47 protein-coding genes and 8 pseudogenes (2 of these 55 cut by a window edge) are annotated in these 56,665 nt (G+C 70.4%); 25 read left to right on the top strand and 30 right to left on the bottom strand.

The genetic code is table 11. The features are described 5' to 3' along the window. The 4 genes in view from ACZ4N4_RS27935 to ACZ4N4_RS27920 are tightly spaced (at most 17 nt apart) and all read left to right on the top strand, a layout consistent with a single transcriptional unit that may run on beyond the window. A protein-coding gene (locus tag ACZ4N4_RS27935) for a SpoIIE family protein phosphatase (RefSeq protein ID WP_467593549.1) crosses the window boundary here: on the top strand, nt 1–3,326 show its 3' portion. Its footprint begins 844 nt before the window's first position; the window shows 3,326 of its 4,170 coding nt (coding positions 845–4,170); its start codon lies off the left edge, out of view; its stop codon occupies nt 3,324–3,326. Further along, entirely contained in the window at nt 3,326–3,637 is a 312-nt protein-coding gene (locus ACZ4N4_RS27930; RefSeq protein WP_467593546.1) for an STAS domain-containing protein, read from the top strand. The genes ACZ4N4_RS27935 and ACZ4N4_RS27930 overlap by 1 nt, the downstream gene beginning before the upstream one ends. A 17-nt stretch (nt 3,638–3,654) precedes the next feature. Continuing rightward, nucleotides 3,655–5,118 (top strand): PP2C family protein-serine/threonine phosphatase, encoded by a 1,464-nt coding sequence (locus tag ACZ4N4_RS27925; RefSeq protein ID WP_467593544.1) that lies wholly within the window; start codon nt 3,655–3,657, stop codon nt 5,116–5,118. Then, entirely contained in the window at nt 5,118–5,525 is a 408-nt protein-coding gene (locus ACZ4N4_RS27920; protein WP_467593541.1) for an STAS domain-containing protein, read from the top strand. Before ACZ4N4_RS27925 ends, ACZ4N4_RS27920 begins: the two co-directional genes overlap by 1 nt. A 350-nt stretch (nt 5,526–5,875) precedes the next feature. Here the strand turns inward: ACZ4N4_RS27920 and ACZ4N4_RS27915 are convergent, their stop codons facing one another. The 6 genes from ACZ4N4_RS27915 to ACZ4N4_RS27890 form a co-directional block, all read right to left on the bottom strand. Then, nucleotides 5,876–6,199: an STAS domain-containing protein gene (locus ACZ4N4_RS27915; RefSeq protein WP_467593538.1), complete on the bottom strand. Its 324-nt coding sequence runs from the start codon at nt 6,197–6,199 to the stop codon at nt 5,876–5,878. Nucleotides 6,200–6,212: 13 nt separating this feature from the next. After that, nucleotides 6,213–7,535 carry a PP2C family protein-serine/threonine phosphatase gene (locus tag ACZ4N4_RS27910; protein ID WP_467593535.1) on the bottom strand — a complete coding sequence of 441 codons (1,323 nt, stop codon included), beginning with the start codon at nt 7,533–7,535 and terminating at the stop codon, nt 6,213–6,215. Next, nucleotides 7,535–8,338, bottom strand: a complete 804-nt coding sequence (locus tag ACZ4N4_RS27905) for an alpha/beta fold hydrolase (protein WP_467593532.1) — start codon at nt 8,336–8,338, stop codon at nt 7,535–7,537. Before ACZ4N4_RS27905 ends, ACZ4N4_RS27910 begins: the two co-directional genes overlap by 1 nt. Before the next feature lie 481 nt (nt 8,339–8,819). Then, the gene (locus ACZ4N4_RS27900; RefSeq protein ID WP_467593529.1) at nt 8,820–9,749 is read right to left on the bottom strand and encodes an anti-sigma factor RsbA family regulatory protein; all 930 of its coding nucleotides are present in this window, start codon (nt 9,747–9,749) and stop codon (nt 8,820–8,822) included. Next, a complete protein-coding gene (locus ACZ4N4_RS27895) occupies nt 9,749–10,108 on the bottom strand; it encodes an STAS domain-containing protein (RefSeq protein WP_453579530.1) in 360 nt (119 codons plus the stop codon). Before ACZ4N4_RS27895 ends, ACZ4N4_RS27900 begins: the two co-directional genes overlap by 1 nt. Before the next feature lie 742 nt (nt 10,109–10,850). Then, complete coding sequence (locus ACZ4N4_RS27890) at nt 10,851–11,798, bottom strand: DUF5996 family protein (RefSeq protein WP_467593525.1); 948 nt, start codon at nt 11,796–11,798, stop codon at nt 10,851–10,853. A 217-nt stretch (nt 11,799–12,015) separates the two neighbouring features. On the opposite strand from ACZ4N4_RS27890, the gene ACZ4N4_RS27885 reads away from it, so the two are divergent. Next, on the top strand, nt 12,016–12,870 hold the full coding sequence (locus tag ACZ4N4_RS27885) for an NmrA/HSCARG family protein (protein WP_467593517.1): 855 nt from the start codon (nt 12,016–12,018) through the stop codon (nt 12,868–12,870). 276 nt (nt 12,871–13,146) lie between these two features. Here ACZ4N4_RS27885 and ACZ4N4_RS27880 read toward each other — a convergent pair. Then, a pseudogene (locus tag ACZ4N4_RS27880) lies at nt 13,147–13,263 on the bottom strand (IS5/IS1182 family transposase); the annotation flags it as partial. Between the two features lie 198 nt (nt 13,264–13,461). Between ACZ4N4_RS27880 and ACZ4N4_RS27875 the strand changes: the two are divergent. From ACZ4N4_RS27875 to ACZ4N4_RS27860, 4 genes are all read left to right on the top strand, one after another. After that, a complete protein-coding gene (locus ACZ4N4_RS27875; protein WP_467593510.1) occupies nt 13,462–14,064 on the top strand; it encodes a TetR/AcrR family transcriptional regulator in 603 nt (200 codons plus the stop codon). Nucleotides 14,065–14,214: 150 nt separating this feature from the next. Beyond that, the gene (locus ACZ4N4_RS27870) at nt 14,215–15,141 is read left to right on the top strand and encodes a TauD/TfdA dioxygenase family protein (RefSeq protein WP_467593502.1); all 927 of its coding nucleotides are present in this window, start codon (nt 14,215–14,217) and stop codon (nt 15,139–15,141) included. Nucleotides 15,142–15,282: 141 nt separating this feature from the next. Continuing rightward, complete coding sequence (locus tag ACZ4N4_RS27865) at nt 15,283–16,602, top strand: MFS transporter (RefSeq protein WP_467593497.1); 1,320 nt, start codon at nt 15,283–15,285, stop codon at nt 16,600–16,602. Nucleotides 16,603–16,694: 92 nt separating this feature from the next. Then, complete coding sequence (locus ACZ4N4_RS27860; protein WP_467593488.1) at nt 16,695–18,401, top strand: aldehyde dehydrogenase family protein; 1,707 nt, start codon at nt 16,695–16,697, stop codon at nt 18,399–18,401. Between the two features lie 1,581 nt (nt 18,402–19,982). Here the strand turns inward: ACZ4N4_RS27860 and ACZ4N4_RS27855 are convergent. Both ACZ4N4_RS27855 and ACZ4N4_RS27850 read right to left on the bottom strand, forming a co-directional pair. Then, nucleotides 19,983–20,651 (bottom strand): Type 1 glutamine amidotransferase-like domain-containing protein, encoded by a 669-nt coding sequence (locus ACZ4N4_RS27855; protein WP_467594318.1) that lies wholly within the window; start codon nt 20,649–20,651, stop codon nt 19,983–19,985. A gap of 169 nt (nt 20,652–20,820) precedes the next feature. Further along, nucleotides 20,821–21,137, bottom strand: a pseudogene (locus tag ACZ4N4_RS27850) (NF041680 family putative transposase); the annotation flags it as partial. Nucleotides 21,138–21,190: 53 nt separating this feature from the next. Between ACZ4N4_RS27850 and ACZ4N4_RS27845 the strand changes: the two are divergent. The 4 genes and pseudogenes from ACZ4N4_RS27845 to ACZ4N4_RS27830 all read left to right on the top strand — a co-directional run. Then, nucleotides 21,191–21,544: pseudogene (locus tag ACZ4N4_RS27845) on the top strand (transposase); the annotation flags it as partial. A 299-nt stretch (nt 21,545–21,843) separates the two neighbouring features. Further along, nucleotides 21,844–22,323 (top strand): hypothetical protein, encoded by a 480-nt coding sequence (locus ACZ4N4_RS27840; protein ID WP_467593485.1) that lies wholly within the window; start codon nt 21,844–21,846, stop codon nt 22,321–22,323. Between the two features lie 54 nt (nt 22,324–22,377). After that, nucleotides 22,378–22,701, top strand: a complete 324-nt coding sequence (locus ACZ4N4_RS27835) for a hypothetical protein (RefSeq protein WP_467594375.1) — start codon at nt 22,378–22,380, stop codon at nt 22,699–22,701. Between the two features lie 415 nt (nt 22,702–23,116). Then, a pseudogene (locus ACZ4N4_RS27830) lies at nt 23,117–23,353 on the top strand (esterase); the annotation flags it as partial. A 77-nt stretch (nt 23,354–23,430) separates the two neighbouring features. Here ACZ4N4_RS27830 and ACZ4N4_RS27825 read toward each other — a convergent pair. Both ACZ4N4_RS27825 and ACZ4N4_RS27820 read right to left on the bottom strand, forming a co-directional pair. Further along, on the bottom strand, nt 23,431–23,895 hold the full coding sequence (locus ACZ4N4_RS27825; protein WP_467593482.1) for a DUF5134 domain-containing protein: 465 nt from the start codon (nt 23,893–23,895) through the stop codon (nt 23,431–23,433). A gap of 216 nt (nt 23,896–24,111) precedes the next feature. After that, a complete protein-coding gene (locus tag ACZ4N4_RS27820) occupies nt 24,112–24,576 on the bottom strand; it encodes a cupin domain-containing protein (RefSeq protein ID WP_467593477.1) in 465 nt (154 codons plus the stop codon). 291 nt (nt 24,577–24,867) lie between these two features. On the opposite strand from ACZ4N4_RS27820, the gene ACZ4N4_RS27815 reads away from it, so the two are divergent. From ACZ4N4_RS27815 to ACZ4N4_RS27805, 3 genes and pseudogenes are all read left to right on the top strand, one after another. Next, nucleotides 24,868–25,290, top strand: coding sequence for an OsmC family protein (locus tag ACZ4N4_RS27815; RefSeq protein WP_467593474.1), 423 nt, complete (start codon nt 24,868–24,870; stop codon nt 25,288–25,290). Between the two features lie 183 nt (nt 25,291–25,473). Continuing rightward, nucleotides 25,474–25,995: pseudogene (locus tag ACZ4N4_RS27810) on the top strand (GNAT family N-acetyltransferase). A 45-nt stretch (nt 25,996–26,040) separates the two neighbouring features. Beyond that, nucleotides 26,041–26,846 (top strand): annotated as a pseudogene (locus ACZ4N4_RS27805) (enoyl-CoA hydratase-related protein); the annotation flags it as partial. Nucleotides 26,847–27,045: 199 nt separating this feature from the next. Here ACZ4N4_RS27805 and ACZ4N4_RS27800 read toward each other — a convergent pair. The 5 genes from ACZ4N4_RS27800 to ACZ4N4_RS27780 all read right to left on the bottom strand — a co-directional run bounded on the left by ACZ4N4_RS27800 (nt 27,046) and on the right by ACZ4N4_RS27780 (nt 29,996). Continuing rightward, nucleotides 27,046–27,390, bottom strand: a complete 345-nt coding sequence (locus ACZ4N4_RS27800) for a DUF3099 domain-containing protein (protein ID WP_467594315.1) — start codon at nt 27,388–27,390, stop codon at nt 27,046–27,048. Between the two features lie 126 nt (nt 27,391–27,516). Then, a complete protein-coding gene (locus ACZ4N4_RS27795) occupies nt 27,517–27,708 on the bottom strand; it encodes a hypothetical protein (RefSeq protein ID WP_467593470.1) in 192 nt (63 codons plus the stop codon). 91 nt (nt 27,709–27,799) lie between these two features. Next, nucleotides 27,800–28,696 carry an RNA polymerase sigma-70 factor gene (locus tag ACZ4N4_RS27790; protein ID WP_467593466.1) on the bottom strand — a complete coding sequence of 299 codons (897 nt, stop codon included), beginning with the start codon at nt 28,694–28,696 and terminating at the stop codon, nt 27,800–27,802. Between the two features lie 194 nt (nt 28,697–28,890). Further along, nucleotides 28,891–29,097 (bottom strand): hypothetical protein, encoded by a 207-nt coding sequence (locus ACZ4N4_RS27785; protein WP_467593462.1) that lies wholly within the window; start codon nt 29,095–29,097, stop codon nt 28,891–28,893. Between the two features lie 98 nt (nt 29,098–29,195). Continuing rightward, complete coding sequence (locus ACZ4N4_RS27780; protein ID WP_467593460.1) at nt 29,196–29,996, bottom strand: class I SAM-dependent methyltransferase; 801 nt, start codon at nt 29,994–29,996, stop codon at nt 29,196–29,198. A gap of 269 nt (nt 29,997–30,265) precedes the next feature. On the opposite strand from ACZ4N4_RS27780, the gene qcrB reads away from it, so the two are divergent. Further along, nucleotides 30,266–31,612 carry a cytochrome bc1 complex cytochrome b subunit gene (qcrB, locus tag ACZ4N4_RS27775; RefSeq protein WP_467594312.1) on the top strand — a complete coding sequence of 449 codons (1,347 nt, stop codon included), beginning with the start codon at nt 30,266–30,268 and terminating at the stop codon, nt 31,610–31,612. Nucleotides 31,613–31,834: 222 nt separating this feature from the next. On the opposite strand, the gene ACZ4N4_RS27770 is transcribed toward qcrB, so the two are convergent. Then, on the bottom strand, nt 31,835–32,356 hold the full coding sequence (locus tag ACZ4N4_RS27770) for a hypothetical protein (RefSeq protein ID WP_467593454.1): 522 nt from the start codon (nt 32,354–32,356) through the stop codon (nt 31,835–31,837). Between the two features lie 33 nt (nt 32,357–32,389). Next, nucleotides 32,390–32,845, bottom strand: coding sequence for a VOC family protein (locus tag ACZ4N4_RS27765; protein ID WP_467593448.1), 456 nt, complete (start codon nt 32,843–32,845; stop codon nt 32,390–32,392). A gap of 348 nt (nt 32,846–33,193) precedes the next feature. Between ACZ4N4_RS27765 and ACZ4N4_RS27760 the strand changes: the two genes are divergently transcribed. Both ACZ4N4_RS27760 and ACZ4N4_RS27755 read left to right on the top strand, forming a co-directional pair. Beyond that, entirely contained in the window at nt 33,194–33,985 is a 792-nt protein-coding gene (locus ACZ4N4_RS27760; RefSeq protein WP_467593445.1) for a DUF427 domain-containing protein, read from the top strand. A 379-nt stretch (nt 33,986–34,364) separates the two neighbouring features. Then, complete coding sequence (locus tag ACZ4N4_RS27755; protein ID WP_467593443.1) at nt 34,365–35,120, top strand: sigma-70 family RNA polymerase sigma factor family protein; 756 nt, start codon at nt 34,365–34,367, stop codon at nt 35,118–35,120. A gap of 5 nt (nt 35,121–35,125) precedes the next feature. Here ACZ4N4_RS27755 and ACZ4N4_RS27750 read toward each other — a convergent pair whose 3' ends face one another. Next, nucleotides 35,126–35,620: a cupin domain-containing protein gene (locus tag ACZ4N4_RS27750; RefSeq protein ID WP_360483199.1), complete on the bottom strand. Its 495-nt coding sequence runs from the start codon at nt 35,618–35,620 to the stop codon at nt 35,126–35,128. A gap of 564 nt (nt 35,621–36,184) precedes the next feature. On the opposite strand from ACZ4N4_RS27750, the pseudogene ACZ4N4_RS27745 reads away from it, so the two are divergent. Continuing rightward, a pseudogene (locus tag ACZ4N4_RS27745) lies at nt 36,185–36,361 on the top strand (SDR family NAD(P)-dependent oxidoreductase); the annotation flags it as partial. Nucleotides 36,362–36,600: 239 nt separating this feature from the next. Here the strand turns inward: ACZ4N4_RS27745 and ACZ4N4_RS27740 are convergent. From ACZ4N4_RS27740 to dnaK, 8 genes are read right to left on the bottom strand one after another with little or no spacing between them, the layout of a single operon-like run. Then, nucleotides 36,601–38,388, bottom strand: coding sequence for an FAD-dependent oxidoreductase (locus tag ACZ4N4_RS27740; protein ID WP_467593441.1), 1,788 nt, complete (start codon nt 38,386–38,388; stop codon nt 36,601–36,603). After that, entirely contained in the window at nt 38,388–38,651 is a 264-nt protein-coding gene (locus tag ACZ4N4_RS27735) for a UBP-type zinc finger domain-containing protein (protein ID WP_351704513.1), read from the bottom strand. Before ACZ4N4_RS27735 ends, ACZ4N4_RS27740 begins: the two co-directional genes overlap by 1 nt. Before the next feature lie 5 nt (nt 38,652–38,656). After that, nucleotides 38,657–39,103, bottom strand: a complete 447-nt coding sequence (trxA, locus tag ACZ4N4_RS27730) for a thioredoxin (RefSeq protein WP_467593439.1) — start codon at nt 39,101–39,103, stop codon at nt 38,657–38,659. Continuing rightward, nucleotides 39,100–41,739: an ATP-dependent chaperone ClpB gene (gene clpB, locus ACZ4N4_RS27725; RefSeq protein WP_467593438.1), complete on the bottom strand. Its 2,640-nt coding sequence runs from the start codon at nt 41,737–41,739 to the stop codon at nt 39,100–39,102. Before clpB ends, trxA begins: the two co-directional genes overlap by 4 nt. Then, complete coding sequence (locus ACZ4N4_RS27720) at nt 41,730–42,137, bottom strand: chaperone modulator CbpM (RefSeq protein ID WP_467593435.1); 408 nt, start codon at nt 42,135–42,137, stop codon at nt 41,730–41,732. The genes clpB and ACZ4N4_RS27720 overlap by 10 nt, the downstream gene beginning before the upstream one ends. Next, nucleotides 42,134–43,087: a DnaJ C-terminal domain-containing protein gene (locus ACZ4N4_RS27715; protein ID WP_467593432.1), complete on the bottom strand. Its 954-nt coding sequence runs from the start codon at nt 43,085–43,087 to the stop codon at nt 42,134–42,136. The genes ACZ4N4_RS27720 and ACZ4N4_RS27715 overlap by 4 nt, the downstream gene beginning before the upstream one ends. 6 nt (nt 43,088–43,093) lie before the next feature. Then, on the bottom strand, nt 43,094–43,705 hold the full coding sequence (locus ACZ4N4_RS27710; RefSeq protein WP_467593429.1) for a nucleotide exchange factor GrpE: 612 nt from the start codon (nt 43,703–43,705) through the stop codon (nt 43,094–43,096). A gap of 8 nt (nt 43,706–43,713) precedes the next feature. Beyond that, on the bottom strand, nt 43,714–45,612 hold the full coding sequence (dnaK, locus tag ACZ4N4_RS27705; protein ID WP_467593426.1) for a molecular chaperone DnaK: 1,899 nt from the start codon (nt 45,610–45,612) through the stop codon (nt 43,714–43,716). 291 nt (nt 45,613–45,903) lie between these two features. Here dnaK and ACZ4N4_RS27700 point away from each other — a divergent pair, with 291 nt between their 5' ends. Beyond that, complete coding sequence (locus ACZ4N4_RS27700) at nt 45,904–47,685, top strand: PucR family transcriptional regulator (RefSeq protein ID WP_467593423.1); 1,782 nt, start codon at nt 45,904–45,906, stop codon at nt 47,683–47,685. Nucleotides 47,686–48,019: 334 nt separating this feature from the next. On the opposite strand, the gene ACZ4N4_RS27695 is transcribed toward ACZ4N4_RS27700, so the two are convergent. After that, nucleotides 48,020–48,910, bottom strand: coding sequence for a LysR family transcriptional regulator (locus ACZ4N4_RS27695; RefSeq protein WP_467593421.1), 891 nt, complete (start codon nt 48,908–48,910; stop codon nt 48,020–48,022). 260 nt (nt 48,911–49,170) lie between these two features. Between ACZ4N4_RS27695 and ACZ4N4_RS27690 the strand changes: the two genes are divergently transcribed. Together ACZ4N4_RS27690 and ACZ4N4_RS27685 are read left to right on the top strand one after the other, a co-directional pair. Next, nucleotides 49,171–50,364, top strand: a complete 1,194-nt coding sequence (locus ACZ4N4_RS27690) for an MFS transporter (RefSeq protein WP_467593418.1) — start codon at nt 49,171–49,173, stop codon at nt 50,362–50,364. Nucleotides 50,365–50,466: 102 nt separating this feature from the next. Then, nucleotides 50,467–51,312: pseudogene (locus tag ACZ4N4_RS27685) on the top strand (aldo/keto reductase). Between the two features lie 176 nt (nt 51,313–51,488). Here ACZ4N4_RS27685 and ACZ4N4_RS27680 read toward each other — a convergent pair. After that, the gene (locus ACZ4N4_RS27680; protein ID WP_467593415.1) at nt 51,489–51,800 is read right to left on the bottom strand and encodes a DUF1931 family protein; all 312 of its coding nucleotides are present in this window, start codon (nt 51,798–51,800) and stop codon (nt 51,489–51,491) included. 308 nt (nt 51,801–52,108) lie between these two features. On the opposite strand from ACZ4N4_RS27680, the gene ACZ4N4_RS27675 reads away from it, so the two are divergent. Then, a complete protein-coding gene (locus ACZ4N4_RS27675) occupies nt 52,109–52,675 on the top strand; it encodes a type 1 glutamine amidotransferase domain-containing protein (RefSeq protein WP_467593412.1) in 567 nt (188 codons plus the stop codon). A 128-nt stretch (nt 52,676–52,803) separates the two neighbouring features. On the opposite strand, the gene uvrA is transcribed toward ACZ4N4_RS27675, so the two are convergent. After that, on the bottom strand, nt 52,804–55,272 hold the full coding sequence (uvrA, locus tag ACZ4N4_RS27670) for an excinuclease ABC subunit UvrA (protein WP_467593409.1): 2,469 nt from the start codon (nt 55,270–55,272) through the stop codon (nt 52,804–52,806). A gap of 547 nt (nt 55,273–55,819) precedes the next feature. On the opposite strand from uvrA, the gene ACZ4N4_RS27665 reads away from it, so the two are divergent. Further along, on the top strand, nt 55,820–56,665 hold the 5' portion of the coding sequence (locus ACZ4N4_RS27665) for a hypothetical protein (RefSeq protein WP_467593404.1). Its footprint extends 288 nt past the window's final position; 846 of the gene's 1,134 nt are visible here — the first part of the coding sequence; its start codon is at nt 55,820–55,822; its stop codon lies off the right edge, out of view.

Here is a 56,665-nt window from a genome sequence, read left to right as displayed (position 1 = left end):
CGCCCGTACAGGCACTCGTGGTCCCGCTCCTGCAGCAGGGCAGCGCGCCGTACGGTTTCCTGGTGGTGGGCCTGAACCGCTACCGGGTCCTGGACCAGGGTTACCGGGGTTTCATCGAGCTGACCGCGGGACACATCGCGTCCGGTGTCGGCAGCGCCCGGAACTACGAGGCGCAGCAGCGGCGGGCGGAGGAACTGGCCGAACTGGACCGGGCCAAGACCGCCTTCTTCTCCAACGTCAGCCATGAGTTCCGGACGCCGCTGACCCTGATCATGGGGCCTGTCGAGGAGCTGCGGGTCCGGCTCGCCGGCGCCGACGAGCAGGTGCGCCAGGAGCTCGACGTCATCCAGCGCAACGGGCTGCGGCTGGGCAAGCTGGTCAACACGCTGCTGGACTTCTCCCGTATCGAGGCCGGGCGCATGCAGGCTCGTTACGAGCCGGTCGACCTGGGTGTCGTGACCGCCGAGCTGGCCAGCGTCTTCCGTTCGGCCGTCGAGAAGGCCGGCCTCGCCTTCCAGGTGGAGTGCCCGTCGCTGGACGAGCCGGTCTACGTCGACCGCGGCATGTGGGAGAAGGTGGTGCTCAACCTGCTGAGCAACGCGCTGAAGTTCACCTTCGACGGTGCGATCCGGGTGAGCGTGCGAGGCGCGGGCGCGCACGCCGTGGTCACGGTCGCCGATACCGGCATCGGTGTGCCGGAGGCGGAGATGCCCCGGCTGTTCGAGCGGTTCCACCGAATCGAGAACGCCCGCTCCCGCTCGAACGAGGGCAGCGGCATCGGGCTGGCCCTGGTGCAGGAGCTCGTCGCTCTGCACGGCGGCGTGATCACTGCCGAGAGCACCGAGGGAACAGGCACCGCCTTCACCATTCGGCTGCCGTTCGGGACCGGTCATCTGCCCGCCGGGGCCGTGGTGTCCGCGGCGGGCAGCGCCGCTGCTTCCAGCACCGCTGACCCCTACCTCCAGGAGGCCATGCGCTGGCTGCCCGAGCACGGTACCGGCGGGACGGCCGGCGGCAGGCTGGATCGTGACGCGGGGGGCGCCGCCCCGCAGAGTCCGGGGCCCGCGGTCCACGCCCGGGTGCTGGTGGCCGACGACAACGCCGACATGCGCGAGTACCTTACGCGCCTTCTGGCCGGGGCGGGCTACGACGTCACCGTCGTCGCCGACGGGGCGGAAGCGCTCCGGTCCGCCCGCCGTGATGCCCCCGACCTCGTCGTCAGCGATGTGATGATGCCCCGGCTGGACGGGCTGGAACTGGTGGCGAGGCTGCGCGGTGACGCGCGCACGGCCTCGGTGCCCGTGCTGCTGCTGTCGGCCCGGGCAGGACACGAAGCGTCCATCGAGGGCTTGCAGGCGGGCGCCGACGACTACCTGGTCAAGCCGTTCGTCGCCGCCGAGCTTCTGGCGCGGGTGCGCGCGAACGTCGAACTGGCCCGGCTGCGCAACCATCATGCCCGCTGGCGGACGGCTCTCATCGACTCCCTGCAGGAGGCGTTCTTCGTCTGCGACGAGGCCGGGGCGGTCGTGGAGATCAATGCCGCGTTCACCGACATTCTCGGCTACGGACCGGAGGGTCTGCCCTACGCTCCCATCCATCCCTGGTGGCCGGACGCCGCCGCCGATGCCGAGGCGCACGGGAAGGTCGGCGACGCGTTCGCCGACCTGCTCGAAAGGTCCCAGGGCTCCTACACGATTCCGGTGACCCACCGAGACGGCCACCGATTGTGGGTGACCGCCACCTACAACAAGGCCGAGGACCCTGACACCGGGCGCCGGGTCACCGTCGGCACGTTCCGGGACGTCACCGCCGAGCACTATGCCATCCAGCGCGAAACGGCGCTGGCCGCGCTGAGTACCTCCCTGTCCCGGGCCGTCAGTCTGCCCGAGGCGTTGTCCGGTGCCCTTGCCGAACTGAGGGGCCTGTGGCGGGCGCGCAGTGTGGTGGCCGCCGTCTTCGGCCGGCACGACGCGCCCGAGCTGACGGCCACGGACGCGGACCTGCGGTGGGAGGATCTGCCCCCGGAGCGCCGTGATGCGCTCGCCGGCCTGCGCGGCCGAGCACCGCTCGCGCCGGTCTCCGAGCACACCGGAGCCGGTGTGCTGCTGGAGCACCCCGACGGCCCGCTCGCTCTGTGGATCGATCTGGGCGAACACCGGCCCTTCACTCCGGAGGACCGGCTGCTGCTGTCGCTGCTGGCCGGACACCTGGCCCAGGGACTGGTGCGGGCACACCAGATCGACCAGCAGCGCGAGACCGCGATCGCGCTGCAACGCGCCATCCTCGGCCCGGACCGGCTCCCCGACGGCTTCGCTGTCCGCTACGAGCCCGCCACCCGCCCGCTGGAGGTGGGAGGTGACTGGTACGACACGGTCATCCTGCCGGACGGGCGGATCGGCATCGTCGTCGGCGACTGCGTAGGCCGGGGCCTGGAAGCCGCCAGCGTGATGGGGCAGCTGCGCAGCGCCTGCCGCGCGCTGATGCTGCAGAATCCCAGCCCCTCCGGGACGTTGATGGCACTCGACCAGTTCGCCGTGGGCGTGCCCGGTGGTTCGTGCACCACTGTCTTCTGCGGTGTCCTCGACCCCGGCACAGGCCGGCTGACGTACTCCAGCGCCGGGCACCCGCCGGGCATCATCGCGTACCCCGACGGCACCACCCGGCTGCTGGTCGAGGGACGATCTCTGCCCCTGGCCGTACGCCCCGGAAGGCAACGCCCGGACGGTGAGTGCGTCCTGCCCGCACGGGCCACCCTGCTGCTGTACACCGACGGGCTCGTCGAACGCCGCCGGCGCCCGCTCAGCGTCGGAATCGACCAGGCGAGCGACGTCGTGCAGGAGTGCCGCAACGTGCCCGTCGACGACCTCGCCACGGAGGTGATGTCGCGGCTCGCACCGGCTGGAGGCTATGACGACGACGTAGCCCTGCTGCTGTATCGCCATCCGGCGCCGCTGGAGATGTCGTTCCCGGCCGAGTCCTCCCAACTCGCGCCGGTGCGAAAGGCGTTGCGTAGCTGGCTCGCCCAGTGCGAGCTGCCCCCGAACACCGTGCAGAACGTTCTCGTCGCCGCCGGGGAGGCCTGCGCCAACGCCATCGAGCACGGCCACCGGCACGCCCCGGGGCAGGCCGTGAGGCTGCGCGCCGAGGCCCTCGTCGACAACCTGCACCTGACAGTCGCCGACAGCGGCCAGTGGAAGGTCCCTCAGCCCGAGCTCAACGCCCACCGTGGCCGCGGCGTGGCGCTCATGAGGGCCATGATGCAGCAGGTCACCATCACCCCGGGCCCGTCCGGCACCATCGTCGACATGCAGATGAGGATCGCCTGATGACCACCCCCCTCTCTCTCACTCCCGGTCGGAGTGCGGACGGTACTCCCCGGCTCGCGGTCAACGGCGAGATCGACATGAGTAATGCAGGCTCCCTGGCCGATGCCCTCGCCGCCAGCTCTGGGCCGCTCGTCCTGGACCTGACCGCGGTGGAGTACCTCGACAGCGCCGGACTGAGCGTGCTCTTCGCCCACGCCGACCGGCTGGAGCTCATCACCACTCCGCTGCTGGAACCCGTCCTCGCCGTATCGGGCCTCGCCAGTCTGACCACCGTCCACGAAGTGGGCCCTGACGAGGCGCCGCCGCAGTGACCCGTGGAAAGAACCCGATGACCCGGCGGGCTACGACCCTCGAACCGGCTCCCGGGCGGCCCCCGCAGCTGGTGCCGGACGCTCAGGTCGAGCAGGCCCGGATGGCGGCGGTGCGCCGCTACGACATCCTCGACACGCCGCCCGACGGCGCCTTCGACCGGGTGGCGGCTCTGGCCGCCCGCCTCTTCGACGTACCCGTGGCCACGGTGACGATCGTGGACACCGACCGTATCTGGTTCAAGGCCGCCCACGGTCTGGAAGGGGTCAAGGAACTCGGCCGGGATCCGGGGCTGTGCGGCTCGGCCGTCCTGCGCGACGACACCCTGCTGATCCCCGACACCCTGCTCGATCCCGTCGCGTCGGACAACCCGCTCGTCACCGGTGAGATGGGTGTGCGGTTCTATGCCGCGGCCCCGATCATCACCCGCGACGGCCACCGGCTGGGCACGGTCAACGTCCTCGACACCAAACCCCGCTCGATCAGCGAGGACGACACCGCCACCCTCGTCGACCTGGCCGCGATCGTGATGGACGAGCTGGAACTGCGCCTGTCCGCGCTCCGGGCGCTGCGTCACGAACAGGAGCGCCGCGAGGCCGAGAACCGGCAGGCCGAGGCGGAGCGCGCCCGTGCCGAGGCGGAGCGGGCGGCCCGCGAGCAGGCGGAGAAGGACAGGGCGGCCAGCGCCGCGTTCGCCTCCACCCTGCAACGCATCCTGCTGCCCCCAACCCTTCCGGCCGTTCCCGGACTGGAGCTGGCCTGCCACTATCGCACCGCCTCCGCGCACGAGGTGGGCGGCGACTTCTACGACGTCTTCCCCCTGGACAGCGAACGGTGGGCGTTCTTCATAGGAGACGTGTGCGGCAAGGGCGCCGAGGCGGCCACCGTCACCGCCCTGGTCCGCCACACCCTGCGCGCCGCGGCGCAGATCGATCCCGATCCCGTCACTGTGCTCAAGGCGCTCAACACGGCTCTGCTCAACGACGTCACCGCAGGCAGCCGTTTCTGCACCGCGGTCCACGGCGTCCTGACCCCGCGCGACGCGGGCGGTTTCACCCTCACGATGGCCACGGGCGGTCACCCACCGGCCTACCATCTACGGCCCGACGACTCCGGCGCGGCCTGGGTGCAGGCCGTACGACCCCGCGCGGGCATGCTGGTCGGAGCCTTCCGGGAGGCCGCCTTTTCGCAGACCACCTTCACCCTCGACCGCGGCGAGGCTCTCTTTCTCTACACTGACGGGCTGACCGAGGCCCGTACTGCCCAAGGGGTCATGCTCGGCGAGGACGGACTGACCGGCTTCCTCCACCAGCGCACCGGCGCCCTCAGCGCCTCCGCCTTGGTCGAGGACGCCACCACCTTGCTGTCGTCCCTGCCCGACGAAGCCGGCGACGACGTCGCCCTGCTTGCCCTGTCCGTCCCCGGCGCGCCTGACGCCACCGTCCGCACCATCGCAGCACACGAGCACCCCGGCCAGGAGTGATGACCGACGTGACCGATACCCTCCATGTGACCGTCCAGCACCCCAGCGCACGCGCCACCGTCGTCAGCGTCACCGGAGACGTGGACCTGCACACGGCATCCGCCCTGCGCGCGCACGCACTGGCCGTCCTCGAACAGGCCGGCCCGCATCTCGTCCTCGACCTGGCACAAGTCGACTTCTTCGACTCAACCGGCCTCAGCACCCTCATCGGCCTCCTGCACGCGGCCCAGCAGGCGGGCGGCTCGCTCAGCCTGGCCAGCGTCCCCGACCGCCTGATGCGGATGATCAGCATGACCGGCATCTCCCAGCTGCTGCCGATTCATGCGACGGTGGCTGACGCGCTGGCCGACCATACCCCCGACGAACCTACGGGCGACGCCTGCACCGGCACCGAAACGTCAGCCTGACGCCTGCCAGTGCGGCGGCGATGCCGCGTGACCGCAGAGCCCTGCCGTGGCGGCTCGCTGCCCAGCCGCCCTGCCGGCCCGGCAGGCGAGTGGTCCGGCCGCCGTGGAAAAGGCGGGTGGGCGCGACGGTGCCGCCCGGCGGGCGACGCCATCCGGTCTCGCAGCGTCCTGGAGAGGTCTTTCACGGTGATGAATGCCTACTCGCCCGAGTCAGGCCGGACGCGTCACGCTGTACCTGTCCGACCCGAGCACACCGGTAGATCTCACGAGCCGCTGCCTCCGGGTTCAACGGGCGGACGCCGGTACTGCGCGCCCCTGTCATGGAGCCGTTGCCGCCGTGATGCGGAAGCTCACGTGCTGCCGGGGTGGATGGTGAAGATCTGGTCCAGGCCGACGATGGTCAGGATGCGCAGGGTGTCGGCGGGGACGGCGGCCAGCGCCATGTCGGCGCCGGCGGTCTGGGCGCGCTGGCGTGCGGCGAGGAGGACCGTGATGCCGGTGGAGTCGCAGTAATCCAGGCCGGACAGGTCGATGACCAGGTTCTGACCGGGGCTCAGGACGAGGCCGTCGACCTGTTCGCGCAGGGCGGTGGCCTGTGCGTAGTCGAGGTCGCCGGCCACGCGGAGAACAGGTCCGGTGGCGGTGTCGTGGTGGGTGATGTTCAGCGGGCTCATTCTGGCTGATTCGTTACCGATCGGACGGGTGGGTGGTGGGGACGCCGAGGGCGAGCAGGGCGGTGTCGTCGTCCAGGCCGTCGCCGAAGCTTTCCAGCAGCCCGGTCAGGGCGGTCACCACCTCCTGCGGTGTGGCGGGTGCGTGGTCGGTGGCGAAGGCGTGCAGGGCGTCGTCGCCGAACATGTGCTCGCGGGTGGGGCCGGTGCGGGCCTCGGTGAGACCGTCGGTGTAGAGCAGGAGCGTGTCGCCCGGGGCGAGAGTGGTCTGCGCGGTGCTGAACGGGGCGGTGGGCAGGACGCCCACGAGGAGCCCTCCGGGGGTGTGGAGGTAGTCGGCCCGGCCGTCGGCCCGTATGGCGAGCGTCGGGGGGTGGCCGCCGGAGGCAAGTCTGACGGTGGTGTGGCCGTCGTCGGCGCCGGGTTCGATGACGCCGAAGATGACGGTGCAGTAGCGGGGGTCCCCGCTGGCGGCGTACCGATCGTGCAGGACCGAGTTCAGTGTGGTCAGGGCCGCGGCAGGCTCGGGATCGTGCAGGGCCGCGGCGCGCAGGGTGTAGCGGGTCAGTGAGGTGAGGGAGGCCGCCTGGGGGCCCTTGCCACACACGTCGCCGAGGAAGAACGCCCAACGGCCCCCGCCCAGGGCGAACAGGTCGTAGAAGTCGCCTCCGAGGCGGTCGGGGGAGGCGGTGTGGTAGTAGACGGCAGCCTCCAGTCCCGGCACGGCGGGCAGCGAGGAGGGCACGAGGGACCGCTGCAACACGGCGAGCGCGTCGGCCAGCCGTTCCCGGTCGGCCTCGGCCTGCCGGCGGGCCGCCTCCGCCTCCGCATGCGCCCGCTCGGCCTCGGCGCGGGCCTGCTCGGCCTCCTTGCGACGGCGCAGGAGTTCCTGCTCGTAGGCGCGCCGGTCGGAGGCGTCGAAGACGGTGGTGCGGATCAGCAGCGGCTCGCCCTCACTGCCGTGTTTGACCACGGAGGAGACCAGCACCGGTAGACGGCGCCCCTCGGCGGCCTTCATCTCCAGGGCGATGCCGCGCAGTTCGCTTTGCATGCGCAGCAGGGGCGCGAAGTGCGTCTCGTGGTAGAGCTTTCCGCCGACGGTGAGGAGATCGGGGAAGCGGAGTCTGCCCACCACCGCCTCGCGTTTGAGGCCGAGCCAGTCCAGCAGGGTGGTGTTGATCTTGGCGATGGTGCCGTCCATCAGCGTCGACAGGTAGCCGCAGGGCGCCGCCTCGTACAGGTCCTCCGCACTGTCCTCCAGCAGGGCCGTGAAAGCGACGTCCGTGCCCGCCACGTCCCCGACCTCTGCCGGGTCCGGCTCCCGGCCGGCGCGGGACATCACCGCAAGGGCTCCAGAAAGTCGAGCATTGCTTCGACGGTGGCCTCCGGGGCGCTCAGCTGCGGGCAATGCCCGGTGGCCTCCAGAGTGACGAGATGAGACGAAGGAATGGCGGCGTGCACGTAAGCGCCGACCTCGCGGGGCGCGATCACGTCCTGGGAGCACTCCAGCACCAGAGTCGGCACCGTCACACTCTTCAAGTCCTCGCGGCTGTCGGACAGGAACGTGGTGCGGGCGAAAACCGCCGCGATGTCCGGGTCGGTGGCGCAGAAGCTGTTGGTCAGCTCCTGTCCCAGCTCCGGCCGCTCCGGATTGCCCATGATCACCGGGGCCATCGCGGAGGACCAGCCCAGGTAGTTCGACTCCAGCGAGGTCAGCAGCTCATCGATGTCCTCTGCGGTGAAGCCGCCCCGGTAGCCCGCGTCGTCGATGTAGCACGGGGACGGGGCGACCATCACCAGTGCCCCGATCCGCCGCGGCGCCATCCGCGCGGCCAGCACCCCCACCATGGCGCTGACCGAATGCCCGACGAACACCGCCCCTTCCAGGTCCAGCTCGTCGCAGACCTCCACCACATCCTGGGCGTAGCCCTCAAGCGAGGAGTACCGCTCCCGGGTGAACGCCGACAGATCCGAACCACCGGAGCCGACGTAGTCGAACAGCACTACCCGGTACCGCTTCTCCAAGGCCGGCACCGCCAGCCGCCACATGTTCTGATCACAGCCGAAGCCATGCGCCAGCACCACCACCGGCCCCTCGGCCGGCCCAGTGACCGTCACGTTGTTCCTGCTGCGAACATCCATACCGGCCATACTGTCACTTGGCCCGGCAGCCCCGGACGGCGGTACTGGACGGCCCCACCGGGAACGAGCGGCCCGTCGTACTCGATGTGAGCCGTCAGGAGGCGATGACGTCATATCAGAATCGTGCGAAAGTGCGTGATTCAGATATATGGGGCGAATAGGTCGAAACCGTCGGATTCAATGCAGAGTTGTGTGACGGATGGGGTTCGGTGATCGAGCCGGCTGTCGCCCAAGGCGGTGCCACAACATCAAAACCGGCTGTGACGCCGAGTCGGCCAAGGCCCGGGGCGCGTAGTCGGCTCACTTCGCAGCATTCGATCTGCTGCGGCTGTCCGGCATCGAGCCGCCCGCCTGGCCGTACCGGCGGCACTGTCCCGTGCTGGAGTCGGTGTTCGCCGCGCAGCGGTTGTCGGGAGGTGCGGAGCGGGGCCGTTTCCGAGACCGGTCCGCATGCGCAGCCCCGATCTGCCGAGGCGCGCGCTCAGCGGCGGCTGATATAGCAGCGGATGGCGGTGCCGTGGGGGTTGGTGTGGATGCGTACGAGGTCGGCGAGGTAGTGCACCATCAGCAGGCCCCGGCCGCCCAGCTGGCCCCGTCCGGGTGGGCGACGGCCGGCCAGCGGGTCGCTCAGGTGCCCACGGTCGCGGACCTCGCACACCACCTGGTCGTCGTCGGTCCATACCCGTACGCTGCCCGAACCCCCGCCGTGCACGACGCTGTTGGTGGTCAGCTCGGCGACGATCAGGGCCACGTCCTCCAGGCGGACACCGGACAGACCGAAGCGCGCGGCCTGCTCGACCGCGAAGTGGCGGGCACCCGGCAGTCCATCGGCGTCGAAGACGAGTTCGTCGGCCCTCGCCGGGTACGGCAGGGGCTGGTTGTAATGGGCGATCACCTGCTCGGGAGCGTAGGCGTGGCTGCGCCGCTCGTTGCCCCCGGAGATGACGACGGGATGGGTGGCATACGCGTCGGTGAGTACCTGCTCGTCGAGGCGGTCGGCGTCGTACGGGCAGAGAATGGTGACTTCCCGGCCTTGGAAGGCCGGGTTGATCAGCGCCTCGTGCTGGACGCACGCCGGGTACTCCACACTGTTGCGGCCGACCCAGATCGGCTCGCCGATGATGCGCACCCGCGTATGACGATGAACGTCAGCGAAAGCGCGCAGCACCTTGGGGATGATCCGTCCGGGGTTGCGGCCCGCCTCGGTCATGTCGAGGAACCGTACTTCTGCGGCATCTTCCCCCAGAGCCGCCCTGAGGACCGCCAGGTTCGGCCCGGGTACGGCGACGGCCACCGGCTCTCCGGCCCTCAGACCGTCGCGGATGAAGGGCACGGTGCCGTGCAGGTACTCCTCCTCGCCTCGGTAGAACAAGGCGGGATGAACGAAGGGGTCGGTGGTCGGGGTAGTCATCACGCCACCACCTCGACCGTGGGCAGGTCCGGCCAGAACATGTCCAACACGCGCCGCAGGGCGGAGGGCGGCTGTTCGATCATGACGCGTCGCCCCTCCGGAAGGCCCTGGGCAGCCACAGCCAGGGCCGAGACACCGGCGACATCGACGAAGGTGACCGCGGAAAGCTCCAAGTGGCACGCCTCTTCATCGCTCAGGACAAGCAGGTGCAGCATCTGTTCCCAGGTGGGGCGTGTGATCAGACTGATCTCGCCGACCGCTTGCCAGCCTGGCCGGTCCGCCAACGGATGCACGCTCAGCGCGTCCGTGGACCGGGCCGACGATGCCGTCGACGCATCCGCCTCCCCCGAACTGTCCACGCCATCACCCCTCGATTACCCGCCGACCGGTTTCCCGAGTATCACCGACGCACGAAGTCGTTGTGCACGCGGCTCTCGCGGAGGCGATCTGTGCCCCGCTGCGGGACCGGCCGCACGGGCTGCCAGCCTCCGGAAGTAGCTGCCATCCTAGAGCGAACACATCACCAGGTGGAACCGAAAGCTTGAGCAGGCCACCGGTGCCGCAGGGTCCATGGTCTTTGTGGGCGCCGGGCGTTCGCATGGTGCACGGGAGTGGTAAAGCGAGAGGGTCGACGCCATGAGCCACCCGGCAACTGGCTGCGCAGCGGACACCCGCTTCCGGGCGCGCTCGTCCTCAAGGGCGGCGACGGCAGTCCGGTGCGTTTTCGCTGCCACGGCGTCCGCGCCACCTGGTGGCAGGGGCCCGGACCAGTGGTGCAACTGCACCTGCACCGTCCCGACCACGCCGACCGGTTCGTCGTCCTCAGTCGGCAGGTAAGCGCACTGAACCGGGAAATCGCCATCCGGCGTATGACGGAAGCCCAGCGCGAGCAACCGCTGCTTGCCGAGCAGGCCGCCGCCTCCTGCCCACCCTGGAACCAGGTGAGGATCTGCGGTTCCTCACGGAGACTGCTTGGAAAGACGGCTGCCCTCGTGAGTGCCGACCCGAACCTGCGTCCGTCATAGGGGCAGTGCGGGAGTGGGGGTGAGGAAGAAGACCCACCCGAGTGCTTTGGATGGGGATTCTTCCTCCGGTGAGGGGCTACCCGTGCTCCTGCCACCGGTTCGGGTCCGCTTCGAGGGCCGCCCGGTCCCAGCCGCCGTGCTCCGCGGCAGCCGCGTAGGTCGTGTGCAGGAAGTCAGCCACTGCCCTGTCCGGGTCGGCTGCGGTGCGCACCCTCTCGTAGGGCAGGAGGAACTGGCCGAGGTCGGGGCTGTAGAACGCGTCGACCGGGCTGATCGGGTGGTCGGCGAAGCCATCAGGCTCGGGGTAGGCGTACGAGTAGAAGGCCCCTTCTTCACCGCCGCCGGGCCAGAACCCGCAGCTGCTCAACTCGCGGGAGTAGCCTTCCACCATCACCCAGTCACCACAGTTCGGGGCGCCGCCCGGATGCGGCGGGGCCGTGCGTCCCGAGAACCTCGTGCAGGCCAGGTCCATGGCGCCCCAGAAGAAGTGCACTGGGCTGACCTTGCCGACGAAGTACGAGCGGAACTCGCCCAGCACCCGGTTGGCCTGCAGCAATTGTCGCCAGAACAACTGTGCGGCGTTTGGATCGTAGGAAGCGTGCCGGTGGTCCTCATCGAAGGGGATCGCTGGGTCCACCTCGTTCGGATGCGCCTGGATCTTTGTCTCGATCCCCAGCTCGCCCAGGGCTTGCATGGTCTCGCGGTAGAAGTCGGCCACCGGTCTGGACTCCAGAGCCACGGTGCGGTGGGTGCCGTTGCTGCTGCGCATACGCAGTAGATGGTTGAGGAAGTCGAACTCGATGTCGAAAACTCCGGCGCGATAGGGGATCGCCGATGTCGTCAGGCCGCGCGGGCTGACATACAAGGTGACCTGCCACCAGTGATTGACCAGGGGCGCGTGGGCCAGCCGGATCTTGCCTACGATCTGGGTCCACATGTGCAGGGTGTCCCGGGTCTCGGTCCAGTCGGCGACCCGCAGCTGCGGCCACGTCGTCCGCGACACCTGGTCGGAGGTCCCGGCCACAGCGAGCTCCTTCCAGGACAATGCGAGAGATATTGACCACGGTGCTCTCGGTCAGTGAATCAGGCAACCCGGCGCCCCGCACCGGTCACCGGACGGGGACGCTTGCACGCTCCACGAGCCGTCGGTGTTCCGGCATCGCAAGCACGCTGATGCGGCTGCCCGGTCTCAACTGGTGGCGGCGAGGCCCTGCGGAATCGATTCGGAAGGACTTTTCACCATGAGCCTTGACCAGCCGACCCTCGTACTCGGGGCGGCCGGGGGACAAGGCGGCGCCGTCGTCCGCGCATTGCAGTCCAGCGGTGCCGCCGTCCGCGGACTGGTCCGCAACCCTCAATCCGCCTCGGCCCGGCGCCTGGCCGGCCAAAACGTCGAGGTCGTGGGTGGTGATCTCGAGGACCGAGAATCGCTGGCCTCAGCCATGCGGGGAGTAGCCGGCGTCTTTGCGATGACCACACCCTTCGAGTCAGGACCGGCCGCCGAGATCGCACAGGGGCGAGCCATTCTCGCCGCCGCGCATCAGGCCCGTGTGCCACACCTGGTCTTCAGTTCCGTCGCAGGCGCTGACCTGGACACCGGCGTACCGCACTTCGAGACCAAGGCGGTCATCGAGCGGGAACTGGCCGCAGGCGAGGTGCCCTATACGATCCTGGGGCCCACCTACTTCTTTGACAACGCCCTCGGCGACCGGGAGCGGATCCGTCAGGGGGTACTCGATCTCCCCCTGCCACCCGACCGCCGTCTGCAGCAACTGGCGCGCCCCGACCTGGGTGCTTTTGCGGCCGCTGTCCTCATCGCGCCCGACGCGTTCGTCGGACGGCGGATCGAGCTCGCCGGAGACGCCCCCACGCCAGGTGACATGGCCGCCGCGTTGGGCGCGGCGCTCGGTGGAACTGTTCGGCACAACGAAGTGCAGCTCGACGAGATCGGCAACGACGACATGCGGGCGATGTGGGCGTTCCTGCGCGGCGTCGGCTACGGCGTCGACCTGCCGGCGCTGCACGCCGCACACCCCGAACTGCACTGGACGTCGTTCGCCGACTGGGCCCGAAGCACCTTCTCGTCGGCACCGTGACAGGCTGCCTTCGCTACGGCCCGGGATACGACTCCCGCCGGACCGCGCGCTCGGCCGGGCTGGGGCCGCAGGCCGTCAGGAACGTCACCAGTTGCTCGGCGCTGGCGGGCAGGGCCTTGTGGCTCACGATAGCCACGCTGTGGTGCGCGGTAGCGGTGTACGTCCGGGGGTGACGGGGGCGTCGGCCAGAACAGCCAGGCCGCGTCGGTCGTGGACGAAGGCGGGAGCGGGCGCCTTCAGCACGCGGAGCCTGTCCCGCTGGGCCGTGCGGACGCGGGGCCTGCGCTTGATGCCCGTGGTCACCCAGGGGCCGCCGCCCTGGTAGGCGAGATCAGCCAGGAGGGGGACGCCCTGCCGCTCACTGATGCGGAGGATCCGGTGGGTGCGGGCAGCGGGTCAGATCGTCACGATCAGAATGCGCGTCGGGGGGTTCCGCCACCCCTGCGCGCCCCATCCCCGCATCCCGGCGAGCCAGTTGGTCCGTTGAGAAAGGGCCGACAGCGGCGGCAGGGCCCTCCTGTCGAGTTTCCGCTGTCGCACGGTCCCGACCTCGCGTGCCTCAGCCGGGGGGCGCCCTCTAGGCTCGTGGTCATGGGTGGACGGCAGATCCAGGCGGAGAAGCGTGGGCCGGGGCGGCCGCGTGAGGAGCGGGTCACGAGGGTGGTGCTCGACGCGGTGCTCTCCCTGGTTACGGAGCAGGGTATGGACGCGGTCACCATGGACGCGGTGGCGGCCCGGGCCGAGGTGAGCAAGCCGGCGATCTACCGGCGCTGGCCGACCAAGCAGGATCTGATCCTCGCCGCCGCGGAGAGCCGGGTCGGCCCGGTCTCCGTCGCCGACCTCGGGGACTTCCGTGCCGAACTGCACGCTCTGCTGACGGCGCGTCTGGAGGTCTACCGCCTGCCCGGCACGGACCGTCTACTGGCCGAACTCATGGGTGCGGCGGCCAAGGCGGGTACCGCTCGGAGCGCGTACGCGACGTACAGCGCCCGCGTGACGGCGCAGACGCGTGAGATTCTGCAGCGCGGAATCGAGCGGGGGGACGTGCGGGCCGACGTCGATGTCGCGGCCGCGTCGACCCTGGTGGCGGCGCCACTGGTGTTCCGCCTGCTGGGAGAGCAGGAGCCGCTCGACGGCCGTTTCGTCGACGAGGTGGTCGACCTGGTCGCACGTGCGGTGGCGGCGCGGCCCTGACGGTGCCCCCGGCCCGCCCTGTGCGGTCCTGACGGTGACACCAGGCCGCCCCGATCCGTGAAATTCGTTGCTCTGAGCCCTTGCGGCTCCATATCCAAATATCGATACTGCCGGTAACGAAATCAGCCGTTCCCGCCGTGGAGGACTGCAATGGCCGGCACCGCCGCCTCGACGCCCCACCCCGTTTTCGACAAGCCACTGATCCGGTTCGGCAAGCGCATCCTGGAGCGCACTGCACCCGGCACGGCTCCGGGGGAGTACCAGATCCTGGGCATTCACCCACTCACCCCGCACATCGGCGTCGAGATAACGGGCGTCGACCTCGCCCAGCCGATCGGCGCGGACCTGGCCGACGAGCTCCGCCAGGCGCTGTTGGAGTGGAAGGTGATCTTCTTCCGCGACCAGCGGGACTTCGGCCCGGAGGACCACGCCGCGCTCGCCGGGCTCTGGGGCGAGCCGGAGGCCAACCCCTTCTTCCCCAAGGGCGACCGAGCCGGCGTCTCCCGGCTGGCCAAGGACGCCATGGCCGTGGGCAACGAGAACATCTGGCACAGCGACCACTCGTTCATGGCGGCCCCGGCCCTTGGTTCGGTACTGCGCGCCGTCGAGATCCCGGCCTCGGGCGGGGACACCCTGTGGGCCGACATGGGCGCCGTCTACGACAACCTCCCCGACGCGACGAAGGAGCGGATCGAGGGCCTCACGGCCGAACACGACTGGGTGCCCACCTGGGGCGCGACGATGACCCAGGACCAGATCGCCGCGCTGCGACAGACCCTGCCGGCGGTCGAGCACCCCGTGGTGGTCCGGCATCCTGCGACCGGGCGCCGACTGCTGTACGTCAACGAACCGTTCACCACGCGCATCGTCGGACTCGGCGAAGAAGAGAGCCGCGAGTTGCTCCACGAGCTCGTGCTGCAGGCCCGGATCCCCGAGTACCAGGTGCGCTTCCGCTGGCAGCCGGACTCCGTCGCGATCTGGGACAACATCGCGGTCCAGCACTACGCGATCAACGACTACTACCCGCAACGCCGCGTCATGGAACGCATCGCGATCGCCGGGGTCCCGCTCTCCTGAGCACCGCCCGGACCCGCACCCGGGTCCGGGCGCTGTCCGTCGCTTCCCCTTTGCCCCCTCCTCCTTTCGCTCGTCTCCCGCGGAGCCCTTGTGACCGACACCGATGTCGTACCCGCTGTGCCCGCTCACCGCCCGAGGGCCGTGAGGAGCCCCCGACACCGCGCATGGGTCGTCACCGCGCTGCTGGTCGTCCTCATGATGATCAACTTCGCCGACAAGTCCGTGCTCGGCCTCGCGGCTGATCCGATCCGCAAGGACCTCGGCCTGTCCTCGTCCGCCTTCGGACTCGCCAGCAGCGCCTTCTTCCTCCTGTTCTCCATCTGCGGCGCCGCGGTGGGGCTGCTCGCGGACCGCGTACGGCCCAAGTGGCTGCTGCTCGCGATGGCCGCTCTGTGGTCCGTCGCCCAGGCTCCTCTCGCCATGGGCGGAGGGCTCGCGGTGCTCATCACCTCACGTGTTCTCCTCGGTGCCGCCGAGGGGCCCGCTTTCCCCGTCGCCCAGCAGACCACCCTGTCCTGGTTCCCCAACCACCGACGCAACCTGCCCGGGGCTCTGATCGTGCTGGGGGTCACCCTGGGAGTCCTGGTCGCCGCTCCCGTACTTACCTGGGTGATCCACCACCACGGCTGGCGCTCGGCCGTCACCGTGGTGGCGCTCGCCGGCGCGGTGTGGGCGCTGCTGTGGATCCCCCTCGGGGGAGAGGGACCGTACGCGGCCACGTCGGACAACGACTCCCCGGCCTCGGCCGGCTCTGGTGAGGGGACAGGGACGGTCGAGGGGGCAGGGGCAGGGGCAGGGGCCGGACCCGGGACGGGGACGGTCGCGCGCAGGACGTCGTACCGCCGGATCCTCGCGACCCGTACCTGGATCGGTGCCACGGTCGCCTATTTCGGCACCTACTGGGTCATCGCCTTCGGCCTGGTCTGGCTCCCGTCCTACCTCCACGACGGCCTGGGCTATTCCCCGGCCGCATCCGCCCGGCTGCTGATGCTGGTCTGGGGTCTGAGCGGCGTCGTGGTGCTCGGACAGGCAGGCGTGGCCGGGTGGCTGCTGCGACGTGGCATCGTGAGCCGATGGGCCCGCGGCGGGATCGGCGGCATCCTTCTGCTCATAGGCGCAGCGGCGTGCCTGGCCCTGCCGTCGGCTCCGGCCGGTGCGGCGACGGTCGCGCTCCTGGTCATCGGTTTCGGGTTCACCGGAGCGATGGGCAGCGCCGCCGTCACCACCGTCGCAGAACTGGCCCCGGCCCACCGCCGCGGCGGGGCCCTGGGCCTCATGAACGCCGTGGTGACCACCGCCGGCCTGATCGCCCCGACACTGATCGGGCGCCTTGTGGACAGCCAGGGGCCGGCGGGCTACCAGCACGCTGTCCTGATCACCGGTGCCCTGCTCCTGATCGGCGGAACCGCCGCCATCACGCTCATCGACCCGTCTCGCGACGCGCTCCTGCTGTCCGAGTGACGAGGTGCCGTCCATCGTGCCCGGGCGGGGTGCGCCGCGCGTCCCTCACCGCACGGCCCCGCCCGCCCCAACCCCTTTCTGCGAGGAATGACGTGACCTCCAGCGCCCTCGACACCGCTTCCCTCGACCGGGCCGTCATGGAACTGCGCAACAGCGCCGGGTCCTGGTCTGCCACCCCCCTCACCAGACGCATCGCCCTCCTGGAACGACTGCTGCCCCGCGTGGCGTCCGGCGCCGCCGAGCTGGCCGCGGTGGGTGCCCACGCCAAGGGGTACGGCCCCGACACCCCGTGGGCCGCCGAGGACTGGAGCGGTGGACCGTGGGCTCTGGCACAGAACGCCGCAGCCTATCTCCACGTACTGCGACGCATCGCGAGCGGCGAGGAACCCGTCGCCCCCGGAGGCGTCCGCGAGGAGCACGGCCGCACCGAGGTCGACGTCTTCCCTGCCACCGGCTGGGACCGGCTGCTCCTCAACGGCTTCACGGCCCAGGTATGGATGCGCCCCGGCACCACCGCCGAGCAGGTACGCCACAGCGCCGCGGGCGAGTACCGGGGCCGGCCCGGGCGCCCCGCCGTCGCCCTGGTGCTCGGCGCCGGAAATGTCGCCGCCATCACCGCGCTCGACGTCCTGCACAAGCTCTACGTCGAGGGCCAGGTCGTCATCGCCAAGCTGAACCCCGTCAACGCCTACCTACGCCCCCACTTCGAGCGCGTCTTCGCCGATTTCGTCGCACGCGACTGGGTGCGGTTCGTCGACGGCGGCGCGGCCGAAGGCGGTTACCTCACGCGCCACGAGGGCATCGACGCCATCCATGTCACCGGCAGTGACCGAACCCACGACGCCATCGTCTGGGGCACGGACGAGGACGCCGAGCAGCGCCGACGCGACGACCGGCCCCTGGTCACCAAGCCTTTCAGCAGTGAACTGGGCGGTGTCAGCCCGTGCATCGTGACACCCGGGCCGTGGAGCGACGCCGACTTCCGCTTCCAGGCCGAGCACATCGTCACCAGCAAGATGAACAACTCCGGTCACAACTGCATCGCCAGCCAGATCCTGGTCGTGCCGCGTGCCTGGGACGGCACCGAGCGGCTCCTGGACGAGATCCGGCGCGTGCTGCGCGAGCTGCCTGCGCGCGCCGACTACTACCCCGGCACCGGCAGCCGCCTGGCCGCCGTTCTCGCTGCCCACCCACAGGCGGAGACCCACGGCGCCGACTGCCGACTCCTCGTCCCCGACATCACCGACCACGACGACGTCCTGATCACCGAGGAGGTCTTCGGCAGCGCCCTGGGCGTCGTACGACTGCCCGGCGCGACCACGGCCGAATACCTGCATCACGCCGTCGACTTCGCCAACGACACCCTCCCCGGAACCCTCGGCGCCACCCTGATCGTCCACCCCAGGACCGAGAAGTCCGACAGGCCGACGGTGCAGACGGCCATCGCCGGCCTGCGCTACGGCACCCTGGGCATCAACTGCTGGTCCGGCGTGGGCTTCCTGCTCGGCTTCACCCCCTGGGGCGCCTTTCCCGGCCACACCCGCCAGGACATCGGCAGCGGCACCGGCTTCGTGCACAACGCGTTCATGCTCGAGAACATCGAAAAGACCGTACTGCGCGCCCCCTTCACACCCGCACCACGCGGTCTGCTCACGGGCGATCCCTCGCTGTCCCCGCGCCCGCCGTACTTCGTCACCAACCGCACCGCACGGACCACCATCGAACGCGTCACGCGCTTCACCGCCGCACCAAGCGTGTGGAAACTGCCCGGCATCCTCGCCTCCGCGCTGCGCGGCTGACCGCGTCCAGCCCCGCCACCGCCCCGCACACCTAGCCGTGTGGCAACCCCGGCATGCACCCCGACGGCCCGCAGCAGCCGGACGGCCGCGATCCGCTGGTGGCGCGGACGGTCCTCGGCCAAGAGCCCGCGCAGCAGTTCCTGCGGTACGCGGTCGGCCCACGGCAACAGAGCGGCGGTCGCCTGCCGGACCACCGCTGCCGAGGGGTCGTCCAGGAGCGGTCGTACGTCATCGACGCGTACCGCGTCCAGCGCCCGCAGCCCCGCCAAAGCGCAGGCGCGCACACCGGGGACCGAGTGTGCGAGGAGTGCCCGGACCAGGTCCGCGTCCTCAGGCACCCCGCACTCGCCGAGGCCCACTGCGGCGGCGGGCCGGGCCGCGGGGTCGGCACACAGTGCGCGGTACAGCGACGCGGGGTCGGTGCCGCCCTGCCGCAGCACCCATCGGGCGCACGCCCGTACCACGGCGGATCGGTCGGTGAGGTACGGCTCGGCGTCGGCGTGCCGCCCGGCCCGGCGCAACGCGGTCACCCCCGCCGACCTGACCCGGGGCTGCCGGGAGCCGAGCAACGGCGCCACGACCTCGCCGAACGCGTCGAAGGTGCCATTCCCGAGGGCGGCCACGGCCGCTTCGGCGCACAGGTCCTGCACTACGACGTCGCGGTGGCGCGCGGCGGTCTGAGCGAACCGCGCTGCGGGGAGCAGCCGGCGCTCCACGGCGATGCGGTACGCGAGGCGGGCCGTGGCCCGGTCGCCGCTGTCGAGCAGCGCCTCGGCTTGCGCGACAGGGCCCGCGCGCAGCGCCCCGGTCAGCAGCTCCTGGGCGAAGCTGCCCCGCGGGCGGCGGCCGATCCGCAGGGTCAGCGCGGCGTGCGCGGCCAGCTGTTGCGGGGGCGTCTCGGACATGAGCCCGCGGGCCCGTTCGCGTACCGGCTCCGCCCAGTCCGCGCAGCGGATGACGACCAGCGCAAGCAGCGCGGGTCGCTCCTCGGTGTGGTCCAGTGCGGCCTCACGGATCCGACCGTCGGGGTGGCAGAGGGCGAGGGCGAGTTCGGCGTCACCGGGCCTACGGTGCCAAGTGACGGTGGGCAGCGACGCATCCGGATCCCAGGTCAGCCGCCGCCCGGACGGCGACGCGTTCGAGTGGAACAGCTCCGGCCGCTGCCAGGCCAGTTCGCGTACCCCGAAGTCAAGGCCGATCCAGGACTCCGGATCCGTCACATCGAGCGCCTGGTCGGGAGCAACTCCGGCGGCCAGTCGCCTGACGGCCTCGTACGACTCGTCTTCGCTGGTCAGCATTGGTGAAGCCTAATCACCGCCCGGCAGATCCTTTTGTGGTGGGGTGCAGGCGGCGATAGGTGCGCCGAGTGGGCGACGGCTTGCGGGGGCTTCGCGCCCTTTTATCGGAGCAGGTCACTACCGGAGCCAGAGCCGGATGGTGGCGAGGGTGAGGGTGCCGGGGAAGATGTAGCCCTCTTGTCGTACCGCGCCGTCTGACGCAGGTGCTCACCCCGGCAGCTCCGCAGCAGCGCACTCCTGGGCGACGCACTGCCCTGTCCGCGGCTCTCCACCACGCGTTGAGTCACGGATGGAACCGCCACCGGCCTTCAGAAATGACATCCACCTTGCCGTCCCTGACGCGAACGGCCGTCTCGTCGTCGATGAAGTAGATCGGGAAGTCCGCTCGCGCAGCGATGCGATCAGCCCAGGCGTCGTCGCGCTCGGGGAAATCCGGCGAGTACAGGTGGGGCTTGAGATACCAGTCGAAGAGGCCGAACGGCGGCTCCACGGTCGTCGCGCCGAGCACGTGGAGGTCCGCGGCATCCCCGATGACATCGGTGGAGTGTCCGGTGAGATTCCGGCTGAAGATCATTGATCCGGCGCTGACCCCCACATAGACCCGGCTCTCCAGAGCCTTCAGGAAGCCGTCGGCCAGGCCGTTGCCGGTGATGCTGCGCGCGAGGTGGTAGTGGCTTCCGCCCTCGACATAGATGACGTCGGCGTGGAGCAGCCGGTCGAGCACCATCTGCCGGGGCAGGCCGTTCAGCTCCAGGACGTCGAACTCCCGCCAGCCGAGGCCGTGCAGCCGGTTCAGGTCAGCGACGAACCACCCGTGGTCCCCGGGCTCGGCGACCGATGCCGTGGGAACGAACACCACGTTCGCCGATCCGAACGGTTTTCCCAGCATGTCCCGCAGTGCGTCCCGCAGTGTCTCGTTGCGCAGGCCACTCGCCGTCAACAGAAAGTTCATCGGGCGAGCCAAGCACGGCTGACGGGCGCGCGCAACGAACCCGGGATCCACCATCATCGGCAGGGCATTACCGCATCAGGAACAGGCAGGTGGAGCCGAGTGGTCCATCGAGGCCTGGCCGTGTGGGTTTCGGCGCATGGACAGGCAACTCAACGTCGGGCGGAGGTTCCTGAACCCAGCCCAGCGTCTGCTTGGCCATCCGGACCGTGTGCTCCAGACCGAACCGCCGCAGGAATGCCTGCCGGCGCGGATCGACGCACTCACCGGTCGTCCCGGTCCTGGTGGACCACAGCCGGACCGGCAGCGGGTCTCCACCGCCGGGCAGCTGGTCGACCTGCGGTCGGATCAAGGTGCCCCCGACGAGGTTGAGTTCGCCGTCATGGCCGATCCAGGTCGAACGGGCGGGAGGCGAGGGTGGTCAGGGTCCCAGGCCATCGTCCGCGCGGTGCCGTAGCGGTCGGTGCCCTGTGTGATCGCCACGTCCGGCGCACTCCGAAAGCGGCTGACACAATGAGGTAGATCGGTACTGATCGCGGTGTCTGAGGCGGGAGTTGAGCGTTCGGTCGGGTGTGGAAACGTCGCCGTGGATCGTGTCGGATGAGCTGTGGGATCACTTGGAGCCGCCGCTGCCGCAGCGTGAGCGCAGGTTCCGGTATCCGGGCCGCAAGCCGTTGCGGGACCAGGACGTGCTGTGCGGCATCCTCTACGTGCTGCACACCGGCATCCAGTGGGAGTACCTGCCGCAGGCCCTCGGCTTCGGCTCGGGCATGACCTGCTGGCGCAGGCTGCGGGACTGGAACGAGACCGGCGTGTGGCAGCGGCTGCACGAGGTTTTGTCGGCCGAACTGAACGCGGCCTCTCGGTTGCACTGGTCCCGCTGCGTGGTCGACTCCTCGCACGTCCTCGCCCGGCTCCACAGCTTCCGCCGCCTGCCCACCCGCTGGGAACGACACGACGACGTCCACGAAGCGTTCCTCGAACTCGGCGTCTGCCTGAGCACCCACCGCCGCGTCCAACGCCTTTGTCAGGGACAGCAAGGGGGGTTGGCCACCCGGCGCACTGGGCCATGGGCGGAGAGCATCGGCACCATCCGCCGGGGTGGTTTGCCCAGAGGTCTCTTCGATCAGCCGTATGACTGCACCTATCTTCGGAGCGTAGTCAATCGACCACGTTGAGTGAAATGGGATCAGGGATGCGTCCGACGTCCATGGGCCGACTGGCGGCCGTCGCCTCGACGGGCCTGCTGCTGACCGGAGTGGTGAGTGCCGGATCAGCTCAGGCGCAGTCCGCTGCGCAGGCGCGGTACCCCGGTGGGCTCGTCACCTACTCGATCGAGTTCTCCAACCCTCAGGAGAAGGACGACAACAACCTGCCCGAACCTTACGGGCGGGTCTTCGTGAAGGATGACGGCCTGCGGCAGACCACTCTGTGGGAACACCCGGACCTGGACATCAACACCCCCACCGTGCCGCGCTACCCGGAGGCCGGCGTCACGCACAGGTTCGCCGACCAGCTGATCAGCGAGGTGTGCGCCTACGTCGGCGAGGACGACACCGGCTACAACGCCGACGATGTCCTCGCCCAGGGCTGCGAGCCCTTCCACGGCCCCGGTGCGTACACCGTCCCCGGTCCGGACGGAGAGGTGACCGTCACCGTGTACCACATCGGCTGATCCCCTCAGTACACGGATGCCCTGCCCTCCTTCCGGGGCCGGGGCATCCCTGCTGTGGCAGCACCTGACGGATATTTCCGGCAGGCTGCTCGGGGCGGCGGTCATCAGCTCTCCGTCCACGGGCAGTTGCCCGTCGGTGGCCGTCCGGGAGCGGGACTGCCGGTGCAGTTCGGTGGTGTGGAGCGAATGGTCATCCCGGTGCTCGACAAGACCCTGCCGACGGTGGCGGCCTGCCTGGACGCGATGTTCCGGAGGCTGGGCGGGGTCCCGACCTACTGCCTGACCGACAACGAGAAGGCCGTCACCATCGAGCACGTGGCCCCGGATCGCGGCAGCCGTCGATGTCTGCGGGCCACAGCCTTGTCGGACAGCCAGTGACCCAAAGGGCGATGTCGTCGGGAAACGGCGGAGGCGTCAGGGCGTGTCATGATTCCCTACGAGCGAGGTGTCCGAGGGGCCGCTCTGACAGGGCTGACCGGACAGACGGCGATCGTGTGACATCTCGTTGTGCAGCGCCACCCGTGCCGCGCCGCATCCTGGGTGCTGGCGCGTAACACCGTCACACGCCTCAGGCAGACGCTGGGAGGCATGACCGTCATCCATGGCGGACACGTGGATCTCTAATTGACGGCACGCTGCTGCTGAGCCCCTCCGATTCCGGCGGCGCGACGGTCCGTCGGCAATCCGGACGGGAGGACGTGCAATTCCTTCGAGCGTGTCACATCGAACCTACCGGCCCGGTCCTACGGGATGAAAAACCCCAGAAGCCTCGCTACCGTCGAAGGAGCATGCCGTGAGCGATATTGTCCTCGAACCCGCAGCCCGGGATTTCGCCGACGCGACCGCCAAGCCGCCGCTGTTGTACGAACTCGGAGTCGAGGGAGCGCGCAAGCTCCTCGACGACGTACAGGCGCAGCCCATCGAGAAGCCGGACGTGGACGAGAAGTGGATCACGGTTCCCGCCGGCGTTGGTGACGTGCGCGTGCGCATCGTGAAGCCGGCCGGCAGCACCGGTGTCCTGCCGGTGATCCCCTCCGGAACCTCCAGACCGCGGTGAACACCGTTTGGGCTCGCCACGAGCGCAAGTTGACGGAGGCTCCGTGCGGATCAGTGGGGCATGAGCAGCATGATGCTCGTGCCCAGCGCCATGGATCCCTCCCAGAAAGGTGCGTACGGCTCGTGCCGATCGATCGAGCCCGCGGTCTGGTCGGGCCGGGTACAGCGGCCGGGCAGGACGCGGACCAGTGACGACAGGGCGTACGCCAGGAGACACAGGGCCAGTGCGCTGGTGACCGTCTGGCCGGTAGTCGAGAGGTGTGCCGCATGGCCGGGCATGTCGACGTGGTGCGCGGTCGGCGGACCGGCGAGGTTCTCGTGTGGCGGGCCGGGCTCGGCGTGCGACGGCCACTCCATCCAGGCCATCCCGATCGTGGAAGGCAGTCTCCTGGCAAGGGCGGCGAACCGGGACTCGTAGTGCCGGCGGACGGCGGTCAGGGGGAACCAGACGGCTGCGGCCGCGACGAACGCTGCTCCAGCGGGGCGGGGCAGTGGTGGATCGTGGCTCCACGGCATGCCGCCATGGTGGAAGCCATGGCGGCATGCAGCAGTTGGTCTCCACGTTCGCGCCATCCCGCCCGGTGGGACGCCATACCCCGGTGCACTCCGTGCACGGCGACGGCCGAAAAGAGCACGGTCAGCATCACGTGAACGAGGTCGGAGGCGTCCGTGGCCGCTCGTCCCCTCCTGTGTGGCGGTGTCCGGTGGGCGGGATCGTCTGACGGCCGCGGATCAGGCTGTGGGCCGCGGAGCGCGCAGATGTGCGCGCTGCTTGAGCTCCTCCTCGTCGACGAGTTCGAGCATGGGCTTGCCCGGGGCGCACATCATGGTGACCACGAACTCGGTCCTGGCGTCCTCCAGTGCATTGCCGTCCTGGTAGTGGATGGCGTCGCCGCCGGGCTCCCAGAACGTGCCACCTGCCTCGACGACGCGCTCGGGCTCGCCCTCGAGTTCGAAGCGGACCGCGCCCTTGAGGACGTATCCGAACGCCGGTCCGGAGTGGCGATGCGGCGGAGTTCCGGGGTCGCCGGGCTCCCACGCCACGTGGATGGTCATCGCCGAGGCGCCCTCGGGAACCGTGATCGGCGCCGCGTCCTGGAGGAGCGTGGCCGCCCTGGTCCAGCTCGGCCCGTCCTCACCGCCGGTCCCGTGACCATGGTCGCCGTGACCGTGACTGTGCTGCGCATTCTCTGACACTGTGACGCACCTTCCGTGACTCGACAGCGCCCCGGACGGTACATCGGCCGTCCGACGCGTGGTGGTGCCGGTCTTCGCAACCACCTGCTTCCACCTCCACTGACCGGACACGGGACAGATCTGTGACGGCGTGACGCGCAGCATCACCGTTGTGCCGGCGCCGTTCGATGCGTGTGTCACACCTACGTCCTGTGCGGTGTCCTACTGGCAGCGCCGTAGCAGTCTGCGGGCGTCCTCGCCCGCACGTGCTCTCCGGCCGCTCCCACTTCTGACTCCCGGAAAGGCCGACCGATGTCCGCCACCACACGTATCGTCTCCGTCCGCGAGGGCAGTCGGCTGGCCCGCACCGTCGCGATCGGTACGCACCTGGTCAGGTCCGACGAGCCCGAGCCCGTCAGCTCCGACTGCGGGCCCACTCCTGGTGAACTCCTCCTGGCCGCGCTGGGATCGTGCACGTCGATGACCGTGCGCGCGTTCGCCGACCGGCACGAGTGGCCCTTGCGCCAGGTCGACGTGGACCTCGAATTTGACGCCGACGGTGGGATCGTCAAGAATGTTCACCTGTCGGGCGATCTGGAGCCCGCCCAGGCCGAGCGGCTCCTGACAGTGGCTGGGCGGTGCCCGGTTCAGCGGCTGCTGACGGGAGGTGTCCGGGTGAAGACCGTGCCCACGGTGTGGCAACGGCCGACCGAGAAGCCGGGGCAGTCGGCGTGATGACCGGCTGCTCGTCGGTTGGCCTGGAAATCGATCGCGGCGGCGAGGTTTCAGGACGTTCCGTCGGTGAGCACGCGACCTGCTCAGCGGCGACCTGGACCGCATCGAACGCCTGCCACCGACCCCCGCTGAAAGAGCGGGGCGCCCATTCTGGCCTGTGCGAGGATCTCGGCGTGAAACGATCTGCGCTTCCGTCTCGCCGAAGAGACCGACCTTGCCGCTCTCGTGCGACTGCGTGACGACGCCGCCCGCTGGCTGCTTGCCCGAGGCATCACCGGTCAGTGGCAGCGAGGTCAGCTCGGTGTGGACCACCTCCGCAGGCATGGTCAGTGGTGAGGCCTGGCTCGCCGAGTCTGACGGCCGCGTGGCCGGGGGCTGGGAGCTGTGGTGGGATGACGAGGATGCGGGGGGTCACAGCCGCCGGTGGCCGGCTGCGTGCACCGGCTGATGGTGGATCGGAGTAACGCCCAGCCTGGGACGGGGCGGTTCCTGCTTGGTGCGGCGGAGCGCCGCATCGCCACGATGGGTCGGGCGTTCGTGCGTCTGGACTGCCTGTCCGGCAACGCGCGCCTGAACTCCTACTACTTGCAGGCCGGTTACCAGGACGTCGGCCACAAGGAAGGCGAGCCGCAACCGGGCGGTGCACCCAAGTCGATCACTCTCATGGAGAAGCCCTGCGAGGTTCCGCTCGCACTGCCCTGTTGACCACCACGCACATGCCCTACGAGGCCGTTGAGGTTGTGGATTGTGATGACCGGCGGGGCAGGTGTGAGGTCGGTCGTGCACATGTGTGTTACACGCGTCTCATGTGGAGGAGTGCGGCAGGGACACTCTGCTCGGCAGCGTGATCACGCGGGGTGCCGATGCCCGGGGCACCGACGCTCGCGCGCCCGGACCGACACCGGACGACGGAGTTTCGTCGGTAAAGGTCCCCAGCACACTCCGCTGCGGCCACATCCCGCCGGCGGCGTGTCGACCAGTCCGGACGCGAAAGTGGGTACGGGCTCACATGATAGGCACCGGTGCCGTGTCCCGGGATCCGTGTCACACCTTTTGTTCCTCGCCGCTCGATGGGGAGACGGCCGCCGTGGAGCGACCGCGCACGGCGGCCGGCGCGGCCACGCACTGACCCGGTGGGCCGAAGAGTTCCCGAAGCCCGTGATCGTCGCGGTCAACGGCCTCGCCTGCGGCGGTGGTTGTGAGATCACCGAGGTCGCCCCGCTCGCGAACTGTGCGGAGCACGCGACGTCCGCCAAGCCCGAGATCTCCCTCGGCTTCCCGGCTCCGTTCGGCGGTTCGCAGCGCCTGCCCGGCACATCGGCCGCAAGGGCGGCCTGGAGAGGATCCTGACCGGCGACCCGATCCCGGCCGCCCGAGCCGCCGAAGTGGGCCTCGTCAGCGCCGTCGTACCGGCCGGCGAACTCCTCTACGCCACGCGCGACCTGGCCGCACGGATCGTCCGCCACGCACCGACGGGCGAGGCGGCCTGCCTGCGCGCGGTCGCCCGCGGCATCAACCTGCCCATCGACGAGGGCCCGGCCGTAGAAGCGGCTTCCTTCCTCACCACGGTCCCCACGGACGGCGTCCGGACCGGCCTGCGACGCTTCCTCGACCGGGCGGCGCTAACCGGCCGGCCTGACGGAGACCCCCGGCCACAGTCGCCCGCACGATCCGGACCGCGCCGCGGAGGCACCGGCGCGACTTTCCGGCGTACCGCGGCTCGATGGCCGGACGTCGGGCTTGACCCAGACCTCCTCACCCATGGCGAGCATGCGGAGACGTCGTCGTACGTGCGCCGTCGCGCAGCGGGGAGATCATCGGGCGGGAGGGGGCGGGCTCGAAGGTCGGCAGAGGTGTGGCATCACTCTTGCGGCCCGCGTTGGCGACGACGACAGCCGCGCAGGGCAGCAGGATTCCGAGCACCAGGGCGACGAGCGCGACGTACCGTTCGACGTTCCACAGGGTGGCCGCCAGGATCACCGAGAGCGTGCGCACGGACATGGAGGCGATGTAGCGGCGCTGACGGCCGCGGACGTCCTCGTGAAGTCCCTGTCTCGCTGTGGTGATGCGGAAGACCTGGATGCCGCCGCGTTTCGTGATCACGTTCCACCGCCCGTCCGGGCCCGGGCACCTTGCCGTGCCGGGCGCCCTCGGAAGTCGTCGTACTGACATCCGTATGGACAGCGTTGACCCAGCATGTGTGACAGGGGCCCGTGTCGCGTCGCCTCAGTGGCCGTCAGTCGGCGACATCGCCTGCAGGCGGGTGTGGCTCGCGGATCCCGGTGCGGCCGTGTAGACGACGAGCCGGGACGGCGGATCGGTGAACCAGCGGTAGTTCGCGCTGCGCGCCCGGCCGGTGGGGGCGGTCCCGTCGCCCAGCAGCGCTACGGCGGGGCGGGTCTGTACGGGGGGGCTCACCGAGATGGTTCACACTCCACCGCACATCCGCACGGCCGTGACCGGGCCCGCCCGGGTGGCCGTCGGGACCGCCGCGAGGTCGGTACGGCGTTCAGTCGCTCAGGGATGCCGCGTACGGCAGGAGCTTGGCCGGGTTCATCACCCACATCAGCCGGTCGATGCCGTCGACGGAGACGTCGACGGACAGCAGGGCCACGGCCTCCCCGTCGGACGACACCAACACCGCCGGGCGGCCGTTCGCCTCGACCCAGCGGATCTCCTTCCCCGGCCAGAAGCGCGGCGCGAAGGCGGCGAGATACCGCGAGACGTGCAGCCGTCCGACGACCGGGATCCTGGACGCCCCGCGGATGCCGCCGCCGTCCGAGTAGCTGACCACGTCCGCGGTGAGCACGTCCTCCAGCACCGTCAGATCCCCGGTCCGCGCGGCGGACAGGAGCACCTCGAGGAAGCGCCGATGGGCTTCCGGGCTGACCTGCTCCCGGCGTTCGGCGGCCAGGTGCCTGCGCCCGCGGCTCACCAACTGGCGGGCGTTCGCCTCGCTGGTCTCCAGCATGTCGGCGATCCGCGCGTACGGATAGTCGAACGCCTCTCGCAGCACGTAGGCGGCGCGCTCCACCGGGTTCAGCTTCTCCATCAGCAGCAGAACGGCCATCTCCACGGCCTCGCCCCGTTCGGCCCCGAGCTGGGGGTCGTTCTGGGTGTCGACGGGCTCGGGAAGCCACGGCCCGATGTAGGACTCCCGCCGCACCCTGGCCGACTGGGCCACGTTGATCGCCAGGCGGGTCGCGGCCGCGGCCAGGAAGGCGGCGGGCTCGCGCACCTTCGAGCGGTCGGTGTTCTGCCACCGCAGCCAGGTCTCCTGGACCACGTCCTCGGCCTCCGCCGCGCTGCCCAGCACGCGGTAGGCGATGCCGAAGAGCCGAGACCGGACCGTGAGGAAGTCCCTCGTCGCTTGATCGAGGGCCTCGGATCCGGCGCCGCCGTGCATGAAACGTCCCCTCCGACCTGGTCACCGCCCATGTTAACAGCGTGTCCCCAGCACACTGCTCGACAGGTGTGACTGCTCGGAGGTGCGCACTCATGTCGTGACACACGCTGTCATTCGACGTCATCTGCTGTGTCCGCGCGTTCCTGACGGCCGCGGGCCCGGTCGTCGCGGCGGCACTCGCCGACCGCCCGACGTCAAGGAAGCCGGCCGCGTGGGTTCGACGGGGAGGGGGCGTCGTCCGGGCCGGAGCAGGCCGGGCCGCGCAGCCGCGCCAGGCGCTCGGTCGCCGCCCGGATGTCGGCATCGAGCATCTCGATCGCTTCCCCGAGCAACACGGCGTGGGCCTCGAGAGCGGCGGCCTCGTCTGCCAGGGAAAGCCTGATATCGGGGTCCAGGTGCATGGCGGGCGTCCTTTCGGCGGATGGTCTCTACGGCCGTCGTCGGCCGTCACCCACCTTGACCGGGCTGCCGGCGCGCCTGTGACAGCAGGAGGGGGAAGTCACCGCGGGTCCCTGAGCGTGACCGCCAGGACGGCCGGATGGTCATGACCGGGGAGCGGCGCGAATCCGTACGTGCGAAGGTCGGCCAGGGTCCGTGCGCGGGACGCCGGCCACATCCAGAACGTCTCGGTGCCCGTGCGGAGGACATCTTCCGCCGAGCGGACCCAGTAGTCGACACGGGTGCGGATGCGACCCCCGTCGGCCGACATCACCATGCGTCCGCCGTAGACGTGCTCCCCGACCCGCTGCTCGGGCAGAGCCCGCAGGACGCGGCGTACCGGAAGACGGTCTGGCGGCAGCTCGACGAACAGGCGCCCGCCGGGCACCAGGGCCGAGCCGACCATGGACCACACCTCGCGCCGCGCGTCAGGGGCCAGACAGGCGGCCGTGTTGTGGCAGACGGCCACGTCCGCGACCGCGCGCAGCGGGAACTCCGTCATCGGGTACGGGTGCACGGTCACCCGTTGTCGCAGTGTCGCCGGCAGTGCGGCCAGACGAGCCATCAAGCCCGCGCGCATGGCACGCGCGGGCTCGACCGCGTGCACGGCGGCCGTCGATTCCGCCAGGCTCATCAGGGTGACCCGTCCGGTGCCCGCGCCCACGTCCAGCACGGCGAGGCGGGCCTTCGCCACCTCGGGCGCGTAGAGACGGCGAACGCGCGCCTCGTCCCGTTGGGCCTGCAGGATGTCGTAGAACTCCGCGGTGACGGCGTAGGGGTCGGAATCGGTCGGGCGGTGGGTGAACCGGCTCTGACAGGGCGCATGTCCAGCAAGACAGTGTGAGGACTCCGCATGTGACACAGCCCGTACGTGTCACAGCTGTCTGCTGTCGACGGTCAGATGGGGACAACAGTCCGCGTACCACGCCCCGTCAGTACCACCGTGGACGACTCGCAACGAACCCGTGCAGAGCGTGCGCGCCGCGAAGGCGTCAGCGAGGCGGCTCGCGGGCGCGGAGCGCCGGGCGTGGCGGAGAAAGGAACGGTGAAGAGATGGGCGACGACAGCGCCCGGCCCGCCGCCGGACAAGACCGGACCGGGGAGTAGCTCGCCGCATGGGCCGACAGCCGCCTGGACTCCCGCGGCGCGGCCTACGCGTCGACCCTGCGCGTCTCCTTCGACGTCCGCGGCGGTCTGCTCATCCGGCAGGCCCACCACTGGGCGGCGCTGATCTTCCTCGCGTCACTGCTGGTCCACCTGCTGCGGATCTTCTTCACGGGCGCGTTCCGCAAGCGGGAGATCGGCTGGCTGGCCGGGTTCCTGTTGCTCGTCCTCGGCATGGTCGCGGGCCTGACCGGCTACGACCTGCCCGGCGACCTGTTGTCGGGCACCGGCCTTCAGGTCGTCAACGGCACGATCCTCTCCCTTCCGGTCGTCGGCACCCACCTGGCGTTGCTCTTCTTCGGCGGCGAGTTTCCCGGAGGCGACCTGATCGCCCGCTTCAACACCCTGCACACCGTGGTCCTCCCCGGAGCGATGGTCGCCCTCATCGCTCTCTGCGTGGTGCTGGCAGTCCGTCACAGGCCCGCTCAGTACCCGGGCCCCGGCCGCACCGACACCCGGGTGACCGGTCTGCCGCCGCGAGTGAACGCGGCCAAGGTGACCGCCTTCTCCTTCCTGGTCGTCGGCGTGATCGTCCTCCTGGCCGGCATCGCGCAGATCAACCCCGTCTGGCACTACGGACCCTTCCGGCCGGACCAGGTCTCCGCCGGCTCCCAGCCGGACTGGTACATGGGAGTCGCCGACGGACTCCTGCGGGTAGTGCCCGGCTGGGAGGCCGACCTCTGGGGACACACCCTGGCCCTGGACGTCCTCCTGCCCCCGCTGGGCGGCGTGCTGATGTTCCTCGCGCTCGGCGCCTACCCGTTCGTGGAGGCGTGGGTCACCGGCGACGACGGCGAGCAGGACCTGCTGGACCGCCCGCGGAACCGTCCCGTGCGCACCGCCCTGGGATCGGCCTGGATCAACGTCTACCTCATGGCCCTCGTCGGCGCCGCCAACGACGTGATCGCCACCCATCTGCACCTCTCCGTGAACGCCGTCACCTGGACGATGCGCATCGGGCTGTTCGCCGCTCCGGTCGTCGTCTTCGTCGTCGCCAAACGCTGGGCCCTCGGCCTGCAACGGCGGGACCGCGACGAGGTTCTGCACGGTCGTGAGACCGGCACCGTCGAGCGTCTCCCGCACGGCGCGTACGTCGAAGTCCACGAGCCGCTCGACCGGGCACGGCTGCACACGCTGACCGCGCATGTGCAGTACCAGCCCCTGGAAGTTCCGCCGCGGTCCACCGGCAGCGCCGCCGCGCGCCGCGTGCAGCGCCTGAGAGCCGGACTCAGCCGCGCCTTCTACGGTCCGGGCACACAGATACCCAAGCCCACCCGGCAGGAGTACGAGGACGCAGGCCACCGTCACACATGACCGGCGAGCGTCCAGCGGGACGTCACGGACAGCCCGGTTCTGCACACCGAACATGCCGGGCCCGCGCCTGACACGACAGGCGCGGGCCCAACGACAGCCGGGACGGCCCGGGTTCCGCCGATCCGCACCGACGGCCGGGTCGACAGGTCGTATGGGGCGCGGTCCGCTCCGAGACGACCGGCCTCGTCGCTGCCATCAGCGAGTGGTTGCGACCTTCGGCCGTCACGCGGTGGTATCCACGTTCCACGCCGCGGGCAGATCGCTGCCGCAGAAGACGCAGACGAAGTCGTCCTCGCGCACGATGTTGTGCTCCTGGCAGTCGGTGCATCGTCGGAACAGCACCTCGTGGGTGAAGCCGGAAGGGTGCCGGAGTTCTACCGCGTCCAGAGCACGGGCGACCTCCGCCCAGGAGCTGACGTCCGGGCAGTACCCGGTGGACTGGTTGCTGACCTCGCTCACGGACCACCGGTATGCCACGAGCATGAAGCTGATCTCGCCGGCACTCAGAACCATGTCTCCGCCGGCACAGGCGACGTGTTCGCTTCGCCGCGGCGCCAGTCGCAGCACACCGTCCACACCGACCACGAAGGTGAACGGTTCGGCCAGCTCCGCCGCCGGTTGCTCCGCGATCCAGCCATCGAAGTCAGCCGCCGAGCCGATCCGACGCCCACCGTCACCAGGCCGGACCGCGGCCTTCAGCTCGGCCGCTCCGACATATCGATAACTCCGCCCCCGCCCACTCACGTCAGCCCACCTAGAGCACTTCCGACACACGCCCTACTTCTCGGGACGTGCTGGGGCGGCCTTGATGCCCCTGATCAGGCCGGTGGACTGACCCACCTCGATCAGGTAGCCGTCGGGATCGCGCAGATAGCAGCGCAGCTCGGAGGCGCGGTCGACGGGTTCGGTGAGGAACCTGGCGCCCTTGGCGACGGCGTGGGCGTAGAACGCGGCCATGTCGGCGACGCGCACGTTGAGGAAGCCGGACACCCGCTCACCGTCCTGCGGCACTTCCAGGGTGACGCCGGGCTTGTCGGGGGTCGGTCCGCCTCCGGGATTCATGATGATCCAGCTGTTGGCGATCTGCACGATCGCCGGATTCTCGTCCATCACCACCTCGCCGCCGAAGACGTCGGCGTAGAACCGCCGTGAGACGGCGACGTCACGTACGGTGAGGAAATGTGACAGGAGAAGGCCGTGTGCAGGCGCCGGGAGCTCGCCGTGAGATGCCATGGTGTGTCGTCCCTTCGTTGCCGGGAGGTAGGGGAGTGCGGATGGCGGTGGCGCACCTGCCGCATCGCATGCGGTGACCTCGGAGCGCTCGCCACTGTGCAGTGACACTGATCGCGTACGAGAACTCTGACCGCGTACGGGTCTGCTCTGTGACAGGGCGGTCCGGCAGGCGGCCGGAGCACCTGACGCCGTCACAGATCTGTCGCCCGTTCGGTCAGTGGAAGAGGAAGCCGGTGGTTCGCGCGGCCACGGTCGGCGCGCATACCTGCGTGCGCCTCCTGCAAGATGGCCGGCCGCCGCACGCCACCGAAGCCCGTGATCCCGTTCTGACTCCTGCGAGGTACCACCATGGCAACCGAAAGCGTTCTGCACCCGAGCCTGATCGTCCCGGTCGGCCACGTCGAGCCCGTCCCGCGCCGCGTCCGGGGTGTCATCGGAGGCCGGGTCGTCTTCGACAGCCGCCGCGCGCTCTACGTGTGGGAATGGCGTGCCTACCCGCAATTCAGCATCCCTGTCGAGGACCTGGTCGACGGGACGCTCGTCGACGACCATCACACCGAGCACCACGGTGCGGGACTCGCCCGCCGCCACACGCTGCGGGTCGGCTCCGAAGTCCGCGAGGGCGCGGCATGGGTGTGGGACGCGGACGCCCCGAGCTCACTGCACGGGACCGTCCGGTTCGAATGGACCGCGCTGGACTCCTGGTTCGAGGAGGACGAGCCGGTCTTCGTGCACCCCAGGAGCCCCTACTCCCGTGTGGACGCCCTGCGTTCGTCGAGCAGCGTCCGCGTGGAACTGGACGGAGTCGTGCTGGCGGACGCGCCCAACTGCGTGAAGCTGTTCGAAACGGGGCTGCCTACGCGCTACTACATCGAGCGCATGTACGTCGACTGGACCAAGCTGCGGCACTCGGCCACGGTCACCCAGTGCCCGTACAAGGGAACGACGAGCGGGTACTGGTCCTTCGACGGCGCGAGCGGTGCCCACGAGGACATCGCCTGGGGCTACGACTTCCCGACCATCCACGCCAACCGCGTGGCCGGCCTCGTCGCCTTCTACAACGAGCACGTCGACCTGTACGTGGACGGAGTCCTGTTGCCGCGGCCCACCGAGCCCTCCCGCGAAGCGGTTCCCCGGTAGCACGCCGCCGGACCGCGCACCCGATCCCTTCCATTGATGTGTATGCTGAACATAACGTCCACAACATCGTGTTCGACACGGTCACCGTGACGATGTGACGACGTTCGCGCCGGCCCGGCAGCCGAGCGGGTGCGGTGCGCCGGGTGCCGTCTTTTCCCCCGGAGACGGCGCCCGGCGCCACTTCGACAGGCCGCGGCACCGTGAGGTCCCGACCGGCCGGTCGAAGCGATGCGCAGACCGAAACACAATGTGCGGGATTCTCTGGCGCGCAACATGACTACCATGCACACCTTGTGAAGGGGCAGGCCGCAGGCGCGCGGAGCCCCGGAGGCCACCGGAGGAACGCCCAGCTCGACGCTGTGGGTGTGGAGGCGCGCGCATGGATTCGGTCGACGATGTGATGTCGATCGCGGAGATGGTGGAGGAGCGGCGGCATCTGATGGATGTCGCGTACCGGATGCTCGGCAGCAGGGCCGGGGCCGGCAGCGTGGTCGACGAGGTGTATCGGCGCTGGTACGGCCTGCCCGCGCGGGAGCGGGCGCGGATCGTACGGCCGCGCTCCTGGCTCGTCGCGAGCACGGGCCACATCTGCCGGGCACGGCTCGCCGGACCGTCGCACCCGCCGGGCGCCCCCGCTCCGGGCCGAGCGGACGACGCTCGCATCCGGTACCGGGTCGTCGGGGCGACACCGGGCGCGTACTCCGCCGCCGCCGGACGGCCGGAGCCGGAGGGCGGTGAGCCCAGCGACCGCGCACGTCACAGCCTGCGTGCCCGACGCGCGCGACCCACGGCGCCGCAGGAGCACGACGCGGTGAGCGGCGCGCTGCGGGACGCCTTTATGGCACAGACTCCCGAGGCGCTGATGGCGCTGCTCGCGCCGGACGCGAGCGTCTCCTTCGACGGGGGAGGCAAGGTACGGACCCGGGTCCGTAGCGTCCACGGCAGCCGGCAGGTCGCCCGGAGCCTGTTGACGCTGCTGGCCCCGCAGGCCCGCGCCACCCTGAACACGCGGCGTTCGAAGATCCGGACGGCAACGGATGGGTGCTTCAGGAAGTCCCGGCCTGAGGCGGCCTGCTCACCGCAGGGACAGCGGGGAGGCGCCGGCCCGATGACTCGGCCGGCGCCTCCCTGCTGATCCGGTTACTCCACGAAGTAGGAGTCGTGCTTGTCGAAGAACGCGGCGCGCTCCTCCTCCGAGGCGTGCGCCAGCTGCGACACCTGCTCGAAGTACTCCTCGCGCGGTGCGCCCGGCGTGAACAGCAGCAGCATGTCCGCCGGCGCGTCGGAGTCGTTGCGGAAGGCGTGCAGGCCACCCTGGGGCACATGCAGGAAGTCACCCTTGCGTGCGTCGACCCATTGCACGCCGTCGAACACACGCACCGTGCCCTCCAGGATGTAGAACGACTCCGAGATGCGCCGGTGGAAGTGTGTCTTGGGGCCGCCGGCCCTCGGCCTCATCTCCACCCGGTACAGCCCGAACTCGCCCCGGGTGACGTCCGTGGTCGCCAGGTAGTGGAGAGCGTCCTTTCCGGTGCCGCTCTCCCCGATGTCCGGCGGGGTGCTCGCAGGGCGGAAAACGGCGCTGACCTCCCCGTCCTCGCCCCAGTATTTCTGTTCCGGGTAGGGATACGACATGGCTCGGGTCCTTTCCTGCGACGTGCGCGGCTGACGCAACGGCGGGGCCCGCCGAAGAGCGGCCCTCTCCCATCAGACCGGCCGGCACCAGCCGATGTGACACCTGACTCCGCGCAGGGCCGGGCGTGGCGGTCCGCGGATTCCGGCCGGACCGCGCACGACGGGGACCAGGGTCAGCGGGTGATCGCCTTGGTCGGGCCCTGCCCGGCGGCCCCACCCTGACCTTCGGCCAGGACGAGACCGGCGCGCGGACCTCCCGGCTCTGCACCCGGGATGGCGACGGCACGGTCGTGGCCTCCGACACGGTGGACTCGGTTCAGGATCAGACAGTCGCGGACGCGGACACCAACGGACAGACCCGCAGCCGTACCTCACGCTGCCGCTGGACTAGGCCGCCGAGGGCTGTCGCGCCATCGACGAGCGCCGCACGATCAAGACGCTGCTGCGCCCCTGACACACCGCCCGGCCATTCCCCGTCTACGTACACGATTGGAACCACATCTCATGACCCCCACGTACGACTTCACCGACCAGGTGGCCCTCGTCACCGGCGCGGCCTGAGGCATGGGCCTGGCCACCACCCGCGCCTTCGCCGAGGCCCGCGCCGCCGTCGTCCTGACCGACCGTGACGAGAAGGCCGTTCAGCGCGCCGCCGAGGAACTCAACGCGGCCGGACACCGGGCGATCGGCGTCGTCTGTGACGCCACGGACGAGGACCAGGCGGCCGCGATGGTCGACCGCGCGGGTTGATCCAGACAACAAGTGGCGGTGAGCACCCCACACCGTCCGCTGAGGTCGATGGCGATGAACAGCACCACCGCTGCAGGTCGGCTCCATTCCCAGGCGCACTCCGAATGCGAGAGCTCGGCACTTAACCGGGCGGGTGACTTGGGGGGCAGCTACCCACCTGGTCGTTGTCACTTGCTGAGCTCGCTGTCCGTGACCGCGTCAGATCCCGCAGGTCCCGCATCTCCTGGGCGTCATGCGAGCCAGGCGGACTCCTTCGGACGGGTGTGCGGTGAGCTGTCGGTGCCGCCGTGCGCGGCCGTGCGGCCCAGGTAGCGGTGCACGAAGTGGATGCTCATCGCGCCTTCGCCGGCCGCGGAGGCCACCCGCTTCACCGAGCCGCTACGGACATCCCCTACCGCGAAGACCCCGGGCAGGCTGGTCTCCAGGGTCATGCACGAGCGCCCGCGGCCGTGCCACACCTCGGGGCAGGCGCAGGCTTCCTGGGCCTCCGGGCCGGTGAGGACGAAGCCGCGGGAGTCGAGGGCGATGGTGCCGGCGAGCCACTCGGTGTGGGGGTCGGCGCCGGTGAAGACGAACAGGCCCCGTACCGCGAGTCGGCGGTGCTCGCCCGTGCGGTTGTCGACCACGTCGAGCTCCTCCAGCACCTCCTGGCCGACGACCTCGGTGACCTCGGTGTGCAGCATGACCTCCACCCGTGGATGGCGCTCGACCTGGTCGACCAGGTAGCGGGACATGTTGGCCTCCAGGCTGGGTCCTCGGACCAGCAGGTGCACCTTCGGCGCGTACCCGGCGAGGAACAGAACCGCCTGGCCCGCCGAGTTGCCTCCGCCGACGACGGCCACCGGGTCGCTGTGGCACTGCTGGGCCTCGTAGACGGTCGCCGAGTAGTGGACGCTCGTGCCCTCCAGGCGTTCGATGCCGGGCACCTGGAGCCGGCGGTAGCGGGCACCCGTGGCCAGGACGACGGCGCGGGCGGCGATCTCGCTGCCGTCGGCGAACGCCACCACGTAGTGGTCCTCGTCCTTGGGATGGAGACCGGTCGCCTCCAGCGGAATGCTGATCCTGGCGCCGAACTTGTCGGCCTGCAGCACGGCGCGTTCGGTGAGTTCGGCGCCTGAGATGCCGGCGGGGAAGCCGAGCAGATTCTCGATGCGGGACGACGTGCCGGCCTGGCCGCCGGTGGCCATCGCCTCCACCACCGTGGTGCTCAGGCCCTCGGAGGCGGCGTACACCGCGGCAGCGAGGCCGGCGGGTCCGGAGCCGACGATGAGGACGTCGCCGTGACGGTTTCCGGCGGGCAGTGACGGCAGGCCGATGAGCCGGGCCAGTTCCGCGTTGCTGGGGTTGCGCAACAGGGTGGTGTCCCGCCAGATGACGAGCGGTGTCTCCTCCGGGCCGACGCCGAAGCGGCGCAGCAGCTCCTCGGCCTCCTCGTCGGTCTCCAGGTCGATCCATCGGTGCGGCAGCCGGTTGCGGATGGCGAACTCGCGCAGCCGCCGGGTGTCGGGCGAGTAGCGCGAGCCGATGACGCGGAAGCCGACGCCCTGCCCGACGAGCAGCGCACGACGGCCCAGACAGGCGCGCAGCACGACGTCCCCGATGGTGGAGTCCTGGGACACCAGGTGGCGCAACTGGTCCAAGGAGACGACGAGGACCTCGCCCGGCTCTCTGGCGAGCGCGGTGTAGAAGGCCACCTGTCCGTGCAGCAGCCCGAGTTCGCCGACGAAGCGACCGGGGCCGTGTACGCGCAGCACGTGCTCCTCGGGAGTGCCGTAGTCCTCGACGACGGCGACGGTGCCGCTGAGGACGACGAAGAACGTCTCGCAGCGCTCCCCCTCCTGGATCAGCACGTCGTTCGGAGCCATGGTCCGGCGTTGCCCGTGCTCCGCCAGACGTGCTATCTGGTCCTCCGTAAGGCGCGGATACGCGCCGTAGATGTCCGGGGTCTCCCAGAAGACCGACTCGCCCGCTTCCTCCGGCACCGGTTCTCCGCCCGGCAGCGACTGGTCGCCGGACATCAGACGAACGCCTCGTGAACGTAGCACCAGCGCCAATCCTCGCCGGGCTGGAACGACTGCACGATCGGATGGACGACGGCAGCCGCGTGCTTACGCGCGTGCTTGTTCGGCGACGAGTCACAGCAGCCGACGTGCCCGCAGGTCAGACAGAGCCTCAGGTGGACCCACGGGGAGCCGAGCAGCAGACACTCCTGACACCCTTCTGGGGTGAGCGGCTGGACCGGCCGGACAAGCGCGAGGTGAGGGTCTGCGTGCAGGGTCATCCGGATCACCCTTCCCGGGCCGTGATCGACTGTTCCACCCACTGGCGCAGAGCGGGGGCGGGCGCCGCCCCCGCCTGCCGGGCGAGCGTCTCGCCCTGGTCGAGGACGAGCAGTGTCGGTACCGCCTGAACCTCGAAACGCCGTGACAGCCGCGGGTTCTTGTCGACATCGACCTTGACGAGTTTGATGCGGCCGGCGAGATCGGTGGCGACCTTCTCCAGCGCGGGGCTGACCATGCGGCAGGGGCCGCACCAGGTGGCCCACAGGTCGACCACGACGGGGACGTCGGCCCGTTCGGCGACCTCGGTGAAGTCGTCGTCGCCCGCGTCCACCATCCACGGTAGGGGCTGCTTGCAGTTGCCGCACTTGGGACGGCCCTCCGCGGCCACGGGCACCCGGTTGGTACGCCCGCAGTTCGGACAACTGACGGTCGTCGCCTGCATCGTGCTCATGCCGCCCGTGCTCCCTTCACGTCCTCGGGCTGGTCGTAGGTGACCACCAGCTCTCCGTGTTCGGCGTCGACGCGGACCGTCGCGCCGTCCTGGACGTCGCCGCGCAGCAGGGCGCGCCCGACCAGCGTCTCGACCTCGTGGGAGATGTAACGCCGAAGCGGCCGGGCCCCGTACACCGGGTCGTAGCCCTGGTGGGCGATCGCTTCCCGAGCGGCGTCGGTGAGTTCGACGGTGATGCGGCGTTCGGCGAGCCGCTGGCGCAGTTCGTCGAACTGGAGCTCCACGATCCGCTCGATCTGCCGCTCGCCGAGCGGCTTGAACAGCACGATGTCGTCGACGCGGTTGAGGAACTCCGGGCGGAAGTGCCCGCGCAGCTCGCCCATCACCAGGGCGCGGGCGTCGGGCTTGATCTCACCTTCGGCGGTGGCGCCGTCGAGGAGGTGCTCGGAGCCGATGTTGGACGTCATGATGATCACGGTGTTGCGGAAGTCGACGGTGCGGCCCTGAGCGTCGGTGATGCGGCCGTCATCGAGGATCTGCAGCAGGGTGTTGAAGACATCGGTGTGCGCCTTCTCGATCTCGTCGAACAGCACGACCGAGTACGGCTTGCGGCGCACGGCCTCGGTGAGCTGGCCGCCTTCCTCGTAGCCGACGTATCCGGGCGGTGCGCCCATGAGCCGGCTGACGGTGTGCCGCTCCTGGTACTCACTCATGTCGAGGCGGACCATGTTCTCCTCGGAGTCGAACAGGGTCCGGGCGAGGGTCTTGGCCAGCTCGGTCTTCCCGACGCCGGTGGGGCCGAGGAAGATGAACGAGCCGATGGGGCGGCGAGGGTCGCGGATGCCGGAGCGGGCGCGGATGATGGCGTCGGCGACGAGTTTGACGGCTTCGTCCTGGCCGATGACGCGCTCGCGCAGGATGTCGTCGAGGCGCAGCAGTTTCTCGCGTTCGCCCTCCTGGAGGCGGGAGACGGGGATGCCGGTCCAGGCCGCGACGATCTCGGCGATCTCCTCCTCGGTGACGACCTCGCGCAGCAGCCGGTTCTGCCCTTGTTTGGCGGCCAGCTGCTCCTCTTCCGCGGCGAGTCGGCGCTCCAGGTCCTGGAGTCGGCCGTAGCGGAGTTCGGCGGCGCGGTTGAGGTCGTAGGCGCGTTCGGCCTCCTCCGCCTCGTAGCGGACCTGCTCCAGTTCCTGGCGCAGTTCCTGCACGCGGCGGATCGCCTGCCGTTCGGCCTCCCACTGGGCGTGTTTGGCGTCGGCCTCGCCGCGCAGGTCGGCCAGTTCCCTGCGCAGCTCCTCCAGGCGTGTTTTGCTGGCCTGGTCGGTCTCCTTGGACAGGGCCGCCTCCTCGATCTCCAAGCGGGTGACGCGGCGGGTGATCTCGTCGAGTTCGGCGGGCATCGAGTCGATCTCGGTACGCAGCCGGGCGCACGCCTCGTCGACGAGGTCGATGGCCTTGTCGGGCAGGAATCGATCGGTGATGTAGCGGTGGCTGAGGGTGGCCGCGGAGACCAGCGCGGTGTCCTGGATCTTCACGCCGTGGAAGACCTCCAGGCGTTCGCGCAGTCCGCGCAGGATGGAGATGGTGTCCTCCACGCTCGGCTCGTCGACCAGGACCTGCTGGAAGCGGCGTTCGAGGGCGGCGTCCTTCTCGATGTGCTTGCGGTACTCGTCGAGGGTGGTGGCGCCGATCATGTGGAGTTCGCCGCGGGCGAGCATCGGCTTGAGCATGTTGCCCGCGTCCATGGCCCCTTCGGCGGCGCCCGCTCCTACGACGGTGTGGAGTTCGTCGACGAAGAGCAGGATGCGCCCCTGGGCGGCCTTCACCTCGGACAGCACGGCCTTGAGGCGTTCCTCGAACTCACCGCGGTACTTCGCGCCGGCGACCAGGGAGCCCATGTCGAGGGCGAACACCGTCTTGTCGCGCAGGCCCTCGGGGACGTCGCCGCGAACGATGCGCTGGGCCAGGCCCTCGACGATGGCGGTCTTGCCGACCCCGGGGTCGCCGATGAGGACGGGGTTGTTCTTGGTCTTGCGGCTGAGGATCTGGGTGACGCGGCGGATCTCCGCGTCACGGCCGATGACCGGGTCCAGCCGCCCGGACCGAGCCTCGAGGACCAGGTCGCGGCCGTACTTCTCCAGAGCCTCGTAGGCCACTTCGGGGTTGGCGGAGGTGACGCGCTGGTTGCCGCGGACCTGGGTGAGCGCGCTCAGGAACGAGTCCCTGGTGATGCCGGCCTGTTTGAGCAGGCGTCCGGCGGCGGTCGAAGAGCTCTCCTCGGCCAGGGCGAGCAGAAGGTGCTCCACGGACACGTACTCGTCCTTGAGGCGTTTGGCCTCCCGTTCGGCGGCGTCGAGCAGGCGGCCGAGGCGCTGGGTGACGAAGACCTGGCCGGGTGCCGCGCCGGGGCCGGTGACCTTCGGGCGGCGGGAGAGTTCCTCACGCACGGCCGCGCGCAGTTCCTTCGGCTCGGTGCCGGCCTGTTGCAGCAACCGCGGGATCAGACCGTCCTCCTGATCGAGAAGTGCGAGCAGCAGGTGTTCACCGTCGACCTCGGTGTGCCCCATGCCGACGGCCGCGGTCTGGGCCTCCTGGAGGGCTTCCTGGGACTTCTGGGTGAGACGGTTCATGTCCATGGGGGTGTTTCACTCCTCGTGCCGCGGCCGCGCAGGGCGGCTTCGAGCAGGCTGATGCGGTCCAGCAGGTCGAGCACCAGGCCGATGGATGCGTAGTTGAGGCAGAGTCCGGTGCGCAGCCGCTGGATGCGGGCGAGAACCGCCGGGGCCGTGGGGTCGAACACCAGGCGCCCCGCGCCGTCGCGTTCGGCGTCGACCAGGCCGAGGGCGACGAACCGGCGGATCAGATCGGGGTGGAGGCCCGAGCGACGGGCCACGGCGTCGAGAGAGAGCCTGGGGGCGGGCACGAGCGCGTACCGGACAGCCGTCGAGGCGGTGATGTCGGCGCCCGTTCGTACCGGACGGGCGCCCCCGCCGGCCCGGCCGATGCCTGCCGCTCCTGCGGGTCGGTCGTTCATCGCGTCCTCCTGGGGTCGAACGAGGAGGTGGCGGCGAGCTCCTCGAACAGTTCGCGCTCCCGGTCGCCGAGGGTCGGCGGCACCATGATGCGGAGCTCGGCGTACAGGTCGCCGTTCGCGCCGCGCGGGTTCGGCATGCCCTCGCCACGCAGCCGCAGCCGCCGACCGCTGGACGACCCCGCGGGCACCGTGACCTTGGCCGTGCCGCCGCCGGGCGTGGGCACCGGCACGGTCGCACCCAGGGCCGCCTCCCAGGGGGCGACCGGGACCTGGACGTGCACGTCGCGGCCGTCCAGCCGGAACCGGGGGTGGGGCTGGATACGCACCCGCAGGTACAGGTCGCCCGCGGCGGCGTCACCACTGCCCCGGCCGCCCTCGCCCGCCAGCCGGATGCGCTGCCCTTCGGTGACGCCCGGCGGCACGTCGACCTCGTACCGCCGCGGCTGCCCGGTGGGACCGGCGAGCGTGACGGTGCGACGGCCGCCTCGGTACGCCTCCTCGACGGTGAGCGGCAGCTCGGCCTCCTGATCCGCTCCGGGGACGCCGCCTGGGGCGGCGCCGGCTCCGAACATGGAGCCGAACAGGTCCTCGATGTCGATGCCCTCCGCGCCGAAGTCGTCGCCGAAGCCGGTGGCGTACCGGACACGAGGACCGCCCCCGCCCGCGGTCCTCCGACCGCGGAAGCCGCCGCCCGCTCCCGCCGCGATCCGTTCGTCGAAGTCCTCGGGGATCTTGCGGAAGTCCTCGCCGAAGCGGTCGTAGCGGGCCCGGGTCTTGGGATCGGACAGGACGCTGTGTGCCTCGTTGAGGTCCTTGAAACGCTCCTCCGCCCCGGGGTCTTTGTTGACGTCGGGGTGGTACCTGCGGGCGAGTTTGCGGTACGCCTGCTGGATCTCGTCCTGGCTCGCGGTCCGCGACACGCCCAGCACCTCGTAGTAGTCCCGTGCCATGACCGGTCACTCCCGCTTCGCGACGGTCACCGCGGCCGGCCTGAGCTGCCTCTCGCCGTCCCCGTAGCCGGGGCGCAGCACCTCGACGACCGTGCCCGGCGGGGCGTCGGCGTCCTGGACGACGCCGACCACCTCGTGCCGGGCCGGGTCGAAGGGCACGCCGGTCTCCGCGTGCCGCGGGTAGCCGAGCAGTTCCAGGACGTTCACCGCCTGGTCGCGAACGGCGCGGATGCCCTCCATGACCGCGCCCGGATCGGCGCCGGCATGGGTCAGGGCGAGTTCGAGGTTGTCGAGGACGGGCAGGAAGGCGGCCGCCGTGCGGGACCGCTCGACCGCCCGTTCCCGCTCCAGTTCCCTGGCGTGACGCTTGCGAAGGTTGTCGAGGTCGGCGAGTGCGCGCCGCCAGCGGTCCTCCAGTTCCTGGATCGCGGTCGTGTACTCGTCCTCGGCAGACGCGGGGCCGGCGGCGTCGGGCCCCGGTCCGCCGTTCGCCGCTTCCGGCCGGGTCGGCGGGCCCGGTTGCGGCAAATCCCCGCGCGGAGGGCGTACGGCGCCTTCCGGGACCGGTTCGACCGGATCCGACGCTGCCCGGTCGTGTTCCTGGGGGTAGGTGGGCATGGCGCGCCTCAGCCCTTGTCGAACTCGGCGTCGATGACATCGTCGTCACCGCCACCACCGCCGCTGGGACCACCGGTGGCGGCGTCCTGGCCGGGACCGCCCGTGGCAGCGGCGCCCTGATGGGCCGCCAGCCCGGCGAGCACCTGCTGGAGTTCGGAGGTCAGGGGCCGCACACGCTCCACGCCCGCCTCTTCCTTGACCGCCGCCCGGGCGTCGGACACGAGCATCTCGGCACGTGCCTTCTCGTGCGCCGGCGCTGCGTCGCCCAGTTCGGCGAGGCGCTTCTCGACCTGGTACGCGATGGCGTCGAGTTCGTTGCGGGCGTCGACGGCCTCGCGGAGTGCCTGGTCCTGGCCCTGGTTGCGCTCGGCCTCCTGGACCATGCGTTCGACCTCACTGCGGTCCAGGTTGGAGCTCTCGCTGATGGTGATGCCCTGTTCCTTGCCGGTGTCCCGGTCGCGGGCCTTGACGTTGAGGATGCCGTTGGCGTCGATGTCGAAGGTGACCTCGATCTGTGGTTCGCCCCGCGGCGCCGGCCGGATGTCGGTGAGCTGGAACCGGCCGAGCACGCGGTTGTCGGCCGCGGACTCACGCTCGCCCTGCAGCACCACCACGTCGACGGCCGGTTGGTTGTCCTCCGCGGTGGAGAAGGTCTCGCTGCGGCGTACCGGGATGGTGGTGTTCCGCTCGACGATCTTCGTCATCACTCCGCCGCGCGTCTCCACGCCCAGCGACAAGGGTGTGACGTCGAGCAGCAGGACGTCCTTGACCTCGCCCTTGAGCACCCCGGCCTGGATCGCGGCGCCCAGGGCCACGACCTCGTCGGGGTTGACGCTCATGTTGGGTTCCTTGCCGCCGGTCAGTCGGCGGACCAGGGACTGGACCGCCGGGATACGCGTGGAACCGCCCACGAGGATGACCTCGTCGATGTCGCTCTCGCCGACCTTGGCGTCGGCCATCGCCTGCTGGACCGGTCCCAGGCAGCGCTCCACCAGGTCGCCGGTGATCTGCTCGAACGTGGACCGCATGATCGAGTCGGTGAGGTGCTTGGGGCCCGAGGCGTCGGCGGTGATGAACGGCAGGCTGACCTGCGTCTGCGTCACCGAACTGAGCTCGGTCTTGGCCTTCTCCGCCGCCTCGAACAGTCGTTGCAGCGCCTGCGGGTCCTTGCGCAGGTCGATGCCGTTCTCCTTCTGGAAGTCGTCCGCCAGGTAGTCCACCAGACGCCGGTCGAAGTCGTCGCCGCCGAGGTGGCTGTCACCGGCGGTGGAACGCACCTCCACCACGCCGTCGCCGACGTCGAGGATGCTCACGTCGAAGGTGCCGCCGCCCAGGTCGAAGACGAGGACGGTCTCGTGCTCCTTCTTGTCCATGCCGTACGCGAGGGCGGCCGCCGTCGGCTCGTTGATGATCCGCAGCACCTCCAGTCCCGCGATCCGTCCGGCGTCCTTGGTGGCGGTGCGCTGAGCGTCGTTGAAGTAGGCGGGCACCGTGATGACCGCCTCCGTGACCCGCTCCCCGAGCTGCTTGGAGGCGTCGTCGGCGAGTTTGCGCAGCACCTGTGCGCTGATCTCCTCAGGCGCGTAGAGCTTGTCGCGCACCTTGAAGCGGGCCGCCCCGCCGTCGCCTTCGACGACGTCGTACGCCACCGCCCTGGCCTCTTCGGAGATCTCGTCGAAGTGCCGGCCGATGAACCGCTTGGCCGAGTAGATGGTGCCCTTCGGGTTGAGGATCGCCTGGCGCCGGGCCAGCTGGCCCACCAGACGTTCCCCGGTGTCGGTGAAGGCCACCACGGACGGTGTCGTGCGGTTGCCCTCGCTGTTGGGCACGACGGACGGCTCGCCGCCCTCCCACACGGCGATCACCGAGTTGGTGGTGCCCAGGTCGATGCCCACTGCCTTGGCCATGAGGAACTCCTCCCGGTGCAGCGCCTGCGTCGACTCTCCGGATCACGTTCGTTCAGGTGGAGGTGGGACCTCCGCCGGTTTCCCACCGGTGCGCACGGAGGGTCTCGAGCACTCCCCAGGGTGACGAACCGAGTGGCTCCACGCCTGCGCCTGGCGAGTCAGGAATGCACGGGTCCGGTCGTCCTACGAGTACGAGAGAAAGAATCCGAACATCTCGGGTAAGCCGGCCGGGAGCGGGTATGCGAAATACCGCTCGCCTCCCTGCAGGCTCGGGGAGAACGGAGTGATCCCATGGCCGGCAGCCGGACGCACAGCCCGTACCACCGCTGCCCCGACCGGGCGGGCAGCCTTGTGCGGGGCAGCGCCCGGCGGCACTCCACGGCCGCGCGCAGACAGCCCCGCTCGTCCGCTCGCACCCCGGCCGACCATGACCCCCGCGACCTGATGGTGCTTTCCCGCGCCCTGTTCGACACCTCGGACGAAGACGAGATCCTGCGACTGGCCATGGACCACATAGCCGCCGCGGGGCCATACCGCGCCGAGGCCGGATACCTCAAGGTGGGCGGCGGCCTGGTCCCCAGCCCGAGGAACGGGCAGACGCATGCCTCGGCCGTGGGCCGGAGGGTGCGGGAGCTGGCCGGGCAGGACGGCCCTGTGGCGGTACCCGGCAGGCCCTGGGGCCGGGCCCTGGGGCTACGCGGACTTGAGGGACTCCACGGCTACCTCGTGGTGACGTCCCGCTCCCGGCCGTCCGAGGCCGAGCGCTCCCTGCTCGCCACGATCGTCCGGCACACCGCTGCCGCGCTGTCAGTCGCCTTCGCACACCGCCGCCAACGCGAGGACGCGCTGGAGCTGCACCGACTGAGGGACGAACGCACAGCTCTCCAGCGGCAGCTGATCTCCGTCGTGGCTGAGCTGGGCTACCAGCGAGCCGTTCACACGCTCATGGCCGACGTCGCTGCCTCGGGCGGCGGCGAGGAAGCCATCACCCGCGCACTGCACAGGCTCACTGGACTCCCCGCGCTGGTCGAGGACCGCTTCGGTCGGCTGAGGTCCTGGACCGGCCCCCGCCGTCCCGACCCCTATCCGGAACCGGATCCCGTGCGCCAGGACGAGATGCTGCACGCCGTCGCCCGGGAGGTCGGGCCGGTGCGGATAAAGGACCGGCTGATCAGCCTGGTCCGCCCGCACGGCGAGACCCTGGGCGTACTGGCCCTGGTCGATGCCCGGGGCGACGCCGACGAGCACACGGTGCTCGCGCTGGAACACGCCGCCACGTCGCTCGCCCTGGAGCTGGTGCACCTGCGTAATCTCGCCGAAGTCGAGCTGAGGCTGCACCGCGAGCTGGTCGACGACCTCCTGGCGGGGACGGACGCTGCGAGCGCCTACGCCCGGTCGGAGGCAATCGGACACGATCTGCACCGCAGCCACTACGTCGTCGTGGTGCAGTGGTCGAACCGGACCGCGGACGATTCCTTCGCGCAGACCGTGGGCCGGGCGGCCTCTGCCGTGGGCATGCGCTCGCTGCTGACCCGACGTTCCGACCACGTGGTCCTGGTAACCGACGACAGGCCGCACGCCCGCGCGCTGTACGAGGCGCTCGCCCGGGAGACCGGGACACGGTCCGGGACGATCGGGGTGAGCGCCCCTTCCGACTCCCTGGACGACATCCCCCACCGCTACCAGGAGGCGCAGCGCGCCCTGGAAGTGCGCCGCCACTCCCGCGAGCGCTACGGCACGACGTTCTTCGACGAACTCGGCCTCTACCGCATCCTGGGACCCGGCAACGACTACCGGGAACTGGAGAGGTTCGTCCACGAGTGGCTCGGGCAGCTCATCGACTACGACTCGCGGCACCACGCGGCCATGGTGGAGACCCTGTCCCGGTACTTCGACTGCGGCGGCAACTACGACGAGACCGCCGACTCCCTCGCGATCCACCGCAGCACGCTGCGGTATCGGCTCCAGCGCATCCGCGACATCAGCGGCAACGACCTCGCCAACGTCGAGGACCGGCTGAACCTCCAGGTGGCGACGCGTGTGTGGAAGATCGTGCTGGGCGGACCCGGCTGATGCCTCGCTGGAACCTTCGCGCGAGCGGTGTCAGCAGCCAGCTGGGCGGCCTGCCCTGCTACAGCGCCGCAGTGGATGGGTGGCCCTTCCTCGGTTTGCTCCAGCGAGGTCGCGTCGCCCCAGAAGACGGGGCCTTGGTTCATCACCGCCATCGCGATGATCGGCGGGGCCTTCGGCACCAGCCTCGAAGGGGACGAGAAGGTGTCCGACGCCGTCTGTGGACGACGGCAGCGTGAGCGTCAGCGGATGCCGCGGCAGATGTCGCGGCCGGAGCGAGGCGGACGCAGGGAGCCGGACACCACCGACGGGTGACGCCTGGGCCGCGGCCCAGGCGTCACAGGGCGATGACGTGGAGGTCGACCAGGTCGAGCAGCGCCCGCAGGGCCGAGCTGGGCCGCCGGGTCGACGACGTGCCGAGATGCATGCTCCAGCGGAGCATGGTGCCGTCGACGTCCAGGACGTGCAGGCCGGGGGTGCGGGCAACGGCGAACGCGGGCAGGAAGGCGATGCCCAGACCGTGCCGGACCAGTGCCGCCCCCATGTCGATGTCGGGCACTTCCAGTGCCACCCGGCGTACGACGCCCGCCGCCGCGAACGCCCGGTCGACCACCTCGCGGTTGCCGTAACCCGGCGGGAAGTCCACGAAGGGTTCCCCCGCGAGGTCCGCAAGTGCCACCTCTCCCCGCTGCGCGAGCGGATGGGCGGCGCCCACCACCAGGACGAGCGGGACGGTGGCCAGCTCCCGTGCGTCGATCCCGGCGGGCTTGTGCTCGGGCAGCGACAGGAAGGCCACGTCCAGGTCCCCGCTGAGCAACGCGTGCGCCAGTCCCGCCGAGCCGGTCGTCGCCAGCCGCAGCCGGACGTCGATCGCCGGATGCCGCGCGTGCAGCTGCCCGAGGAGCGCAGGCAGGTCCACCACCTCGACCGAGGCCATGGCGCCCACGTTCACTGTGCCGCGCAGCGTGTCCTGTGCCTCGCGCACGGCGTCCTGGGCCACCTGGGCGGCGTGCAGGGTGGCCCGAGCCTCAGGCAGCAGCGCCGCGCCCGCCCCGGTGAGCCGGACCTGCTGCGACGTGCGCTCGAACAGCGCGCAGCCGAGCTCGCGCTCCAGGGAGCGGATCGCGGCGGACACCCCCGACTGCACCACGTGCAGCCGACGTGCGGCACGCGTGAAACTCAGCTCCTCGGCGACCGCGATGAAGTGCTCCAGCTGACGTAGCTCCACCCGAGAAGTATCACTCGCAGTGCTCGAGCCCAGCAAAAACATTCGTTGGCATTGATCCGGGCTGGTGAGGAGGATGGAAAACGTCATCCACTTCCGCCCGAGGAGGGGTACCCCTGCCTGCCGTTCCCACGCCGCTGAGCCGTCCCGCAACCGACGCTCCCGGCGACCCGACCCACCGGATCCCAGCCCCCGCTCCCGCCGACCTGCCGCCCCGCGCCCCCGCCCGGCGCCGTGCCTCGCACACGACCGGCTTCTGGTTCGTGGCGGTGGCCTTCACCGTGCTGATGGCCTTCGGCACCGCGCCGACCCCGCTGTGGCCGCTGTATGAGGCCCGGGACCACTTCGGCGCGACCACGGTCACGGTGGCGTACGCCTCGATGGTCGTGGGCGCGGCGGCCGCCTTCCTCGGACTGGGACACCTGTCGGACCGGCTCGGCCGACGCCGCATCATCGTCCCGGCGCTGCTGGTCGGCATCGTCGCGTCGGTCGTACTGATCGTGTGGCGGGACCTGCCGGGGCTGATCGCGGGCAGGATCCTGAACGGTGTCGGACTGGGGCTGATGGCCTCGACCGCGACGACGTACCTGCACGACCTGCACCACGAGGCCCGTCCGGAGCGGACGGGTTCGGTGCTGCCCGGCATCGTGGCCACCGCCGCCAACCTCGGCGGCCTGGCCTCAGGCCCCCTGGTCGCCGGAGCCGCCGCCGAATGGCTTCCCACGCCCCTGATCACCACCCAGGCGATCTTCACGCTCGCCATGGCGGTGTGCCTGGTGCTGGTGCTGTCCACCCCGGAGACCGTGGACCTGGAGCTGCCCGCGGCCGAACCGCCCAGCAGGTTCGTCCTGCGCCCCGGCGGCGGGCGGACGTTCGGCGCGGCCGGCGCGCTGGGCGCCTTCGCCTTCGCGATCCTCGGCCTGATCTCCTCCCTCGGGGCGAGCGTGCTCCACGGCACCCTGCACACCGACTCGCACCTCGTGGTCGGCCTGGCGGCCTTCCTCATGTTCGGTTCCGCGGCGGTCGCCCAGCTGGTGCTGGGGCGCCTCCCACTGCCCAGGGTCCTGACCGTGGGGGCAGTGGTCTTCCCGGTCGGCCTGGTCCTGTGCGCCGTCGCCCTGTACCACCCGGCGCTCTGGCTCTACCTGGTCGCCGTGTCCTTGTCGGGAGCCGGCTCCGGGCTGCTGTTCAAGGGAGGTGTCGAACGTGCCGTTTCAGTGGCCGAGCCCGCCTCACGCGCGGGGGTCCTCGCGGTCTTCTTCGTCGTCGCGTACCTCGGAATGGGCCTGCCCTCCGTCCTGTTCAGCATCGCCTTGCGGCACTTCGCCGTGCAGACCGCGATGATCGGCTTCGCGGCGGTCCTCTCCTGCGGCGCCGTCGTGTCGGTCGCCGTCGCGTTGCGCGACCGCGCACCTGGTTCCGGCACGCGCTCGGCGCAGTCCGCTCGCCCCTCCTGACCTCCCTGCGGCGCATGCGACACCGGTTGTCTGGGAGGCGCGGACCTGGGCACTCGGTGCGGGCGTGCGTGACACGGATCCACGGCGGACGGGAGGCCCGAGATGTCTGCGGAATCGGCCAGAAGGATCGCGCTCCCCTCCGATGAGGAGATCGCGGCGCTCGGGCAGGGCACCTGGTACCTGGGCGAGGATCCGGCCCGGCGGGAATAGGAGATCGCCGCGCTGCGGCTGGGCGTGGACCTGGGCATGACCGTCGTCGACACGGCGGAGATGTACGGCGACGGCGCAGCCGAGGAGCTCGTCGGGGAGGCCCTCCGGGGACGCCGGGAGGAGGTCTTCCTCGTCAGCAAGGTGCTGCCCGGTCACGCCGACCGGAAGGGCACCGTCGCCGCCTGCGAGGGCAGTCTGCGGCGGCTCCGTGCGGAACGGCTGGACCTCTACCTGCTCCACTGGCGGGGACGCTGGCCACTCCAGGAGACCCTTGCGGGATTCACCGACCTGATGGAGGCGGGGAAGATCCGTTACTGGGGCGTGAGCAATCTGGACGTCGCCGACATGGTCGAGCTGACCGCCCTCCCCGGCGGCGAGGCCGTGGCCGTCGACCAGGTGCTGTACAACCTCTCCCGGCGCGGCATCGAGTGGGATCTGCTCCCGTGGTGCCGCGAGGCAGGGGTGACGGTCATGTCCTACTCCCCGATCGAGCAGGGGCGGCTGATGAAGGCCGAGGCTTTGGGCGCCGTGGCCCGGGCCCTCGGAGCCACGCCGGCCCAGGTGGCACTCGCCTGGGTGCTGGCACAGGGGGTGACCGCGATCCCGCGTTCCGGATCACCCGACCACGTTCGGGAGAACCGCGGCGCGGTGGACCTCCACCTTCCCGCCGAGGCGCTCGAGGCCCTCGACGAGGCGTTCCCGCCGCCCAGCGGGCCCACGCCCCTGGAGATGCTCTGAAGGCGTCGACAGGATGGCGCCGCCCCCCGCTCAGCCCGACCCCTGCACCGGGCCCGGACCTGTTCCATCTCGGCGGGGTGCCCTCATGCGGGTGCCCCCATACAGTCCCGCTTCCCCGGACTGGTCGTGTCGTCCGGTCAGCATTCTCGTTCGAGGCGTTGCAACGCCGTGCAGCCTCATGTGGGCCGTGCAGCCTCCTGTGGACGGACGGACGGACGGACGGACGGACAGACGGACCGACGGCTGGCCAAGGGACGCCTGCGCACTTCATGCTGCTCTGCCAGGGGAAGAGGGGGTGGCCTTTTTCGGCCTGGGGTGCGGAGGCGCTCAGCAGGGGGCTCTGCGAATCTCGACCGGGTAACCAACTCGACATCCTCGTCGAGCCGCCAGAACCGGTGGATGCTCTCCTGGAGGCCCTTGGTGATCGGGAGGTCCCACGGTTCGACGGTATCCCTGCCGTTGGCCTTGGCCGACGCCAGGAAAATCACATCCCCTTGCCTCCACGTAACGGCCCCTGACCCGGAAGGTCGTTTCGAGGGTCCGTCTCGTCCCGCGATGCTCTGACCCGAGGGAAAGTCATGAAAGCTGCCGGCCCTTCGACGACCGCGACGACGGCGGGACGAAGGTCGTCCTCACTCGGACGGCAGCTTTCACCGACCGCGCGCAGACATGCGCTCGGGGCGCCTTCGGCCGGGCCTTGCAGTCGCCGGTCCGGAAAAAAGGATGCGGACAGGCTCTGCCGGGTGTCCCAACCGCTCGCGTCCGACAACCAGCGACGCGTGAAGGGAGCCGTACCATGACACAGGAACTCCAGGGGATGCGGGTGGGGATTCTGGCCACCGACGGCGTCGAGCGCGTGGAACTCGACCAGCCGCGCGGTGCGCTGCAGGGCGCAGGGGCGAAGACCGAGATCGTCTCGCTCCACCCCGGCGAGATCCAGGCCCGCCAGTTCGACCTCAACGCGGCCGGAACCTTTCCCGTGGACCGCCTGGTCGCCGACGCCTCCGTCGACGACTACCACGCCCTCCTCCTGCCCGGCGGCACCGTGAACCCTGACCAACTGCGCATGGACCGCGACGCGGTGCGGTTCGTCAAGGACTTCATGGCCAGCGGGAAACCGGTCGCATCGATCTGCCACGGCCCGTGGACCCTGGCGGAAGCCGACGCCGTGCGCGGCCGCCGCCTGACGTCCTGGCCCAGCATCCGTACCGACCTGCGCAACGCCGGCGCGGAGGTCGTAGCCGACCAGGAGGTGGTGGTCGACGGACAGTTGGTCACCAGCCGCAGCCCGGCCGACCTGCCCGCCTTCTGCGCCGCCGTCGTGGAGCAGTTCGCCCGGGCGCACCACCCCATGCCCGGCTGACCCGGCGGAGTGGGCCCAGACGGGATACGTCGCGAGCGATGTCCGCGACAAGCTGGAACGCAGCAGGGCGACGCGCGACCCCTGCGCCCGGAACCCGGCTGACCGGTGCTCAGCCCCTCGCGCCGTTGTCAGGAGCGCGCGAGCCGGGCCGCGAGGTAGGGCGCGGTGGCGCTGCGGCGGGCCCTCGCCACCTTGGCCGGCGGGCCCGCCGCGACCACCCGCCCGCCCGCGTCGCCGCCGCCCGGCCCGAGGTCGATGACCCAGTCGGCGGTGGCGATGGTGTCCAGGTCGTGCTCGACGAGGACGACCGTGTTGCCGGCGTCGACGAGCCGGTGCAACTGTCGTAGCAGCAGCGCGATGTCCGAGGGGTGCAGCCCCGCCGTCGGCTCGTCGAGCAGGTAGAGCGCGTGCCCGCGGCGGGCTCGCTGCAGTTCGGTGGCCAGTTTGATGCGTTGCGCCTCACCACCGCTCAGTTCCGTCGCGGGCTGGCCCAGCCGCAGGTACCCAAGTCCCACCTCGCGCAACGTCTCCAGACTGCGGGAGGCGGCCGGGACGCCGGACAGGAACTCGGCGGCGGCGTCGACGGAGAGCGCCAGCACTTCCGCGATGTTCTTGCCGTGGTAGGTGACTTCCAGCGTTTCGGCGTTGTACCGGGCGCCCCCGCAGGTCGGGCACGGCGCGTAGGTGCCGGGCAGGAAGAGCAGTTCCACCGCGACGAATCCTTCGCCCTGGCAGGTCTCGCACCGCCCTTCGGGCACGTTGAAGGAGAACCGCCCGGCCGAGTAGCCGCGCGCCCTGGCCTCGTCCGTCGCCGCGTACAGCTTGCGCACCGCGTCGAACATCCCCGTGTACGTGGCCAGGTTGGACCGAGGAGTTCGGCCGATGGGCCGTTGGTCGACCAGGACCAGCCGGTCGAACGACTCGACCCCCGACGCGTCCTGGACGTCGACCTCCAGCTGCGCCTCGTCGGGCTCCTCGGGTGCGATTCCGAGGTGGCCGCGGACGACCTCGGCGAGCACCTGCGTCACCAGGGTCGACTTTCCGGAACCGGACACGCCCGTCACCGCCGTCAGTACGCAGAGCGGTACGCCGACGGACACGTCGTGCAGATTGTGGCGGGAGACGCCGCTCAGGTGCAGCCAGCCGTGCGGTGTGCGCGGGCGGTGATCGAGCGGCTGGGCGCGCCCGAACAGGTACTGGCTCGTGGCCGACTCCCGGACCCGCTCAAGACCGGCGACCGGGCCGCTGTACAGCACGCGTCCGCCGCCCTCGCCCGCGCCGGGGCCGATGTCGACCACCCAGTCCGCCCGCCGTACGACATCCATGTCGTGCTCCACGACGAACAGCGAGTTGCCCGCCGCCTTGAGGCGGTCCAGCACGTCCAGCAGCGGTTCCGTGTCAGCCGGGTGCAGGCCCGCGGAAGGTTCGTCGAGGACGTAGACGACGCCGAACAGCCCCGAGCGCAGCTGGGTGGCGATCCGCAGGCGCTGCGCCTCGCCGGGCGACAGGGTCGTCGAGCGGCGCCCGAGACTGAGATATCCGAGGCCCAGGTCGAGCAGTACGTGGACCCGTGCGACCAGATCGCCGCAGATCCGGACCGCGACCTCGGTCGTCTCCCCGGATCGGGCGGTCGACGTGGTGGCGTCGGCCCCGGACCGCCCCGCGACGGGCCGCAGCAGCGCCACGACCTCGGTGAGCGGCATCGCGTTGATCTCGGCGATGGAACGTCCGGCGAAGGTCACGGCGAGCGCCTCGGGCCGCAGTCCGCTGCCGTGACACTCGGGGCAGGGCACACTCCTGACGAACCGGAGCGCCCGTTCGCGCATCTTCTCGCTCTTGGAGTCGGCGAGGACGTGCATGACGTGCTTGCGGGCGCTCCAGAACTTGCCCTGGTAGCCGTAGTCGATGCGGTCCTCCTCCGGTTCGATGTACACGGAGGGCTGCTCGTCCGTGTACAGCAGCCAGTCCCGGTCCTTCTTCCTGAGCCTGCGCCACGGTCGGTCGATGTCGATTCCCAGGCCGTTCACGACACTGCGCAGGTTGGCGCCCTGCCAGGCGCCCGGCCAGGCGGCGATCGCCCCCTCGCGGATGCTCAGCGAGGGGTCCGGGACGAGCAGGTCCTCGGCGACGTCGTGCACGACGCCCAGTCCGTGGCACTCCGGGCAGGCGCCGGCCGCGGTGTTGGGTGAGAACGACTCGGCTTCCAGCCGTGTGGCCCCGGGCGGATAGGTGCCGGCGCGGGAGTACAGCATGCGCAGCAGATTGGACAGCGTGGTGATGGTGCCGACCGTCGAGCGCGAGCTGGGCGACCCGCGTCGCTGCTGGAGGGCCACGGCCGGTGGCAGTCCGGTGATTTCCTGTACGTGCGGTGCGCCGACCTGTTGCAACAGCCTTCGGGCGTACGGTGCTACGGACTCGAAGTAGCGCCGCTGGGCCTCCGCGTAGAGCGTGCCGAACGCGAGCGAGGACTTGCCCGAACCGGAGACGCCGGTGAAGGCGACCATCGCGTCCCGCGGAACGTCGACATCGATGTTCCGCAGGTTGTTCTCACTGGCGCCCCGGACATGCACGAAGGGGTCGGTCGCGTCCTTGTTCACCGTTCCTGATTACCTGATCGCGCCGGGAACCGCGCGACAGCCGCCGTCACCGGACCCTCCTCACACGAGCATCCGGAGAATCCCGGTATGAGCCGCTTCCAGGGAACATTCGAGGGTGCCTCACCGTTGATACATATGTGGGCGTGAAGGGAACTGTGTCCCCGGGCCTCACCCTTTGCCCATGAGGACGATCGTTCGGCTGAAGCCTTATGGAGCCCCCGCCGCGAGGCGACCGCCCTTCGCGCCCACTCTCGATCGGCCCCGGCTGGGGATCCCCCGAACCAGTCGGTGCTTTCGCCTGCCCCCGGGGTGGCTGGTGGCGCGGCGTGCGGTGCCGACCGGGGTGGCGCGGAGCGGGTGTTCGCGGTGGCGCACGCAACCGTGGCCCGGTGGTTGAGCGGGCCCTCCGCGGGGAGGACGAGGAGATCTGACCGCACTGCCTGCACCTGCTTGCTGTCAGGGGCCAGCGTGTCAAGCGGCGTCGGCGATACCTCGGGGGCATCCTGTGGGCACGGGCGATCGCGGGGGCAGCCGACGAGAAGGAGTCATGCGGGTGTCGTCTCAGGGCGTTACGGTCGTGGCTCTCCTGGCGGATCCCGACGCGCCCACGGAGATCGCGCAGCGCATGGCCCGGATACTTCCCACTCGGCTCGCCGACAAGTCAGGCCAGGGACGACGGTTCGACATCGAGGTGGTCAGTGAGCCCTTCACCACAGGGACCGAGGACCCGCCCACCCTGATGCGCCGGATCATGGACCGCGGAAGAGCGGAGAGCTGGGACATCGTCGTGGCCCTCACCGACCTTCCGCTGCACTCACACGGGCGCAAGCTCGTTGTGGATCTGAGTCACGAACACGGCTTGGCCCTGCTGTCTCTTCCTCCGCTGGGAGGCTTGCGTCTGCAGACGAGAGCCCGGCGGGCCGTGGAAGAAGCCGTGCTCAGTTTGGCGGCCCCGCGAGCCACCGCGGGGGAGGGGCCTCCGGAGAGTCAGCCGCTTCTCGGGCCCTTCGTCAGCCGTCTCGCGCCTATTCACCCGGGCCCGGTCGGTGAGGAGGAGACCGCTGATCTTCGGTACGTCGTCAGCGGGCCGCGCGGTTACCTGAGGGTGCTCGTCGGTATGGTCCGCGCCAACCGGCCGTGGCGGTTGGTGCCGGGCTTGTCGAAAGCCCTCGCGGCCGCACTCGCCACGGGGGCGGTCGCCACCGTGAACTCCACCATCTGGAACCTGGCCGAGTCCCTGAGCGTGCCGCGCCTCGTGATCGCCACGGTCGGGTCCGTCGCACTCATGATCGGCTGGCTGATCGTGGACGCGCAGCTGTGGCATCGATCGGCAGAGGCCTCGCGGGAGGCGAGGCAGAGGGCGAGGCTCTACAACGCCTCGACGGTCATGACC

Source organism: Streptomyces sp. NPDC026538, assembly GCF_055567535.1.
Note: the sequence above shows the minus strand (reverse complement) of the source record. Positions and strands in the feature narration are given on the sequence as shown.

Bases quoted from the DNA above. Each gene is read 5' to 3' on its own strand.
- ACZ4N4_RS27715 (WP_467593432.1), bottom strand. From the start codon at position 43,087: ATGGCACGGGACTACTACGAGGTGCTGGGCGTGTCGCGGACCGCGAGC.
- ACZ4N4_RS27735 (WP_351704513.1), bottom strand. From the start codon at position 38,651: ATGACCCTGCACGCAGACCCTCACCTCGCGCTTGTCCGGCCGGTCCAG.
- ACZ4N4_RS27925 (WP_467593544.1), top strand. From the start codon at position 3,655: ATGACCCGGCGGGCTACGACCCTCGAACCGGCTCCCGGGCGGCCCCCG.
- dnaK (WP_467593426.1), bottom strand. From the start codon at position 45,612: ATGGCCAAGGCAGTGGGCATCGACCTGGGCACCACCAACTCGGTGATC.
- ACZ4N4_RS27700 (WP_467593423.1), top strand. From the start codon at position 45,904: ATGGCCGGCAGCCGGACGCACAGCCCGTACCACCGCTGCCCCGACCGG.
- ACZ4N4_RS27920 (WP_467593541.1), top strand. From the start codon at position 5,118: ATGACCGACGTGACCGATACCCTCCATGTGACCGTCCAGCACCCCAGC.
- ACZ4N4_RS27875 (WP_467593510.1), top strand. From the start codon at position 13,462: ATGGGTGGACGGCAGATCCAGGCGGAGAAGCGTGGGCCGGGGCGGCCG.
- ACZ4N4_RS27855 (WP_467594318.1), bottom strand. From the start codon at position 20,651: ATGAACTTTCTGTTGACGGCGAGTGGCCTGCGCAACGAGACACTGCGG.
- ACZ4N4_RS27905 (WP_467593532.1), bottom strand. From the start codon at position 8,338: ATGGATGTTCGCAGCAGGAACAACGTGACGGTCACTGGGCCGGCCGAG.
- trxA (WP_467593439.1), bottom strand. From the start codon at position 39,103: ATGAGCACGATGCAGGCGACGACCGTCAGTTGTCCGAACTGCGGGCGT.
- ACZ4N4_RS27930 (WP_467593546.1), top strand. From the start codon at position 3,326: ATGACCACCCCCCTCTCTCTCACTCCCGGTCGGAGTGCGGACGGTACT.
- ACZ4N4_RS27910 (WP_467593535.1), bottom strand. From the start codon at position 7,535: ATGTCCCGCGCCGGCCGGGAGCCGGACCCGGCAGAGGTCGGGGACGTG.
- ACZ4N4_RS27765 (WP_467593448.1), bottom strand. From the start codon at position 32,845: ATGGCATCTCACGGCGAGCTCCCGGCGCCTGCACACGGCCTTCTCCTG.
- ACZ4N4_RS27760 (WP_467593445.1), top strand. From the start codon at position 33,194: ATGGCAACCGAAAGCGTTCTGCACCCGAGCCTGATCGTCCCGGTCGGC.
- clpB (WP_467593438.1), bottom strand. From the start codon at position 41,739: ATGGACATGAACCGTCTCACCCAGAAGTCCCAGGAAGCCCTCCAGGAG.
- ACZ4N4_RS27710 (WP_467593429.1), bottom strand. From the start codon at position 43,705: ATGCCCACCTACCCCCAGGAACACGACCGGGCAGCGTCGGATCCGGTC.
- ACZ4N4_RS27870 (WP_467593502.1), top strand. From the start codon at position 14,215: ATGGCCGGCACCGCCGCCTCGACGCCCCACCCCGTTTTCGACAAGCCA.
- ACZ4N4_RS27755 (WP_467593443.1), top strand. From the start codon at position 34,365: ATGGATTCGGTCGACGATGTGATGTCGATCGCGGAGATGGTGGAGGAG.
- ACZ4N4_RS27885 (WP_467593517.1), top strand. From the start codon at position 12,016: ATGAGCCTTGACCAGCCGACCCTCGTACTCGGGGCGGCCGGGGGACAA.
- ACZ4N4_RS27840 (WP_467593485.1), top strand. From the start codon at position 21,844: ATGCGTCCGACGTCCATGGGCCGACTGGCGGCCGTCGCCTCGACGGGC.
- ACZ4N4_RS27790 (WP_467593466.1), bottom strand. From the start codon at position 28,696: ATGCACGGCGGCGCCGGATCCGAGGCCCTCGATCAAGCGACGAGGGAC.
- ACZ4N4_RS27740 (WP_467593441.1), bottom strand. From the start codon at position 38,388: ATGTCCGGCGACCAGTCGCTGCCGGGCGGAGAACCGGTGCCGGAGGAA.
- ACZ4N4_RS27750 (WP_360483199.1), bottom strand. From the start codon at position 35,620: ATGTCGTATCCCTACCCGGAACAGAAATACTGGGGCGAGGACGGGGAG.
- ACZ4N4_RS27815 (WP_467593474.1), top strand. From the start codon at position 24,868: ATGTCCGCCACCACACGTATCGTCTCCGTCCGCGAGGGCAGTCGGCTG.
- ACZ4N4_RS27825 (WP_467593482.1), bottom strand. From the start codon at position 23,895: ATGCCGTGGAGCCACGATCCACCACTGCCCCGCCCCGCTGGAGCAGCG.
- ACZ4N4_RS27675 (WP_467593412.1), top strand. From the start codon at position 52,109: ATGACACAGGAACTCCAGGGGATGCGGGTGGGGATTCTGGCCACCGAC.
- ACZ4N4_RS27785 (WP_467593462.1), bottom strand. From the start codon at position 29,097: ATGCACCTGGACCCCGATATCAGGCTTTCCCTGGCAGACGAGGCCGCC.
- ACZ4N4_RS27900 (WP_467593529.1), bottom strand. From the start codon at position 9,749: ATGACTACCCCGACCACCGACCCCTTCGTTCATCCCGCCTTGTTCTAC.
- ACZ4N4_RS27720 (WP_467593435.1), bottom strand. From the start codon at position 42,137: ATGAACGACCGACCCGCAGGAGCGGCAGGCATCGGCCGGGCCGGCGGG.
- ACZ4N4_RS27915 (WP_467593538.1), bottom strand. From the start codon at position 6,199: ATGAGCCCGCTGAACATCACCCACCACGACACCGCCACCGGACCTGTT.